General features: G+C 31.0%; 48 protein-coding genes, 3 tRNA genes and 2 pseudogenes (1 of these 53 running past the window's edge). 21 read left to right on the top strand and 32 right to left on the bottom strand.

Translation table 11 applies throughout. The annotated features are described in order from the left end of the window. The 6 genes in view from OQH62_RS03775 to mog are tightly spaced (at most 35 nt apart) and all read left to right on the top strand, a layout consistent with a single transcriptional unit that may run on beyond the window. Positions 1 to 1117, top strand: the 3' portion of a protein-coding gene (locus tag OQH62_RS03775; protein WP_266013985.1) for a 30S ribosomal protein S1. It extends 551 nt beyond the left edge of the window; only the last 1117 of its 1668 coding nucleotides appear in the window; its start codon lies beyond the left edge, outside the window; the stop codon is at positions 1115 to 1117. 1 nt (position 1118) lies between these two features. Further along, complete coding sequence (locus OQH62_RS03770; RefSeq protein WP_266014069.1) at positions 1119 to 1643, top strand: hypothetical protein; 525 nt, start codon at positions 1119 to 1121, stop codon at positions 1641 to 1643. Next, the gene (gene serA / locus OQH62_RS03765) at positions 1640 to 3223 is read left to right on the top strand and encodes a phosphoglycerate dehydrogenase (protein WP_266013983.1); all 1584 of its coding nucleotides are present in this window, start codon (positions 1640 to 1642) and stop codon (positions 3221 to 3223) included. The genes OQH62_RS03770 and serA overlap by 4 nt, the downstream gene beginning before the upstream one ends. Positions 3224 to 3248: 25 nt before the next feature. Further along, entirely contained in the window at positions 3249 to 5177 is a 1929-nt protein-coding gene (gene abc-f, locus OQH62_RS03760) for a ribosomal protection-like ABC-F family protein (protein ID WP_266013980.1), read from the top strand. A gap of 35 nt (positions 5178 to 5212) precedes the next feature. Continuing rightward, positions 5213 to 6193, top strand: a complete 981-nt coding sequence (corA, locus tag OQH62_RS03755) for a magnesium/cobalt transporter CorA (protein WP_266013977.1) — start codon at positions 5213 to 5215, stop codon at positions 6191 to 6193. Between the two features lie 12 nt (positions 6194 to 6205). Beyond that, positions 6206 to 6742, top strand: coding sequence for a molybdopterin adenylyltransferase (gene mog, locus OQH62_RS03750; RefSeq protein ID WP_266013974.1), 537 nt, complete (start codon positions 6206 to 6208; stop codon positions 6740 to 6742). Position 6743: 1 nt separating this feature from the next. Here mog and OQH62_RS03745 read toward each other — a convergent pair. The 3 genes from OQH62_RS03745 to murA all read right to left on the bottom strand — a co-directional run bounded on the left by OQH62_RS03745 (position 6744) and on the right by murA (position 9288). Continuing rightward, a tRNA-Gly gene (locus OQH62_RS03745) sits at positions 6744 to 6818 on the bottom strand. 44 nt (positions 6819 to 6862) lie between these two features. Then, a complete protein-coding gene (locus OQH62_RS03740; RefSeq protein WP_266013972.1) occupies positions 6863 to 8035 on the bottom strand; it encodes a molybdopterin molybdotransferase MoeA in 1173 nt (390 codons plus the stop codon). Beyond that, positions 8032 to 9288 carry a UDP-N-acetylglucosamine 1-carboxyvinyltransferase gene (gene murA / locus OQH62_RS03735; RefSeq protein ID WP_266013969.1) on the bottom strand — a complete coding sequence of 419 codons (1257 nt, stop codon included), beginning with the start codon at positions 9286 to 9288 and terminating at the stop codon, positions 8032 to 8034. Before murA ends, OQH62_RS03740 begins: the two co-directional genes overlap by 4 nt. A gap of 75 nt (positions 9289 to 9363) precedes the next feature. On the opposite strand from murA, the gene OQH62_RS03730 reads away from it, so the two are divergent. Beyond that, positions 9364 to 10224 carry a DMT family transporter gene (locus OQH62_RS03730; RefSeq protein WP_266013966.1) on the top strand — a complete coding sequence of 287 codons (861 nt, stop codon included), beginning with the start codon at positions 9364 to 9366 and terminating at the stop codon, positions 10222 to 10224. Here the strand turns inward: OQH62_RS03730 and OQH62_RS03725 are convergent. The 3 genes from OQH62_RS03725 to OQH62_RS03715 all read right to left on the bottom strand — a co-directional run bounded on the left by OQH62_RS03725 (position 10221) and on the right by OQH62_RS03715 (position 11647). Then, on the bottom strand, positions 10221 to 10802 hold the full coding sequence (locus OQH62_RS03725) for a C39 family peptidase (RefSeq protein WP_266013963.1): 582 nt from the start codon (positions 10800 to 10802) through the stop codon (positions 10221 to 10223). The two genes, OQH62_RS03730 and OQH62_RS03725, sit on opposite strands and share 4 nt — an antisense overlap. A gap of 3 nt (positions 10803 to 10805) precedes the next feature. Continuing rightward, positions 10806 to 11006: a nucleoid-structuring protein H-NS gene (locus OQH62_RS03720; protein ID WP_266013960.1), complete on the bottom strand. Its 201-nt coding sequence runs from the start codon at positions 11004 to 11006 to the stop codon at positions 10806 to 10808. 113 nt (positions 11007 to 11119) lie between these two features. After that, positions 11120 to 11647, bottom strand: coding sequence for a nucleoid-structuring protein H-NS (locus tag OQH62_RS03715; protein ID WP_266013957.1), 528 nt, complete (start codon positions 11645 to 11647; stop codon positions 11120 to 11122). 125 nt (positions 11648 to 11772) lie between these two features. Here OQH62_RS03715 and OQH62_RS03710 point away from each other — a divergent pair, with 125 nt between their 5' ends. From OQH62_RS03710 to OQH62_RS03695, 4 genes are all read left to right on the top strand, one after another. Beyond that, entirely contained in the window at positions 11773 to 12315 is a 543-nt protein-coding gene (locus OQH62_RS03710; RefSeq protein ID WP_266013954.1) for a hypothetical protein, read from the top strand. A gap of 66 nt (positions 12316 to 12381) precedes the next feature. Further along, entirely contained in the window at positions 12382 to 13431 is a 1050-nt protein-coding gene (locus tag OQH62_RS03705) for a hypothetical protein (protein WP_266013951.1), read from the top strand. A gap of 111 nt (positions 13432 to 13542) precedes the next feature. Then, positions 13543 to 14052: a hypothetical protein gene (locus OQH62_RS03700; protein WP_266013948.1), complete on the top strand. Its 510-nt coding sequence runs from the start codon at positions 13543 to 13545 to the stop codon at positions 14050 to 14052. A 272-nt stretch (positions 14053 to 14324) separates the two neighbouring features. After that, positions 14325 to 17129 (top strand): FAD-binding and (Fe-S)-binding domain-containing protein, encoded by a 2805-nt coding sequence (locus tag OQH62_RS03695; protein ID WP_266013945.1) that lies wholly within the window; start codon positions 14325 to 14327, stop codon positions 17127 to 17129. On the opposite strand, the gene OQH62_RS03690 is transcribed toward OQH62_RS03695, so the two are convergent. The 5 genes from OQH62_RS03690 to OQH62_RS03670 form a co-directional block, all read right to left on the bottom strand. Beyond that, a complete protein-coding gene (locus tag OQH62_RS03690) occupies positions 17116 to 17685 on the bottom strand; it encodes an anthranilate synthase component II (RefSeq protein ID WP_266013942.1) in 570 nt (189 codons plus the stop codon). The two genes, OQH62_RS03695 and OQH62_RS03690, sit on opposite strands and share 14 nt — an antisense overlap. Then, a complete protein-coding gene (locus OQH62_RS03685) occupies positions 17682 to 19451 on the bottom strand; it encodes a bifunctional chorismate-binding protein/class IV aminotransferase (protein ID WP_266013939.1) in 1770 nt (589 codons plus the stop codon). Before OQH62_RS03685 ends, OQH62_RS03690 begins: the two co-directional genes overlap by 4 nt. Next, a complete protein-coding gene (locus OQH62_RS03680) occupies positions 19441 to 20505 on the bottom strand; it encodes a tyrosine-type recombinase/integrase (RefSeq protein ID WP_266013935.1) in 1065 nt (354 codons plus the stop codon). The genes OQH62_RS03685 and OQH62_RS03680 overlap by 11 nt, the downstream gene beginning before the upstream one ends. Before the next feature lie 195 nt (positions 20506 to 20700). Beyond that, a complete protein-coding gene (locus tag OQH62_RS03675; protein ID WP_266013932.1) occupies positions 20701 to 21441 on the bottom strand; it encodes a hypothetical protein in 741 nt (246 codons plus the stop codon). After that, on the bottom strand, positions 21441 to 22391 hold the full coding sequence (locus tag OQH62_RS03670) for a DNA-methyltransferase (protein ID WP_266013930.1): 951 nt from the start codon (positions 22389 to 22391) through the stop codon (positions 21441 to 21443). The genes OQH62_RS03675 and OQH62_RS03670 overlap by 1 nt, the downstream gene beginning before the upstream one ends. A gap of 217 nt (positions 22392 to 22608) precedes the next feature. On the opposite strand from OQH62_RS03670, the pseudogene OQH62_RS08750 reads away from it, so the two are divergent. The 4 genes and pseudogenes from OQH62_RS08750 to OQH62_RS03655 all read left to right on the top strand — a co-directional run. Continuing rightward, positions 22609 to 22725, top strand: a pseudogene (locus tag OQH62_RS08750) (S24 family peptidase); the annotation flags it as partial. A gap of 445 nt (positions 22726 to 23170) precedes the next feature. Beyond that, positions 23171 to 23803: a thiol:disulfide interchange protein DsbA/DsbL gene (locus OQH62_RS03665; RefSeq protein WP_266013928.1), complete on the top strand. Its 633-nt coding sequence runs from the start codon at positions 23171 to 23173 to the stop codon at positions 23801 to 23803. Then, positions 23800 to 24438 (top strand): disulfide bond formation protein B, encoded by a 639-nt coding sequence (locus OQH62_RS03660; RefSeq protein WP_266013926.1) that lies wholly within the window; start codon positions 23800 to 23802, stop codon positions 24436 to 24438. The genes OQH62_RS03665 and OQH62_RS03660 overlap by 4 nt, the downstream gene beginning before the upstream one ends. Before the next feature lie 45 nt (positions 24439 to 24483). Continuing rightward, positions 24484 to 24630 carry a hypothetical protein gene (locus OQH62_RS03655; protein ID WP_266013924.1) on the top strand — a complete coding sequence of 49 codons (147 nt, stop codon included), beginning with the start codon at positions 24484 to 24486 and terminating at the stop codon, positions 24628 to 24630. Positions 24631 to 24689: 59 nt separating this feature from the next. Here OQH62_RS03655 and OQH62_RS03650 read toward each other — a convergent pair whose 3' ends face one another. Genes OQH62_RS03650 through OQH62_RS03625 form a run of 6 tightly spaced genes read right to left on the bottom strand, consistent with a single transcriptional unit; the run spans position 24690 to position 31544 of the window. Next, positions 24690 to 25079 carry a DUF2339 domain-containing protein gene (locus tag OQH62_RS03650; protein WP_266013922.1) on the bottom strand — a complete coding sequence of 130 codons (390 nt, stop codon included), beginning with the start codon at positions 25077 to 25079 and terminating at the stop codon, positions 24690 to 24692. A 14-nt stretch (positions 25080 to 25093) separates the two neighbouring features. Next, the gene (locus OQH62_RS03645) at positions 25094 to 27610 is read right to left on the bottom strand and encodes a DUF2339 domain-containing protein (protein ID WP_266013919.1); all 2517 of its coding nucleotides are present in this window, start codon (positions 27608 to 27610) and stop codon (positions 25094 to 25096) included. Continuing rightward, a complete protein-coding gene (locus tag OQH62_RS03640; protein WP_266013917.1) occupies positions 27611 to 27934 on the bottom strand; it encodes a tryptophan synthase subunit alpha in 324 nt (107 codons plus the stop codon). It abuts the gene before it with no gap. Beyond that, positions 27924 to 28973, bottom strand: a complete 1050-nt coding sequence (locus OQH62_RS03635) for a DHH family phosphoesterase (RefSeq protein ID WP_266013915.1) — start codon at positions 28971 to 28973, stop codon at positions 27924 to 27926. The genes OQH62_RS03640 and OQH62_RS03635 overlap by 11 nt, the downstream gene beginning before the upstream one ends. 8 nt (positions 28974 to 28981) lie before the next feature. Further along, positions 28982 to 31147, bottom strand: a complete 2166-nt coding sequence (gene flhA / locus OQH62_RS03630; RefSeq protein WP_266013913.1) for a flagellar biosynthesis protein FlhA — start codon at positions 31145 to 31147, stop codon at positions 28982 to 28984. Then, positions 31134 to 31544: an Rrf2 family transcriptional regulator gene (locus tag OQH62_RS03625; RefSeq protein WP_266013911.1), complete on the bottom strand. Its 411-nt coding sequence runs from the start codon at positions 31542 to 31544 to the stop codon at positions 31134 to 31136. The genes flhA and OQH62_RS03625 overlap by 14 nt, the downstream gene beginning before the upstream one ends. Positions 31545 to 31727: 183 nt before the next feature. Here OQH62_RS03625 and rpsO point away from each other — a divergent pair, with 183 nt between their 5' ends. After that, positions 31728 to 32003 carry a 30S ribosomal protein S15 gene (gene rpsO, locus OQH62_RS03620; protein ID WP_266013910.1) on the top strand — a complete coding sequence of 92 codons (276 nt, stop codon included), beginning with the start codon at positions 31728 to 31730 and terminating at the stop codon, positions 32001 to 32003. A gap of 17 nt (positions 32004 to 32020) precedes the next feature. On the opposite strand, the gene OQH62_RS03615 is transcribed toward rpsO, so the two are convergent. Next, complete coding sequence (locus OQH62_RS03615) at positions 32021 to 34762, bottom strand: DNA translocase FtsK (protein WP_266013909.1); 2742 nt, start codon at positions 34760 to 34762, stop codon at positions 32021 to 32023. Between the two features lie 109 nt (positions 34763 to 34871). After that, a complete protein-coding gene (gene flgL / locus OQH62_RS03610; RefSeq protein WP_266013908.1) occupies positions 34872 to 37121 on the bottom strand; it encodes a flagellar hook-associated protein FlgL in 2250 nt (749 codons plus the stop codon). Positions 37122 to 37243: 122 nt separating this feature from the next. On the opposite strand from flgL, the gene OQH62_RS03605 reads away from it, so the two are divergent. Further along, a tRNA-Leu gene (locus OQH62_RS03605) sits at positions 37244 to 37330 on the top strand. Positions 37331 to 37357: 27 nt separating this feature from the next. Here the strand turns inward: OQH62_RS03605 and flgG are convergent. Together flgG and OQH62_RS03595 are read right to left on the bottom strand one after the other, a co-directional pair. After that, the gene (gene flgG / locus OQH62_RS03600; RefSeq protein ID WP_266013907.1) at positions 37358 to 38149 is read right to left on the bottom strand and encodes a flagellar basal-body rod protein FlgG; all 792 of its coding nucleotides are present in this window, start codon (positions 38147 to 38149) and stop codon (positions 37358 to 37360) included. Positions 38150 to 38182: 33 nt separating this feature from the next. Further along, the gene (locus OQH62_RS03595; RefSeq protein ID WP_266013904.1) at positions 38183 to 38995 is read right to left on the bottom strand and encodes a flagellar hook-basal body protein; all 813 of its coding nucleotides are present in this window, start codon (positions 38993 to 38995) and stop codon (positions 38183 to 38185) included. Positions 38996 to 39176: 181 nt separating this feature from the next. Between OQH62_RS03595 and rpoD the strand changes: the two genes are divergently transcribed. Then, positions 39177 to 41039, top strand: coding sequence for an RNA polymerase sigma factor RpoD (gene rpoD, locus OQH62_RS03590; protein WP_266013901.1), 1863 nt, complete (start codon positions 39177 to 39179; stop codon positions 41037 to 41039). Here rpoD and OQH62_RS03585 read toward each other — a convergent pair. Continuing rightward, positions 41018 to 41539 carry a SixA phosphatase family protein gene (locus tag OQH62_RS03585; RefSeq protein WP_266013897.1) on the bottom strand — a complete coding sequence of 174 codons (522 nt, stop codon included), beginning with the start codon at positions 41537 to 41539 and terminating at the stop codon, positions 41018 to 41020. The genes rpoD and OQH62_RS03585 overlap by 22 nt on opposite strands. Beyond that, entirely contained in the window at positions 41536 to 42057 is a 522-nt protein-coding gene (locus OQH62_RS03580) for a rhomboid family intramembrane serine protease (RefSeq protein WP_266013894.1), read from the bottom strand. The genes OQH62_RS03585 and OQH62_RS03580 overlap by 4 nt, the downstream gene beginning before the upstream one ends. A 108-nt stretch (positions 42058 to 42165) precedes the next feature. Between OQH62_RS03580 and OQH62_RS03575 the strand changes: the two genes are divergently transcribed. Continuing rightward, positions 42166 to 42579, top strand: coding sequence for a PepSY-like domain-containing protein (locus OQH62_RS03575; RefSeq protein ID WP_266014066.1), 414 nt, complete (start codon positions 42166 to 42168; stop codon positions 42577 to 42579). Positions 42580 to 42594: 15 nt separating this feature from the next. Here the strand turns inward: OQH62_RS03575 and OQH62_RS03570 are convergent, their stop codons facing one another. Genes OQH62_RS03570 through OQH62_RS03550 form a run of 5 tightly spaced genes read right to left on the bottom strand, consistent with a single transcriptional unit; the run spans position 42595 to position 49454 of the window. Continuing rightward, a complete protein-coding gene (locus OQH62_RS03570) occupies positions 42595 to 44196 on the bottom strand; it encodes an ATP-dependent metallopeptidase FtsH/Yme1/Tma family protein (RefSeq protein WP_266013891.1) in 1602 nt (533 codons plus the stop codon). A gap of 3 nt (positions 44197 to 44199) precedes the next feature. After that, positions 44200 to 45450, bottom strand: a complete 1251-nt coding sequence (gene mtaB / locus OQH62_RS03565) for a tRNA (N(6)-L-threonylcarbamoyladenosine(37)-C(2))-methylthiotransferase MtaB (protein ID WP_266013888.1) — start codon at positions 45448 to 45450, stop codon at positions 44200 to 44202. Positions 45451 to 45453: 3 nt separating this feature from the next. Then, positions 45454 to 46992: a mechanosensitive ion channel domain-containing protein gene (locus OQH62_RS03560; RefSeq protein WP_266013885.1), complete on the bottom strand. Its 1539-nt coding sequence runs from the start codon at positions 46990 to 46992 to the stop codon at positions 45454 to 45456. After that, positions 46989 to 48044: a 3-dehydroquinate synthase gene (aroB, locus tag OQH62_RS03555; protein ID WP_266013883.1), complete on the bottom strand. Its 1056-nt coding sequence runs from the start codon at positions 48042 to 48044 to the stop codon at positions 46989 to 46991. The genes OQH62_RS03560 and aroB overlap by 4 nt, the downstream gene beginning before the upstream one ends. Positions 48045 to 48053: 9 nt before the next feature. Further along, entirely contained in the window at positions 48054 to 49454 is a 1401-nt protein-coding gene (locus OQH62_RS03550) for a COG3400 family protein (RefSeq protein WP_266013882.1), read from the bottom strand. A 31-nt stretch (positions 49455 to 49485) separates the two neighbouring features. Between OQH62_RS03550 and tgt the strand changes: the two genes are divergently transcribed. Together tgt and OQH62_RS03540 are read left to right on the top strand one after the other, a co-directional pair. Next, positions 49486 to 50613 (top strand): tRNA guanosine(34) transglycosylase Tgt, encoded by a 1128-nt coding sequence (tgt, locus tag OQH62_RS03545; RefSeq protein WP_266013879.1) that lies wholly within the window; start codon positions 49486 to 49488, stop codon positions 50611 to 50613. Positions 50614 to 50726: 113 nt separating this feature from the next. Beyond that, a tRNA-Arg gene (locus tag OQH62_RS03540) sits at positions 50727 to 50803 on the top strand. A 347-nt stretch (positions 50804 to 51150) separates the two neighbouring features. On the opposite strand, the gene OQH62_RS03535 is transcribed toward OQH62_RS03540, so the two are convergent. The 4 genes and pseudogenes from OQH62_RS03535 to OQH62_RS03520 all read right to left on the bottom strand — a co-directional run. Beyond that, entirely contained in the window at positions 51151 to 51615 is a 465-nt protein-coding gene (locus OQH62_RS03535) for a toxin-antitoxin system YwqK family antitoxin (RefSeq protein WP_266013876.1), read from the bottom strand. A gap of 177 nt (positions 51616 to 51792) precedes the next feature. Continuing rightward, positions 51793 to 53139, bottom strand: a complete 1347-nt coding sequence (locus tag OQH62_RS03530; RefSeq protein ID WP_266013873.1) for a hypothetical protein — start codon at positions 53137 to 53139, stop codon at positions 51793 to 51795. 23 nt (positions 53140 to 53162) lie between these two features. Next, positions 53163 to 56954 carry a hypothetical protein gene (locus OQH62_RS03525; RefSeq protein WP_266013870.1) on the bottom strand — a complete coding sequence of 1264 codons (3792 nt, stop codon included), beginning with the start codon at positions 56952 to 56954 and terminating at the stop codon, positions 53163 to 53165. Then, positions 56944 to 57671 (bottom strand): annotated as a pseudogene (locus OQH62_RS03520) (hypothetical protein); the annotation flags it as partial. The pseudogene OQH62_RS03520 and the gene OQH62_RS03525, both read right to left, overlap by 11 nt.

The raw sequence follows: 57671 nt of genomic DNA, 5'->3' as shown, positions 1-57671 counted from the left end.
TGACGATGAGAGAAAAAAACGTAAAGAACTTATTGATATGATTTCTCAACAACAAGGTGCCATTCAAGGTATAGTAAAAAAAATTACCACTTATGGTATGTTTGTCGATGTTGGCGGTGTTGATGGACTTGTACATTACAGTGAGATTTCATATAAGGGACCTGTAAATCCTAGTATGTTATACAAAGAAGGCGATAAGGTACCTGTCAAGGTTATAAAATATGACAAAGAACGCAAGCATTTATCTTTATCAATTAAAGCTGCTTTGCCTGATCCTTGGAGCGAAATTAAAGATAACTTAGAAGTAGGTGATACTATTAAGGTTATTGTCTCAAATATTGAACCTTATGGTGCTTTTGTGGATTTAGGAAATGATATAGAGGGTTTTTTACACATTAGTGAAATCTCTTGGGATAAAAATATTAAAAATCCCAAAGATTATATTTCTAAAGGACAGGAAATTGATGTAGAAGTGATAGAAATAAATTCAAATGAAAGAAGATTAAGAGTGTCTTTAAGAAATTTACTTGCCAAACCTTTTGATATTTTTGTAAAAAACCATAAGCTTGGTGATATTGTAAATGGCGTCATTACTTCAACGACTTCTTTTGGTGCTTTTGTGAAGCTTGAAGGTATAGAAGGACTTTTGCATAATGAAGATGTTTCTTGGAATCGCAATGATAAGTGTAAAGATTTGTTTAAAACAGGAGAACAAGTAAGGGTTAAGATTATCAAAATTGATGAGGAAAATCAAAAAATATCTTTAAGTGTTAAAGAGCTTAGCGAAAGTCCAATTCAAGAATATGCCAAAAATCATAAATTAGGCGATATGGTTAAAGGAAAAATTCGCGACATTAAGGATTTTGGAGTCTTTGTAGAATTAAGTAAAAATGTCGATGCTCTTATTCATAAAGAAGATATTAGTGTAGCAAAATTTGAGAATTTAAACCCCGGTGATGATATTGAAGCTGTAATTATTTTTATTGATGAGAAAAAAAATAGAATTCGTTTAAGTATTAAGAATCTTGTAAAATTAAAAGAACGTGAGGATTTAAACAGGATTAACAACGATGATAAAATAACATTAGGTGATGTCATCAAAGACCAATTATCTTAATATGAAGCAGTACTTGAGTATAGGTATTTTAATCGTTTTATTGCTTGTTTTATGTGTTGTTGTTTTTTTATTGCTTTGGAATTTTCGGACAAATCCTGATTTTACATCTAACCTTACCGCAAAAATAATCAACGAATATAACAATATAAATCAAAATAAAATAGTTGAAAAAACCTGGCAGGAAAAACTTATCGAATTACCTCAACGTAATTTTACTCCTGCCGCTGAGCAGTTTATGTTGCATTTTGATATAGACACAAGCGAGCTGACAGAGAAAACAAAATATTATCAGTTGATTGTTAATAAATATGACATCTATTCTCTTTTTTGTTTAAAACAGGTTTTAAACTCTTTCGAAGTCAAATATTTTTTGTTAAAATCCAGAGAGAGTCCTGAAATTTTTATCGATTTAGACAGTACTCCTGAAATTTTTATAAATACAGAGAATAGAAATTTGATTGAAGAAATTATTGAAGAATTGAAAAAATATAAAATTAATGCTAAAGCAAAGGAAATATGGCTATGAAAAAAAAAATTATAATATGTGATGCTATTTTAGATACTGGAATAGAGCTTTTAAAAAAGGATGAAAATACAGAACTTATTGAAGCTCAAAAGATACCAAAAGATAAACTTTTAGAATTATTAGCTGATGTAGATGTTGCTATCACTAGGAGCTCTACTGATGTAGATGTGCAATTTTTAAATCACGCAAAAAAGCTTAAAGCCTTAGTACGTGCTGGGGTAGGCGTAGATAATGTTGATGTGGCAGAATGTTCTAAACGTGGCGTTATAGTGATGAATGTCCCAACAGCAAATACTATTGCTGCTGTTGAACTTACAATGACGCATCTTCTTACTTCTGCAAGAAGTTTTGTAAATGCACATAATTTCTTAAAAATTCAAAGGAAATGGGAGAGGGAAAGATGGTACGGTATTGAACTTAAAGGGAAAACTTTGGGAATTATAGGTTTTGGCAATATAGGCTCAAGAGTGGGGATTCGTGCTAAAGCTTTTGGAATGAAAATTCTCGCTTTTGATCCTTATATTAGTTCTTCTAAAATTACAGATTTGGATATGCAACAAGCTAAAACTTTAGATGAAATTCTTATTCAAAGCGATTTTATTACCATACATACTCCAAAAACAAAAGAAACAAATGCAATGATAGGGGTAAAGGAACTTGCTAAGATGAAAAATGGCGTGCGTTTAATTAATTGTGCAAGAGGCGGACTTTATACCGAAGAAGCTTTGTGCGAGGGTTTGAAAAATGGTAAAATAGCTTGGCTTGGAATCGATGTTTTTGACAAGGAGCCAGCGACGGACAATCCTCTTTTGGAATTTGAAAATATTTCTGTAACTTCCCATCTAGGAGCTAATACCTTAGAAAGTCAAGAAAATATTGCAAAACAAGCCTGTGAACAGGCATTAAGTGCTGCTAGAGGTGTGGCATACCCAAATGCTTTAAATTTACCGGTTAAAACTGAAGATTTACCGCCTTTTGTCGAGCCTTATATAGAACTTGTTTCAAAAATGGCATTTTTAGCTACGCAAATTGATAAAAATGTCATTAAAAGTATTAAATTAGAAGCTGAAGGTATAATAGGAGAATATGTAAATTCTATGCTTGCTTTTGCAGTTGTTGGTGCATTAGGTGGAATTTTAGGCGAAAAGATCAATTATGTAAATGCTGAATTTGTCGCTAAAGAAAAAGGTATAAAATTACATTGTGAAACTTTGCCAAACAGTGGCTATAATAATAAATTAAGCGTAAAAATTGTTACAGATAATTCGCATACTAGTGTTTCTGGTACCGTTTTTAATGAAAACGAACAAAGAATTGTTGGTTTTGATGGCTTTAAAACAGACTTCAAACCAAAAGGGAAAATGATTATTTTTAAGAATAAAGATGTACCCGGAGTCATTGCTAAAATAAGTTCAGTTTTAGCTTCTAAAAATATTAATATAGCAGATTTTAGACTTGGTAGAGACGGCTTTGGAAGTGCTTTAGCAGTAGTTTTAGTTGATGAGAAAGTACAAAGAGAAGTACTTGATGAGCTTGATGAGCTTGAAGTATGTATTTTTGTACGCTACGTTGAGATTTAGTCTTTTACATTCTAAAAGCATATAAATGGCATTGATTGATTTAAGAAATGCAAGTAAAAAATTCGGTGAAAAAATTGTTTTAGAACAAGTCAATTTTAGTGTTCAGGAAAATGAAAAAATCGCTATTATTGGAAAAAATGGTGAAGGAAAATCAACCTTTTTAAAAATTCTTTTAGGCTCACTCGCTCTTGATGATGGCAGAATAATACGACAAAACAACAAAAGCATAGCTTTTTTAAATCAAAATGTTGAATTTGAAAAAAGTATTAGTATTAATGAGCTTATTCAACAAGAACTCAATGAAATTTATTCAAGTTTAGCACAATACAATCTTTTACAAGAGAAATTAGCCAAGGAACCAGAAAATACTCTCTTATTGAAAGAAATTGACAGAGTAATAGCTTTTATAGAAAGTAAAGATGCTTGGAATATAGAAGTTAAAATTGATAGAATTTTAAAAGAATTTGGGCTTTTAGATTTTAAACAAAGTCCCGTTTGCACTTTAAGCGGAGGAGAAATTCGGCGTATAGGACTTTGTATTTTATTACTTCAAAATCCTGATATTTTATTACTTGATGAACCTACGAATCATCTTGATATTGCTATGACAGACTTTTTAGAAAAAATATTAAAATCTTCAAAAATGTGTGTTATTTTCATCTCTCACGACAGACATTTTATAGATACCGTAGCTGAAAAATGCGTGGAGCTTGAAGCTGGAAAAATAACCGTTTTTCAAGGTGGTTATATGCAGTATTTAAATAAGAAAAATCAGCTTTTGCAAAGTCTTACTAAAAGTTATGAGACACTTTTAAAGCATTTAAAAAGCGAGGAAGAATGGTTAAAAAGAGGCGTTAAGGCACGACTGAAAAGAAACGAGGGTCGTAAAGAGCGAATTTTAAAAATGAGAGAGCAGGCAAAGAAAAATCCTAATGAGATTAAAAAATTAAGACTTGAACTTTCAAGGGCTGCTTTGAATGCAAATTCAGAAAACAAATTCAATCGTAGAAAAATGCTTTTTGAGTTAAAAAATGTTAGTAAAATTATAGCTAAAAGAGTACTTTTTAAGGATTTTAATGCACGAATTTTACAAGGTGAGCGTATAGCTATAGTTGGAAAAAATGGTTGTGGAAAATCGACTTTTTTGAAAATGCTTTTAGGGCATATGCAAGATTATGACGGGGAAATACAACGTGCAGAACTTGAAATGGGGTATTTTGATCAAGCAAAAAGTCTTATTAATACAAACAAAACTTTGCTTGAAATTTTTTGTCCAAATGGTGGCGACAGAGTCCAGATTGGAGAAAAAAATATGAACATTTATGGGTATTTAAAGAGCTTTTTATTTCCTAAAGAATTTTTACAAACAAATGTTGGTGTTTTAAGTGGTGGTGAGAAAAGTCGCCTAGCTTTAGCTTTACTTTTTACAAAGAAATATGATGTACTTATTTTAGATGAGCCGACAAATGATTTGGATCTTGCTACTATTAACATTTTAGAAGAGTATCTTTTAGACTTTAAAGGTGCTATTTTGTTTGCATCTCACGATAGATATTTTGTAGATAAGATTGCCAACAAAATGTATATTTTTGAAGATGAAAATATAGAAATTGTACACACATCATATACCGAATATTTAGAATTGAAAGATGATTTAGATGGGTTTGAGTATTTTGTAAGCACTCTTAAAAATGAGAAAAATACTAAATTAAACTTAAAAGAAAAAAAGACTCAAAAACTCAGTTACAAAGAAAATGAAATTTTAGAAAAATATCCTGATCAAATTGAGAATTTAGAACGAGAAATTGTTTCTTTAAATTCACAGCTTTATGAGACTAAGGAATATACTGATAGAGACATTGTTGCTGTTTATGAAAGATTGCAACAAGCTCAAAACAAATTAGAGAGTTTAGAAAAAGCATATTTTGAAGTTTTAGAAAAAACAAATTTTTAAGTAAAACAAAGTTATAATAGTAAAAAAGGGAAAAAATGCTTTATATTTATGTAAAAACTGAAAATGCTTTAGTACAAAGAATCAATTTTAAATTAGAAAATGAAAGTTTGCCTGATAATATCTTATGGATCGATTTACTTCATCCAAGTAGCGATGAAATTGCTTTTATTTCTTCTTGTTTTAATCTTGAATTTCCAAGTAAAGAAGAAAGAGAAGAGATAGAGCTTAGTTCAAAATATTGGGAAGACAGTACTACTATTACTATCAATGCACATTTTTTAGTAAGAGCCTTTAAAGAATATGAAAATAATAATTCCATAGATCTTAATACAGAAATTGTAAGTTTTGTTAGCACAAAAAATATTTTATTTACTATAAGATATAATGAATTTAGCACTTTTGAAGAAATTCAAGCACGGATTTTAGTAAGTCCTAAAAATTTTGAAGATGGTTTTGATATTATCGATAAAATTTTTGAAGTGAGAGTAGAGAAAGATGCTGATTTGCTTGAGTTAGTTGATAAAGAAGCAAGAAGACTTCGCATTAGCGTTTTAGAAAAAAAGAATGAATACAGCTATGATGAAATGCTTAAAGATATTTCAAGTCTCCAAGAGCTTAATATGCGTGTGCGAGATTCTCTTTTTGATAAGAGACGCGCTATGACTTCTTTACTTAAGAGCGATAAGATAGATAAAGATATAAAACAAAATCTTACTATAGTTTTAAAAGATTTAAATTCGCTTGTGGAATTCAGTGTTTCCCAGCTTAATATTTTAGATAATATCCAAACAATTCTTGCCTCTCAAATTAATATAGAACAAAATAAAACAATTAAACTTTTCACTGTTGCAACTGTAGCTATGATGCCGCCGACTTTAATAGGTACTATATATGGAATGAATTTCAAATTTATGCCTGAACTTGGATTTTATTATGCGTATCCTATTGTGCTTTGTGTGATGCTGATCTCTATTATTTTGCCAGTGATTTTTTTTAAGAAAAAAGGTTGGCTTTAAAAAGGAATTCAAATGCAAATCATTACAATAGGCATACTTACATTAAGCGATAGAGCAAGTAGTGGAGTATATGAAGATAAAGCTACTCCAGAAGTACAAAGGGTATTAAATTTATATATAAAAAACGACATTATTTATCATAAGGAACTCATACCCGATGAATATAAAAATATCGTTCAAAAATTATTTTTTCTTGCTGATGAAAAAAAATGTGATTTAATTATTACAAGTGGGGGTACAGGGCCTGCTTTACGTGATGTAACTCCGGAGGCTACTGAAAAAGTTTGTGATAAAATGTTGCCCGGTTTTGGTGAATTAATGCGTCAGGCAAGTTTGCAATTTGTTCCCACTGCTATACTTTCAAGGCAAAGTGCTGGAATTCGCGGAAAATCTTTAATTCTTAATTTACCGGGCAATCCTAAAGCTATATCGCAATGCTTGGAAGCTGTATTTTCCGCTATACCTTATTGTATAGATTTAATAGGTGGTGCTTTTATAGAAACAAATGAAGAAATAATTAAAGCTTTTCGTCCTAAAAAGAAAGAATAAATGGAGCGGGAAACGAGATTCGAACTCGCGACCCCAACCTTGGCAAGGTTGTGCTCTACCCCTGAGCTATTCCCGCAAGAATATCAATTATAGTGTATTTGGCTTTTTTTGTCAATTTATTTACAACATTAAAAGTTCAATCTCATCATCGATTTTTAATTCACTTAGCTTTTCGTCGCTGATAAGTAAAAAAGTACTTTGGATTAATGGTTTTATCATAGCAGGACTATATTTGTGTTCATTTGTGGGAAAGAAAATACCATCGATTACATTTCCCAAAATACAATTATTTCTTCCACTTTTAACTTGCAAATTCATTCCCATTTTAGCTTTAAATTTGAGATTTTTATTGCGATTTCCGCTTAATATACAAGCTATATGAAGTCCAAAAATAAAGCAGGATAAAAAGGCTGACATAGGATTTCCGGGCAAAAGCAAAACTAAAAGAGTGTTTTTTTGATACAATTTTGTCGGGCTTATTGGACGTGCTTTTACTCCTTGAAAAAGAAGGTTGAAATTAAGTTCATTTAAAGCTTGTTCCATAAAGTCAGCTTCACCAACACTTGCTCCACCACTGCTTAAAAGCAAATCAAAATGCATATTATCTAAAGCTTCTTTTGTGGTTTGCAACTCGTCTTTTATAATACCAAGATAACTAAGCTCAAAGCACGGATTTTCAAGCAAAGCATTTAAAGCAAAAGCATTTGCATTATAAATACTTTTTTCATCACACTCCTGCCAAGGTTCTTTAAGTTCATCACCACTTGAAAAAACTCCTATGCGAATTTTTCTTTTTACTACAATCTTATAAATTCCTTGTGCAGCAAGTAAAGCTATCATAGCACTGTTGAGTTTTGTATGCTTGCTAAGCAAAAGTTCATTTTTTTTGATTTCCTCGCCTTTGTATCTGTAAGCATTATATTGTTGTACATCTTTGCTGATAAGGAGTTTGCTGTTTTCTAATTTCTCATCTTCAATCCTAAGTATAGTATCTGCATTTTTTGGCATTAAAGCACCTGTCATTATTTTGTAGCATTGACCTTCTTTTAAGGTATAAGTTCTTTTATCGCCAGCAAAAATAGTCCCTTGTATTTCTAAAGCTTTATGTTTGTCTGCAAAATTAAAAGCATAGCCATCAAGTGCTGAATTATCAAAACTTGGTACATCTTTTCTTGCAAATATATCTTCAGCTAAGATACGACCTTTTGCTTGTTCAAGGGAAAGCAGTTCAAAGCCATCTACTGCTTGAATATGTTTTTGTAAAAAATCTAAAATTTCATATATATTTTTCATTCTTGTAGCCTTGTAATTTTTGCTCCCAAATTGCTAAGTTTTGTTTCTAAATTTTCATATCCTCTATCTAAATGGTAAATTCTATGGATTCTACTTGTGCCTTTGGCAGCCAAAGCCGCTAAAACAAGAGCCGAAGAGGCTCTTAAATCTGTTGCCATAACATCAGCTGCATTTAATTCTTTCGTGCCAACTATAGTTGCAATGTGCCCATTGAGTTTAATATCAGCCCCCATTCGTAGAAGTTCGCTCACGTGCATAAAACGATTTTCAAAAAGCCTTTCGTCAATAATGCTTGTTCCATTGGCTTTTAATGCTAAAGCCATAAATTGCGCTTGCATATCTGTTGGAAAACCCGGGTATTCACTTGTAAGAATTTCAACAGCCTTTATTTTTTCAGCTGGAAATAAAGTCAGAGTATTTCCCTCATTGAAAGTTCGAAATCCCATTTGATGGAGTTTTGCTATAATGGCGTTGAGATGGTTTATATTGATGTTTTCTAAAGTAATTTGAGAATTTACAATTGCTCCAGCACAAAGATATGTTCCAGCTTCAATTCTATCAGGTATAACAGTGCAATCTTTAAAATGCAGTAATTCACCATATGTACCTTCTATTTCAAGCTCATTTGTTCCTATGCCTTTTATCTCAAGCCCTGAATTTGCTAAAATTTCGCAAAGCTGTACTACTTCGGGTTCTTTTGCCGCATTAATAAGTCTTGTTTTTCCTCTTGCTAAAGCAGCAGCCATAATGATATTTTCACTTCCTGTAACTGTAATTTTATCAAAAATGATTTCAGCACCTTTTAAAGTCCCGCTTGCAACAACATACCCTTGTTGAATTTGTATTTTCGCTCCCATTTTTTCAAGAGCAGACAGGTGTAAATCAATAGGTCTTTGTCCTATGGCACAGCCTCCAGGAAGTGATACCTCGCAGTGTCTAAAACGTGAAAGTAGAGGTCCTAAGGTGAGTATAGAAGCTCTCATCTTTCGTACTATGTCATATTTGGCTATGGTTTGATTAAGTGTGCTTGTATCTAAAAGAACTTGAGAGTCTTGAAAAAATGTTTTTGCTCCTAAATTTTGGAGTAATGAAAGTAAAGTTTTAATATCAGCCACATTGGGGACATTATTTATCCGCACTTCATTTTTTGCCAAAATGCTTGAAACTATAAGAGGTAAGGCGGCATTTTTTGCACCGCTAATGCGAACTGTGCCGTTTAAAGAATTATTGCCTTGTATTTCTAAGTAGGTCATCATTTTCCTTATAATAAAATATAATTATAGCTTAAATCTCAAAAATAATGTATAATTTAACTTGAAAGGAAATATGTGCTAGGTGTGTTTTTAGTTCTAAGCGGAGGGATTTCTTGGGCTATTTCTGGAATTTTAGCAGAATATCTTTTCAAAAATTATTACACAGTCGAATGGATAAGTTTTTGCCGCCTCTTTTTCAGTGGAATTTTTTTAAGTCTTTTAAGTATTAAAAAAAGGAATTTGAGACTTTTTCTCTCAAAAGAAGAAAGTTTTTCCTTAGTCTTTTTCGCTTTTTTTGGTCTTTTACTCACCCAATATAGTTATTTTAAAGCTATTTCTTATACAGATGCGGGAACAGCTACGATGATACAATACAGCGCTCCTTTGTTTATTATGCTTTTTCTTTGTTTTAAAGAGAAAAAATTTCCAAAGAGAGATGAAATTATTGCTTTGTTTTTGATATTTGTAGTGTTATTTTTTCTTGCTAGTGGTGGGGATTTTAAATCACTTAATGTAAATTTTTTAGGCTTAGTATGGGGGATTATCGCAGCTTTTGGTATAGTGTTTTATTCTTTAAGCGCAAGAACTCTTTTTCAAAAATATGGACTTTTTTGTGTTATGGGTTTTGCAAGTCTCATATCTTCTTTATTTCTTTTTATTTTACTTGGTCCAAAACTTTTTGAATATCAATTCAGTTTTGATTCTTTTTTGGCAATGGGTGGTATAATTTTTATAGGTACTATAATGGCATTTTGCCTGTATCTTAAAGGTTTAGAATATATAGGAGCTGTAAAAGCAAGTATGATAGCTTGTATAGAACCTGTTGCTGCGGCTTGTATGAGTTTTTTCTTTTTTCAAACTCCTTATACTTGGCTTGATGTTTTTTCTTTTGTTCTTATCATAATAAGCGTACTCTTAAATGCAAGAAAAAGTTAGAATCCTCTTTTGTTTTTATCCAGTAAAAAACTACCAAAAAAGAAAGGTTTTTGTAGGTTATAATTAGTAAATTTCTTTGGCACAACAACAAGAACAAAACCTTTTTTCTTGCCCCATAGAGAGTAAAATTCGTTTTTCGTAGCAATATAAACACCGAAATTTGGATCAGTAATAGAAACAAAATCACCTTGTAAATTTTGCACTACAACAAAATGGGGATATCTTGGATCTTTTTCTATCTTTGCTATCACAGGTAAAGTAAGAAATTCAAATTCTTTAGTATCAAGCTCATAACCATCGCTTTCAAAGCCAAGTTTTAAAGCTGTATTTTTAAGCTCTAAAAAAGAAAGCATACTAGTCTTGTTTTGTAAAACTTTGAGAATATCTGCTTCGCTGTATTGTTTAAAAGAAAAAAGATTAAGCAGATTTGCCAGACTTGAAGTCCCGCAAGATTCTTCATATTTTTGACGAATAAATTTTTCATTCTTTAACTCACTCATCGATTTGACTATAAAATCAGCATTTGCAGTACTAAGAATAAAAAAACAAAGTGAGAGTGTATATTGTATTTTACTCACTGCTTAAAATTTCCTCCACAAGCTTAAAGAAACAACAGAATTTGGTGCAGAGGAAGAACTACTTGAAGCACCTGAAATTGACAGGGCACTCCTGTCGGTTAAACTATAAGTAAATCCTAAAGAAAGAGTAGGAATGGAATAATTTTGAGTGTATTTTGTACCATTGTGTTTGCTTGCTTCTTGAAAGCTTTGTTGAAAACCCAAATCAAGCGAAACCTTAGGACTAAGAATTACAGAGCCATTAAACCCTGCAAAAAGAGCATTTCCAAAGTTAATCTTTCCTGCATTAAAATATAAATTAGCATTATATGCTATTCCTACATAGCAACCAAAGGGTCTGTATATCTTTTTAGAGCAAATTGCAAGGAAGCTGATTTAGCAGTAAAATTTTTCTTTTCATCAAGCATTTTTATACGATCAAACAAGCTAAAATCAAAAGAAAATTGAGGAATGAAATCCCTAATACTTGAAGTCGTATAAATAAAACCCAGATTGAAAGAATTGAATTCCAAAGTATCGCTTGTTGCTCTAGCTCCAGTTACCGTTCTATAATCACTACTCACATAACTTCCTCTAGCACTCAAGCTTAGATCAAAGCTTTTGTGTAGAGAATAAACCAAAGTTTGACGCAAGGAAAGTTGGCGGTTGTCTGTATAGTTTTTGCCATCATTATAAGCACTGACATAAGGATAGGTTTTGTAAAAATCAGTATTGCCACTGCTGATGTATTCTAAAGTGCTAATGCTTCTTAGTCCTAATTGTCTTTTAAACAAGCTGTCTATTGTAATAGGGTCAGAAGCGAAACTATGCAGAGTACAAAGCAAAAGAAGAATGATTTTTTTCATTTACAAATTCCTTATTTGAGTGATTTAAGTACAAAAAATCTATCAAATTTTTATTTAATTTTTAAGACAAAATTTATTTTATTCCTTAATAATAAAACATTAAACAACAATTAAAGGAGTAAAAAATGAAAAAACTTTGTTTGGTTTTATTCTTTCTAAGCCTTAGTACACTCAATGCAAAAGATGTACTTGCTTTAGCAAGTAATGGTACTTTACATTCGAATTCTCAAGGTGTAAAACTTTTAAATGATGAAGAAATGGCACAGGTTAAGGGAGGATATTACTGGATAACAGGTTTAGTTGATACAAAAAATTTAAAACACGATTCTTTGGGGAATGTTTATGGCTCATTTATAGCTAGAGGTGAAGTTCATCCTGACCAGCTTGATAAACTTTATGGTTTTACTTATTTTAAAGTAGAGTATAGAAGCTATACAGAACATCCTAGATTTTTTAATTATAGCGGGTACGAATATCTTTTTATCCCTTATGATTTTAAAACACACAAACCAAAAATTACAAATCATTTAAATAAAGCTTTAGCTTTTACTGAAAAACAAGTATACAATTTTGATCCAAAAATAGTGTATGCAAGCAGAGCCATTACAGAAGGATATAATGCCTATAAAAGATATGAAAGGGCAGTCCTTGATCGTAATAGATTCTAAGTTGCCATAAAATATGGCACACTTTTTGCTTGTTTCTTTGTAGAATAAATTTTTAAGGAGTAAGCAATGAACTTAAGCTTTCAAACATTCAATCCATTGTCAAATCACATTCGCAATCAAACAAATTCTTTTTCAACATACAATCTTGAAAATAAGACAAATTTTCAACAAAACTTGGAAAAAGAACTTCAAGTAAAAAATAGTGAAATACAAAAAGAGCAAGAAATAATGCAAGAAACAAAAGCAAACAATACTCTTGAAAACATTAAAGAAGATCTTGAATCTTTGCTTCCTGCTAAAGACCTTGCTAAAGAGAATTTTCCCAAGATTGCTAATGCTTTAAATTCGCTTAGTAATGCTGATACAAATGAAAAGGTTGAGTGGCATTCTTTAAGCAAAGAACAACAAAAACAATTACTTAAGTTTTTATCGGACGAATTATTCAGTCATCAAGACTATATGAAAGATAAAAATATTGATTTTTTTGAAGTAAAGATTCATTATGATGGAAAATATGTTTCTGCTTCTAGCGAATTTATAGATTCAAAAGGCGAGAAAATAAATATATCAAAACTTTTTATGGAATTTTTGATTACAAATGAAGAAGATAAGAGATTGGCGAATTCTATGACAACAAGAAGATATTCTGGTTTTTTTAATCAAGACGCTCAAAGATCCTTAGATGAACTTGCAAAAGACTATGTAAGAGGAGATACAGATAATTATTTTGGGTTTTTGAAAAAAAAGATAGATGGACAAGATTCTTCGTCAAGTTTTTTTGATACATTTTATAAACACTTAGAAATCCTTGAATTGATAGCCAAAAGAGAGTTTGAATCTGAAAAACTTGAGGAATCTCAAAATGTACGCAATTTTACCCAAACAATTTCACAAGAGCAAAACATTAGCAATATGTTTACTCATTCTATAAATCTGTACTATGAACAGTATGCTGCAAACATACAAAATCTTTTTGAAATGTTTTTACTTGAAACTTCTAGCGGAATACAAAAGAATGATTCTATGCACAATTCCACCCATCATATAAAATCAAACACTATCTCAACAAAATACCAACAAGATGAAATGTTGCAAAGAGTATTAAAAAGTGTTTGACTTGGTTAAAGCGTTTTTACCGATTCGATTAATAAGGCAGGACAGCCATTTTTAAACGAAGCTCAAAGAGCGTTTCAAAGTTTTTATAGATTTTAATAGGGAGTAAAGATAATGGAAATTCAAAATACTACATTTACACCAACTAATAGGGTTTTATTTGCTGGAGGTGCAAATTGTTTTTCTGTTTTTGAATACTATGAAGAAAGTTTTACTTCCGTTCAAGCTGAAACTTTGTCCCAAAAAATCATATCAGACACCACTAGTTTTATCTATGAGGAAAAAGCTCATAAACAAGTAGTGCAAACCTCACACATAAAATACAGGCGTATTGAACGTTTGACCAGAGAAGAAGAAGATAGTTTACCTATTTTTTATACTATTCCCATCATTACAAAATGGGTGGAATATGATATAAAGTTTATCTACGATGAGGCAAAAGGAGCTCTAGTTGAAAAACGAAATGAACGTACTTATATTGAAGTAGATGCAGATTATAGTGCTACAAGAATTAGTCTTTCACAAAAGAAAAATAACTATCAAGTACAAAATCCAGATTGCCTCAAAAAATTCCACAATCAAGCAAAAAATAAACTTTTAAAAGAACTTTTAGCAAATGCTTGAATAATTAGGTTATGAAAATAAAATAGTGGAGTTACAATGCTAGAATCTTTCATTGCTCAATTAATAGAAGCCTTTATTCTTTGTAAGAAAAAAGGCTTACTTTGTTTTCTTTTTTTAGCTCTCATAGCTTTTATTCTCTTTCTTATTTTTTCTAAGTTGTATGGGTATTTATAACAATCTTTCATAGCAGAGCTTTTATTGTTAATGAGGTTGTCTTTTTTTGAAATAAAGAGTATGATTTTACGCTGTTTATACAAAAAAAAGGAAATGCAATGCAGGATTACAATGGTTTCTATAAAGAAGCAAAAAAAATTTTTAAAGAAAGAATTTATAAAGATTATTTGAGACGTTTTTGTTATGGCGTTGAAGCCTCGTGTTATAGCTATGTACCACAGCTTGTAGTAATGGTACAAAATGAAGCAGAAATTATCCAAGCTTATAAACTTTCAAACAAATATAATACTCCTCTATGTTTTCGTGGTGCAGGGACAAGTTTAAGCGGACAAAGTTCGTGTGAAAGCATTTTGGTTATACTTGATCATTCTTGGCAAAATATTACCATTGATAAAAATGTACATTCAATAAGGCTTGATTGTGGAGTAATAGGGCAAAATGCCAATGAACTTTTAAAACCCTTTGCTAAAAAAATAGGACCTGATCCAGCCACTTTGGCAGCAGCGCAAATTGGTGGGATCGTTAATAACAACTCAAGTGGAATGTGCTGTGGGGTACAACAGAATTCTTATAATACCTTGCAATCTATACGAGTGATTTTAAATGATGGTTGTGTGCTTGATACTGCTGATATTTTAAGTGTTGAAACCTTTAAAAAAACACACGCCACACTCATAGAACAAGTGCTAAAATTACGACAAGAGATTCTTCAGGATGAGGAATTAAAACAACTTATAGAAAAAAAATATAAAATCAAAAATACAACAGGTTATAGTTTAAATTCTCTCCTTGATTTTGAAGATCCTATTGATATTATTGCGCATTTATTTGTTGGAAGTGAGGGGACTTTAGGTTTTGTTTCTAGTGTAGAATTACAATGCGTTAAAGATTCGCCATTTAAAGCCTGTGCCTTGCTTTTTTATGAAGATATACTTCAAGCAGCTAAAGCTGTTGAAGTGCTTTCTACTTTGAATGATTTTATTTCAAGTGCAGAGATTATGGATTATGCTTCTTTAAAGGCTGCAAGTAAATTTAAAGGAGTCCCAAAAGTACTTATGAACCTAACACAAGGGACAAGCTGTATCTTAATACAAAGTGAAAGCGATGACAGAAAGAACTTAGAAAAACAAGTAAAAAAAATCAAAGAGGTTTTGAAAATGTGTCCTACTTGTTTGCCATTTGAATTTTCCTTTGATGAACAAGTGTATGCTTCTTGGTGGAAGATTCGCAAAGGACTTTTTCCAATAGCTGCTACATCAAAAAGAGCTGAATCTTCTGTAATTACAGAGGATATTTGTTTTGAAATCAAGGACTTAGGCAAAGGGATACTTCAAATTCAAAAACTCTTTAAAAAATATGGTTTTGAAAATAATGGAATCATTTTTGGACACGCTTTAGCCGGGAATATACATTTTATCATCACCCCTGTTTTAACACAAAAAGAGGAATTTGAAAATTTTTCACAACTTGTTGAGGAGATGGCGCAAAAGGTTGTAAAGCTTGGAGGTAGTATTAAAGCAGAGCACGGAACAGGCAGAATGATCGCTCCTTTTGTAGAGCTTGAATGGGGTAAGAAAGCTTACCAACTCCACAGAAAAATAAAAGCTATTTTTGATCCAAAAGGACTGTTAAATCCCGATGTTATTATTAGTGATGATAAAGAGATTTATAAAAAAAATATTAAACAAGCTACCCTTGTAGATGAATTTTTAAATGATTGTGTAGAATGTGGTTTTTGTGAAAAAAATTGTCCTTCGCATAAATTTACCCTAAGTCCAAGACAGAGAATAGCCTTACAAAGAGAAATAAAAAGGCTTGAGGGGAAAATTGATGAGCAAAGTAAAAAATTGCTTTTAGAATTAAAACAAGGACTAGAATATTTTAGCATTCAAACTTGCGCCACCTGTTCAATGTGCGAAGAACTCTGTCCTGTTGGTATTGATACAGCCCAAATAGCTCTTAGGTATAAACATAACACTCAAGGTAAGATTTCTAAGAAGATTGCTAATTTTACTTCCTCAAATTTTAGTAAAACTTTAAATATTGCCAAAGCTTCTTTGACTTTTTCCCATTTTGTTGGGGCTGAAAAAATGCACAAATCAAGTTTTTGGCTTCACAAACAATTCAAATCTTTTCCTGTCTTTTTGAAAAACACTCCAAAAGCTAGTGTTTTTCAATTTAAAAATAAAAACTTTGGCTTTGATGAGAGTGTTTTGTACTTTACAAGTTGTTTAAACAGAGTTTTTCGTCCATCAGGATTTGCTTATGATATGAGGACTTTGCAAGAAGTATTTGAGAGTTTATGTAAAAAAGCAAAAATTAATGTTATATATCCAAAACAAATAACTTCAATGTGTTGTGGTAAGGCTTTTAGCGATTTTCATCACTCAAAAGAAAAACTCTTTATGCAAAATAAAGAGTTTTTTGAACAGATGAATTTTAAAATAGTCCTTGATCACGGTGCTTGCAGTGCTGAGATGAAAAAGGTATTTCAAGATGAAAAATTTGAAATTTATGATTTAAGCGAATATTTGCTTGAAGTATTAGCTCCAAGACTTCGTTTTTCTAAGAGTGATGAGAATGTCGGTATTTATACTATGTGTGCTAGTAAAAAACTTGGACTTGAAGATACTATGTTGAAATTAGCAAAACTCTGCACAAGAGGGGAGATATTTAAAGACCAAATGGCTTGTTGCGGTTTTTCTGGTTATAAAGGTTTTTTTATTCCAGAACTCAGCAAAAACGCAACTCAAAATTTTACGAATTTTTATAGAAAAACTACTCTTAAACGAGGTTTTAGTAATTCAAGTACTTGTGAAATAGGTTTGAGTGAGCAAAGCGGTTTTTCGTGGCAACATATAGCCTATTTTTTAGACCAGCAAAGCAGTTCTAAAGACGAATAAAATTGGCAAGTATTTTTTTGCCTTCTTGTGTTAAAACAGACTCAGGATGAAATTGAATGCCAAAAATATTGTATTTTTTATGCCTTAAAGCCATAATAACTTTTTCATCGCTTTTTGCTAAAACCTTGCAGTTTTTAGGCATTTTCGCCACATATAAAGAATGATAAAGACAAATTTGAGGTTTTTTCTTTACACCTCTAAAAAACTTCTCTTTTTTAAAATGTAAAGTGCTTATTTTGCCGTGAGTTGGATTATGCAACTGCGCAACTTTTCCACCAAAAACCTCTGCTATACATTGATGACCAAGACAAATGCCTAGAATTTTTTTTGTTTTTTTAAAATACTTAATAGCCTTAAGAGAGCCTGCAACTTGTTTTGGAGAATTTGGACCCGGCGAGATGATGAGATGTGAAAAATCAAATTTTTTGAGTTCTTTTGCTTTTTGAAATTCATCGTTGTAAATAATTGTAATTTTGCAGTTTAATTCTTTAAGATACAAAGCAATTGTATGAGTAAAAGAATCATAGTTATCAATGATTAAAACGCGTTTTTTCATAGTCTTACTTTTTTTAAGCCTCTTACTGAATTGATGCAATAAAGAGCATCAGCATAAAGCAAATCTTCTTTGAAAAGTCTTTTTTCTTTTATAATATTGAGTTTTAATAAAAAATTGCGGTAAATTCCATTAAGCAATCCACTTTGCAGGGCAGGTGTGTAAAACTGCTTGTCTTTCTTTATAATGATATTTGTTCTTGTTCCTTCGCAAAGCTCTTTTTTTTCATTAAAAAAAGCAAGATCATAGCATCTATTTTTTTGCCATTGAATACTTTGAGTATCATAAATGCTTCGTAAAGAGCTTTTGTGAAAAAGATTATCGCTTTTTGAATACAGAGTAATAGGGCTTATAAGCAATATATCGCTTGTATTTTCTTTTAATGGAGAATGATTGAGTTCATACTCTCCATTTTTGTGTAAAACAATATGTATTATTCCTTCTTCAAAGCCACAATCAAAAGGAAATAAAAAAGAATGTTGTTCAAAAAAAAGTTTTTTGTTGATCTCATAAAGGTTAAGATGAGTGAAATCTTTGAAATTAGTCTGAGTGTGTAAAATATTTTGGAAATTCTTAGAGAGTTTATTTGTCTTAAAACCAAGTTTTAGCCCCGAATTTATAAGTCTTTGTAAATGCTGTTTTAAAAAGAGAATAGTACCATTTTTATACAAAAGAGTTTCAAAAAGAAAGTATTTTTTTGGCTGTAAAAAGGCACTTTTAAGTTCAAGCTCTTTGAATTCATCATAACATTTTGAATCCCATACTAAACCACTTCCAACGCTATAATGATAGATTGAGTCGCGTTTTTGAAGTGTTCGTATTGCAACGCTAAATTTAGCTTTCTTTTTATGGACAAGTCCTATGCTACCACAATATATCCCTCGCTCTCTTTGTTCAAGTTTTTCAATAAGTTTTAAGGTTTCAAGTTTTGGGCAACCGCTTATAGAACCGCAAGGAAAGAGAGCTTGAAAAATAGAATATAATTGTATTTCTTTACGCAATTTACCCTTTACAGTTGAACTCATTTGATGTAGAGTAGGGTAGCTTGTAAGTTGGAATAATTTTGCTTGGAGACTGTTTTTTTTGATGAGTTTGGCAATATCATTGCGCAAAAGGTCAGTTATCATCACATTTTCACTGCGATTTTTATCATCCTGTTTTAAAAACGCCTTTCTTTGTTTATCAAGTTTAAGATTTTCATCTCTTGGAGCTGTACCTTTCATAGGTTTTGCGACAATTCTTTTTTTATTGATTTTAAAAAAAAGCTCGGGAGAAAAAGAAAGAATCTCACTCGAAGTGGTTTTAATATATGCTTTAAAAACTGTGTTTTGTCTTGGAAGTAGAAGATTGAAAAGAAAAAAACCATCAAGTTTACTTTTAAAGCAAAAACTTTGAGTGAGATTAACTTGATAGCTTTGTCCTTTCGCAATAGCTTTTTTAACTTGGAAAAAATTTTTTTTATACTCACGCTTGTTTAAAGTATGTATTACTTCAGGTAAAAAAGCTTCTTCATCAAGTTTTAAAGGAGTGAATTTTTTTCTTTTTTTATACGCAAAACAACAAAAATACGGTTGAGTGCTTCTATATGTTTTACTGTATAAATAATGATAGAATTCATATTCCACACAAAGAATAAAATAGAATGTATTTTTGTATTTTTCTATGAGTGTAAAACATCTTTGACTTTCTTTTTGGTTGTGCGCATATAAGCTGAAAGCTAAATCATAGTAAAAAAAGTCTGAAAAGACACAAAATTCTTTATGAATCATTAAGCTCCTTTGCAACTTGAGCTGCTAATTTGAGCTTATCATTATCAAAATGTGTATAAATACGCGAGGTATTCACACTCGCATGCCCTAGTGCTTCTTGGACTAGAACAAGATCTTTTTGTTTTTTATAAAGCATAGTAGCAAAAGTATGTCGAAGCATATGAGCTCCATTTTTCTGCTTACGAATTCCAGCTTTAAACAAGAGCTGTTCTACTATACGACTGATATAAGCTTGGGTGAGAGGAGTGCCTTTTTTATTAACAAAGAGTAGGGCATCTTTACTCATATAATTGATAGCAACATTATCAAACAAATGGGCTATAAGTTCTTTTTTAATCATTACTACACGGTATTTATTTCCTTTTGCACGAATACGGATAACAAATAAATCATTTTCTTCGCTTACATCACCCATTTTAATATTAATAGCCTCACTCACGCGAATACCTGTAAAAATGATGATTTTAATAATGAGCTTATTGCGGATTGTATTACTTTTAAAATCAGCATTTTCAATAGCATCAAGAAATTTCTTTAATTCTTCCTCACTCATAAATTCAGGTAATTTCACTCCTTTAGTGCCTACAATTCCAGCCCAATTTTTAAGACTTATATCAAAGAGGTGAGCTTTGTGTTCTTCTTCATTTTGTTTGTCTAAAAAATCAAAGAAATTAATGATTGCAATGCGATAATTTTTTTTACTTGCATCAGAAAGAGATCCTGTAATGCTTGCCAAAATTTCAACAATTAAAGTTTCATCAATTTGTTTAATAGAATAGAGCTTATAAAAGCAGAGATATTCAAAGAGTTTTTTGAGAGGATTAAAATAGGTATTCACACCGCTAAGTCCGGCATTTCTAGCTTGTTTCACAAGGGCGTCTAATTGATCTATATGTTTTACACCTTTAGCAAGAGCAAAATTAACTTGTGTGAGAATTTCAGGTTTTTTAAGTTCTTTATTTGAAAGAGAGCTAAGTTTAAATTTGACATACTTTCCAAGCCAAAATAAAAAAGATTTTTCAAAATTTTCTTCACAATCTAAAGGGTATTTCATACAAACAGCTTCCTTAAAAATTTTCTAATATATAGAGTTTATTGTAATATGAACTTAGTAAAAAAAAGCTTTTTTATAATTGTAAGCAATATATTAGTTTGTAAGAATTTTTATACAAAAACTTTTAAATACCATCTGTATTCGGTATTCCAAAAAAACTATTTGGCAAACACTTATCTAATGTCAAAATTTTTTCTACTTCAATTTCAAAAGCTTTTTCAAAAACTCTAAAAAATATTCTTTGGTATTCGTGCTTACTCGTTTGAAATATTTTTCAACCACTCTTTTGCCATCATCAGAATCTACTATTTCTATTACCCTGCCTGTTTTATCATAAATCCACCTATCTCTGTCAGGGCGGTTACACACTTGACATTGAGGGATAATGTTGCCAATTTCTAGCGGTAGGCTAGGATTCATATGTCCCTCTTGTAATATAGTCTTTTCATTTTTGCGGATATTGTGAGGTTCTCCCTCAATGCTCCCGCAAGTCGCACATTTATAATCGTATTCTTTTTTCAATTCTTCAAAGTCTGCAGATTCTATCCCACTTCTTCTATCAGGCTTAAATGAGGGATAAGGCTTTTCTAGGGTAATGAGTTGATAATGTCCCGCTGGAATCTTGACTCCTATATCGCCTCTTGTGCCAGAGATGATATAAAATCCACCTTGTTTGCTTAAGTGTCTTGCTTGTTGCACATCACTTACATCAGGATAAAATGCTCTTATAAAGTCTGTTAATTGCGCTTTTGAAACTGCTCGTGTGTTTGGGTAATTTCTTGCTAAATATGCTAAGACAAGTGCATCTTTTGTATATTGTCCATTTGTGTTTTTTAGTTTTGTAGGCTTTATTCCATAGTCTTTAAGATATTTTTCATAATATTGTGTAATGAGGTTGAAAGTTTGCAAGATTTCTTGTTCGCTAAGATTTTGCATTACAAAACTTCTTTTTCTATTCTTTGTTTTGCGATTTCAAAATATTTTTTCTCAATCTCATAGCCAATACATCGCCTTTTAGTCTGTAATGCAGCAATAATATGAGAGCCACTTCCCATAAATGGGTCTAAAATGACTTGTCCCTCTTGCGTAAAAAGCCTAATCAGATGAGAAATAAGTCGCACAGGTTTAGGCGTCAAATGTTCTATTTTCATATTACTTTCACTCTTTCTTGTGTGTTTAGAAACTTCCATTACATTGCTAGGAAACTTCCCGTCTAAACTCTCTTTTGTATTAATAAGCCCTAATTTATACTTTTGCCAATTTTGCACAAATGTTCCCTCTTTTACCTTTTGTGCCATTACCATAGGTTCAATTTGAGGTTTAAGTTGCGGTGTTTTAAATCCCTCTAATTCTCTGATTAAAGCTTCTTTTTGTGTTTGCGTGAGCTTTTTATCTTTTTTGATAAAGTGTGTTTGAGAAAATGCCTTTGCTTGTCCCTCATATTTCCACGCTAACATATCTCTTATTTCAAATCCTGCTAAATCTAAGCTCATTGCCATTCTATGATAGAGCCTTGCTTGAGAGAATACTATGCAAAATCCCCCTGCCTTTAGGATTCTATAAAATTCTTTCGCTAGAGGAGTCATAAATTCTTGTAATCTTTCCCCTTGTGCCTTATCAAATTTCATACCCACAGGCAACCCTCCAATAACACCACTTTTTGAAGCTTTGGTTTTGAGATTTGTATCGTTCCATTCATTGCCCATACCATCAATAAAATAGGGCGGGTCAGTAATAATACAATCTATTGAATTATCAGGGAGTGATTGAAGTCCTTGTGCGCAGTCTTGATTAAAAATGCGGTAGTTTGGTATCTCTGTTGTATTTTGATATGTGGAATCTGTGAAGTTTTGCATATTTTGCACACTTTCTATTATCGCAGTCATAAAATCTCCTTAAGCTTACATTTGGGTAGTTTAGCGAAACTTTGATAAGACTTTGATAATATTTGTTAAGACATACAAAAATTTCTATTTTCGATTGTCTAATTTAAAAATTCCTAAAAAGGTATTTAAATATTATAGGAAACACAACAAAGATAAGTAAATATTTCTAAATTTTATTCTTAAATGTCCTTGACAAACACTACATTCGGTATTCTAAACTCTTAATTCAATGAAATTTGGAAATTCTATTCCTTATAAACACATCTTAAACTTTTTTATACAAAGAAAGATAAGTATTAATTATTTCTTATTAGTAAGCTCTCTAGATAAAATACTATTTAAAAAAATAATATTAAAATATCTTAATAAAGTCTTATATTATATTTATAATTTTATGATAAAAAGTAAAATCATTTTAAAAATATAATTTTGTATTGAAAACTATAATTTTCAAACTTTTTTATTTATAATATTTAAAAAGCTCTATTTTTGATTTTATATATTAAAATATAGATATTTAAAGAATTTATATTTTGAATAAAAGAAATTTATCCGTGAAATTTATTGTAGTATTTTTACCACTATATTTTGTATATTTTTCACTTCTCACTTTTCAGTTTAAAAATAAAAATTTGATATAAAAAATATATAAGTTTTATTAATTATCAAAAATGTATATTAATTGATAATTATAAGCCCTACTTCTTTTTTATTACAGCTTTTCTTTAAGAACTTTGTATTACTATATATTTCAATTTTTAATTTTCAAAAGGAAAAAAATGTTTCTTCAAAAAATTTCTACATTGTATTTATTATTTATATTTGCAAATTTTGCTTTTGCAGAAGATTTTATAAAACTTGAAAATCCTATCGCACATTCAAAGAATACCGTTATAGAAGCTTTTTCATATAAATGTATTCACTGTTATAACCATCATAAATTTGGTACTCTTGAAAAACTAAGGGCAAAATTTCCAAATTTGCATTATGAGATTTATCCCGTAAGCTTGATGAATGGAAAATTTGCTAAAGAAATCAATGATCTTTTTGCATATGCAAATTTTAAAGATTCTCAAGAAAATAAAGATGCAAGTTATGAGGAAAGTTTTAGTTACAAACTTGCAGATGCGTATTTTGTTTCATATTTTATCAACAAACAAGAGTTTAGAAATCTTGATGAATTGTATGAAATGAGCTTAAAAATCCTCCAGAATGAAAAAAAAGAGCTTGATAGATTTTTAGAAAATAAAGAGGCTAAAGAAATTCTTTCTCGTTTTCAGAGAGTTAATGATATAGCAAAAACTTATGGTACTCCGGCTTTTGTTGTGAATGGTATATATCAAATTAAACCTGAAGCTTTAAGTTCAATGGACGCTTTAGAGAAACTTGTTGAAAGATTAAGTCAAAAATGATTCTTCATTTTTTAGAAAAACAAAAAAAAATATTTTGGTTGTTTCTTTTTCTTTTCCCTTTTTTTCTTGTTCTGTTTGCTCATTATTTTTTTCAAAATTTTCTTTTTATGAAACCTTGCGAACAGTGTGTTCTTATAAGATTTGATATGCTACTTGTAAGTTTTGGGGCTGTATTAGCTCTTATAAATCGCAATTTTTTTATTCAAAGCATCGCTTTTCTATTTTGCTTTTTTGGAATATATAATGGACTAACTCATAGCTTTATTTTGCAGAAAATTTACACTTCATTGCAAGATGAAAACCCTTTTAATGCCACGAGTAATTGCAATATATTTGTTCATTACCCTTTTAACTTGCCTTTAGAACGATGGTTTCCTGATTGGTTTATGCCAACTGGAGAATGTGGTAATGATAAACCCTTTGTCCCAAAAGAAGAGATTTTAAATCCTTTGCAAGAATTTTTCATTGGCAAAGCACCATTCTTTGAAGATGGATTATATTCTAATGGTTGGTATCTTATACCTCAATTACAATTTATTACTATGGCACAATTTTGTATCTTTGCTTTCATTATATGTACTTTTATACTTGTCTTACTTTTTATAAATACCTTATTTTATACTACAAAAAAATAATTTTTGTGATATAATTAACGCGCAATATTTTTTTAAGGTTAATTTATGAAAAATTTGAGTCTTCAAGAAAAGAAAGATTTAGACAGTTATGTATTTCAAAATTTAGAAAAAAAACAAGTTTGTTCTTTCGCAAATTTTTTGCATAATGTTTTTTGTAAAATTAAAACTTGCCTCTTTTGCGGTCAAAAATAATTTTTAAAAATCCAATGCCATTTTGTTTTTAGATTTAAAAATTATACAATTTTCTTTTTCTAATTAGAAAACTTATCTCTATTATCATGCATTTTATTCATATTTTGTGCCTTAGTTTCTTCTTTGCCCATATAGCGAGAATAGATATAAGAGAGTGCAAGAAAAATAATGCCCATAAAGATGAAAAGTACAATCTTAGCAATGCCACCAAATGAACTTGTATCAAGCAAAAAAACTTTTAGGGCAGCAAGGATAAAGAGTAAAAGAGAGTAGATTCTAAAAATATTCATATTCTTTTTGATACAAAAGTATAAGAGTATCACCCCACACAGCACCAAAGCTACCGAATAAGTATAATCTTGCAATGCACTCCTATGCCAAAAATGCCAATTTAGGTCTGTGTCATTAGGTTGTGTGAGAATCTCATAAAAGTAAAACCCATATGCCACACTAAAAAGCAACGCTATAAGCCCAAGTATAAATTTGCATAGAAGATAATTTTTAGCCTATAATATGTAGAATTCTGAAAATATCTCAATATACTTTGAAAATACCACGCAACGAGGAGGCAAGCTATTAATCCAACAAGGAAAAGAGTTATATCATAGAGATTCCAATGAGGGAGAAACATCATAAGCGGATTGTATGCAAATATGCCAAAAATAATCACATCATAATAAAACTTCACACCCAAAAAGCTCAATACAAAAACATAAGCCGATTGCACCTTTGTGCTTAGGGTATTGATGACATACACATATTTTCCCATAATAAGTGCTAAAAACCCGATACATAATGTGCTAAGAGGATAAGGAATATGGTGATTTCCCCTAAAGAGATTGATAGAGGTTAGCTTTTGTATCATTAAAATCACACTTATACAGCAAATACTCAGCAAAGTGATATTGACAAGAGTGTGAAATGCGTAAGTTTTGTGCCTTAAGATAAAAAGCAAAACTGAACAAGAACCAAGAGAGAGTAAAAGAATGTTTAAGTTATAATAAGTGCCTATTACTCCAAGTAGAGCAAGTAATGTATTGAAAATATGCGGAGAATATTCAGTTAGCGGTATTCTTAACCACTCTATAAACAATAAGCCCTCGCTTGAGAATATATTTGCTAATATCCCAAGAGTGATAAAAATATATTCAAAATATGCGATATTGCGTTTGAGAATCTGCCCACCTAGATATGCGAAAATAAGCCCACTAAACACCCATATTACAAAGGGCATACCGCTTAAATGAACTGCACCTATGGCACACAAAATACTATAAAGCAATAAAAGATAATCAAGATTCTTTGCTTTTGTCCATTGTGCGCTGATATATTTGCACACATAGCTATATGCAAAAATGCCCATTGCAAACCATACGCAATATACATATAATGTGTCTTTGCCATTTGCATACATCATTATGCTAAAGCCACATACAGCCATAAATTGTAGCCACAGATACATTATTTTAGCTTTGCTTAGCAAAAGATAAGCAGAGATTGCTCCAAAAAACATTATGCTAAAAATTACAAAAGGTGTGTGTTCTCGCATTAGGCAAAAAAGCAATACTACAAAAGCAAAGCTTGCTATCAAGGGCAGATGTAACGCAAATAGGCTAAGTTGCTTTTGTAATGAGCGAATACAAGGCACAAGTAAGCTCAATATACAAAGCGCAGCTAAAAAAGCATATTCTAGCCAATTTAAAGCTACACCCATATCCTCTCGGTTGATGAGGAAAAATATAAAGAGCAAAGGGCAGAGCGCACTAAAGCCCACAAAAACAAGGAATAAATACGAATCTTTAGGCAAAGAAAACTTTGCGAGTAAAATTATATTGCTTATAAACATACCACCACAGAGGATAAAGAAAATTAGCGGAGCAGAATTTATAAAAGCAAAAAACATCAAAAAATGACACATATATAAAAACATAAGGGCATTTGCAAGGGTTATTAAATAGAGAATCTGCACTTGAGAAGACGCATATCTAAGCGCACAATAGAGACTTATCGCATAAAACATACCCAAATAGCTAAAAACAAAAATAGCATTATAAGCACCACTTGAGAGTAAAAGAGGCGTGGCAAAGCCACCAAGTAGCCCAAAAATGCCAATAACTATGCCCAAACGCACACTTAAGACTAAGCCTACAAGTGCTATAAGGCTTAAAACTACAAGAGTAAAGAAATCGCCAAAGAATCCATAAACCTTAAAGCCTCCATAAAAACTAAAAAAGAGCACTACAAGCGCAGAACCAACGAGGGTTTGAGCGATTGTTTGTAGTGTTTTTGTCGTAGAGGAATTTAAAGTAGAAGTGTTAAGGGGTATTGAGGGCTGTATTTTTGCAATGCGTTTAAAATACAGAGTGCAAAGGTTGTAGATTCTATAAAAAATACTGCGATGATGAGCAAAGTGCAAAGATATACCACTTACAAAAAGTATCCCTCCAAAGCCTATACACAGACTTATGTGCACCACAGGGGTAAGCAAATTATGCTCTAAGGAATAGCGGATAAGGAAAGAAGCTGCAAAAATAAAGAAAATTCCGGCTAAAAACACCATTACCTTTTGTGTGAAAAGCCACTCAAAGTCAAAAAAATCTTTTTGTTTAAGAGCTTGTGATTGCGTTGATTGCATAGTTTTTGAGGTGGCTTTTGGGTTAGAATCTTCACCGAGAGCAGACTTTGAGTTTTCTTGCGTATGTGATGGCTTTGTTGTAGGATTGCTCAAATGAATTGAGCTTTGTGAAAATACTTGTGGAATCGGGGCAGATTCTCCATTTTCGCTGATTTGATTTTTCTTTTGTAAAACTTCGCTTTGTTTATCTTTATTGAGGGCAAACTTAAGAGCAATAATTTGCGTATCGAGAGTGTTTAAATGCTCCTGTAACCTTTTTGTGGAAAAATATGCTATAAGACCGGCAATACTTCCGCATACCACAAGGATAGACAGCAAGATGAATAAAAGTATAAAAAGTTCCATTTATGTTTCTTTGTTCCAACCCATTAGATTTTGCGCGTGTATTTGGAGTTTGCGCGTATAATCTTGCGGACTAAACTGCTGCGTGCTAAGTTCGCTAATATAGCGCACAAAATAGCTGCCAGCCACGATAATATCTACTTTATCTTTTAATGCGCTTACTTGTTCATAGGAGTTTATCCCAAAGCCCTGCGCGATAGGTTTTTTACACTTTTTACGCACAAGTTTCACATAATCAAACAAAGCTTGATCGGAGTTGTGTTTTTTTACCAGCAGCCCTGTTCTATTGACAACATACACAATGGTTTTATGAGAATTACAATACATTTTCTTTTTCTTTTTTAACTTCTTTGCTGGAGATTAAATCGACAATTTGAGATTTAATAAAAGCATAATTTGTACTTTCTTTAAAAGAAAGAAAAACCCCACCACTAGCATTCTTATGCCCTCCTCCGCCAACAAGTTTTTTCGCCATTATGCTTACATCGACTTTCCCATTTGCTCTAAAACTTAAAGTTTTTCTAGAGCTTACATCGATAAAGAAATCAAAGTCTGGATTTTGCACCAAGAATTCATTTCCTATTACAGAAGTGTTACCTATATTTGAAGTTACAATACCTTTATGCCCTTCATAAAATACAGCCATCTCTTCTTTTAAATAGCCTAATTGTTCAACAATATAACGGGCAAGTAAGTTAGAAAGCGTATCATCGTTATGATTTTTTTTGAAAAAGAAGTCTTTTTTAATAAAATGAATAGCATTCTCAAGCAAGATATGAGAATTTTGTTTACATATAAATTCACGCGCCCTATCAAGAAGAAAAAATATATATGTTCTTTGAGCTTCTTTAAACATAACACGATTAATTTCTTTTGCATTAGCAATAAGTCCCAAAAAAACCTTTCCGAGTTCAAAATTATTGTCATTGCTCAACCAAATATCTACAGCATTCACTACATCAACAAAATGATTTAATTTCTGATCTTTAAAGCAAATTTGAGAGAAAAAATGATAGACAATTTTTGCAGCACATCGTGAGTTGTCAAGTAAATACCAGTCATATTTTTGCGAACATTCATAACCACTTTGATGATGATCTAACAAAAAAAGCGCTATTTGTTTTTGTTTGCAAATTGCTTCAAATTCCTCACACTGATTTAAACTCAAATTTAAATCAGTTATCAAAAGTATTGCTTTACCACAATTATTCTCTTTTTCTATATCAGAGGTGATGATATGAAAATTATCATTAATTTCCTTGCCATAATTGGAATTATAAAATTTCACATCTTTAAAGTAAAAATGTATCAAATATTGACACGCATAACCATCAAGATCTGTATGCGAAAGATGATAAATTGTCATTTATTTCCTTAAAGTTCAATTTTAATGATTCCTTCGGTATTAAAATTCGTATTTTCAGCAATTTCTGCAAAACTTAATACGATGATATTTATACTAAAATTATAGCAAATATCACTTATAAATTTGCGCAATTGTGGTTCAACGCAAAGTATAAAAGGTTTAATCCGTCCATTTGCCACAGCTCCAACTTCAGCTCTTAAAGTATCTACCAAAGTTCCTGTTTGAGCTACTGTTAAAGGCAAATGGTAGCTTCCATCACGAAATTGCACATTTTCCATCAAAACAGCAGAACTTGCTGAATCAAGAATGAATATATCCAAATTTCCTTTGTCATCTAAATACATATTGGTAATAGTGCGTGCAAGCGAAGCTCTAACGTGTTCTATAATCATATCGAAACTTTTACTTACTTCAGCTATATCACCCATAGCTTCTAAAATAGTAAGCATATCTTTAATAGGAATTTGATGCTTAAGAAGATCTTTGAGTACTTTTTGCACAAGAGAAACTGAAGTAGCCCCAAGAGCACTTTCAACAATAACAGGATAATCATTTTGAAGTTTATCAAGGAGGTTTTGCACTTCCTGACGTGTTAGAAGTTCTGGGGCGTGAGATTTGATAAGTTCGCTCATATGCGTAGAAACAACACTTGCAGGATCTACAACAATATATCCATTTAAAGTTGCCTCGTCTTTTAAGTTCGCATCGATCCAAAGTGCATCAGAGTGAAATGCTGGATCTTTAGTAGCTATACCTTCAATCTCTTCAGTTATAAAACCACTGTCCATTGCTAAAAATTTATCAGGATAGATCTCTGCATTCGCAATAGCAATACCCTTGAGTTTAAAGCTGTATTCATTAGGTTTGAGTTTAAGATTGTCTCGTATACGAATTTTTGGCATTAAAAAACCTAAATTTTCAGCTATATTCCGTCTCATAGAACGAATTCTTTCGGTAAGTTCTGTCTCTGCAAGTTTAATAAGTCCATATCCAAGTTCAAGTTCAAGTATCTCTACCTTCAGTATATCATTGATTTTATGCTCTTCTTCTTTGATAATTTCCTCTTCACTTTTTCTTGTTGGCTGCACCGCCTGTGTGTTTGTAGCATTTGATTGAGTGTGGGTTTGCATCTGCTTATTTGAAGCAATATGAATCTTTCCTTCTTTAACTTGTTTTGTAAGATAACCAAGACCTAAAAACACCAAAGACATAAATCCCAAAGATAAATGAGGCAATCCGGGCACTAAAGCAAAGATAAAAAGTACGAAACCAACTATCAAAAGTGTGCGGTACTCGCTTAAAAGTTGATTGAGTGTTCCTTCTGCAAAGTTTTCTTCATCTTTACTTGCTCGAGTGATGATAATAGCTGTAGCTGTGGAAGTAATGAGACCGGGAATTTGAGAAACCAATCCATCGCCTATAGTAAGTATAGTAAAAGTGGCAGCAGCAGCATTAATACTCATATCGTGTTGAAAAGAACCTATTAAAAAACCACCGATAAGATTAATAATGGTAATGATAATTCCGGCAATAGCATCGCCTTTAATAAATTTGCTAGAACCGTCCATCGCTCCATAAAAATTTGCTTCAGTAATAATATCCTGCCTTCTTTGTTTTGCAGTATGTTCGTCTATTAATCCTGCATTTAAATCAGCATCAATGGCCATTTGTTTTCCCGGCATAGCATCAAGTGTAAATCGTGCTTGCACTTCAGAAACCCTTGTACTTCCTTTAGTAACAACCATAAAATTAATCAAAACTAAAATACAAAATACTATAACACCGATCACATAATTTCCACCAACTACAAATTCTCCAAAAGCCGCAATGATTTCACTTACAGCTTCAGCTCCATTTTGTCCTTCGCTAAGTATCATACGAGTTGTTGCAATATTTAAGGACAATCTAAAAAGAGTGATAATGAGAATAAGAGTTGGAAAAGTTGTAAGATCTGTAGGTTTTGGTATATAAATAGAAATGAGTATAATCAAAACCGACAAAGCAAGACTTAAAGCGAGAAAAAAATCCAAAATCGCACTTGGTAAAGGGATTATAATAATAGCTAGAATACATACAATAAAAGCAACTATAGTAAGGCTTTTGGCTTTAACAATAGGCGCAATCAAAGGTCCTAAAAAAGGAAAAACGAGATTAACTATCTTATTTTTTGCCATTCTTTTCGATAATATCCATTAGAGTAAGAGAATCTAAAAAATCATCAATTCTATTCTGTAAATTAATAAGCATAGGCATAAGAGAGCAGTTGTGTTCTTTATTGTCAGGGCATATTCCACCACTGCATTCAAATACTGAAATTTCTTTTTTTTCCGCACTGTTTATTATTTCTTTAATACTGTATTCGTTCGGTTCTTTTGCTAAGCAAAAACCGCCTTTTGCTCCTTTGTAAGATTGAAGCAAACCATCTTTAGCTAAATTTTGTAAAATCTTTGCAAGAAAACTTTTTGGAATATCAAGTTGGGTTGCTAAAGTATCAACATCTTGCGGTTTTTCTTTTTGAGAAATAGAAATAAGAGAAAGTAAAGCATATTCGCTAGCTTTAGTAAATAGCACGAAAAACTCCTTAATATATACTTTAACTCAAATTATAGTCAAGAAAACTTAGAAATAGGCTTAAGATTCTTCAATTTAATTATACAAAAAGCCGATTTCAGCTTATTTTTTGTTTTTTGCGTTAAAATTGCAAATTTAACATTAATAAACTTCAAAAAAGCAAATAAAATTAGGAGTATTTAAATGGCTTTAGATGTAACTAAAAAAGCAGAAATTGTTGCAAAATTCGCTACAAAACCGGGCGATACAGGCTCTACTCAAGTGCAAGTAGCACTTTTAAGCGTGAGGATTTCAGATTTGACAGAACATTTAAAAATTTATAAAAAAGACTTTTCTTCTCGTTTGGGACTTTTAAAACTCGTAGGACAAAGAAAAAGACTTTTAACCTATCTTAAACGGAAAAATTATAATTCCTATATGAAACTCATAGGCGAACTTAAAATCAGAGACAGAATTTAGAAAAACAGATATTTATTTTATAAAATTTCTCTCTGTCCTTTAGAATCTGCTTCGCTTAATATCCCATTTTGTGCAAGTTGTTCTATAATATTTGCGGCTCTGTTGTACCCTATCTTCAATCTTCTTTGAATATAAGAAATACTTGTTTTTCTGTCTTCAAAAATAACCCGTTTAGCCTCTTCATAAAGCTCATCAAGTTCTTCTTTATTAAGAGTATGTTCAGATTCAGAATTTTGAACATCATTTAAGAAACTTTCATCATATTCTACTATTGCTTGTTTTTTAAGAAAATCCACTATATTTTCTATCTCAAATTCACTTGCAAATGGTGCGTGCAAACGTACAATAGAGCTCGTTCCGGGCGGAGTAAATAAGCAGTCTCCTCTACCAAGTAAGCTTTCAGCACCCATAGTATCTAGTATAACCTTAGAATCAATTTTCTGCCCTACTTTATATGAAATTCTGCTTGGGAGATTAGCCTTAATAAGTCCAGTAACAACATCAACAGAAGGTCTTTGAGTTGCTACAATAAGATGGATACCACTTGCTCTTGCCATTTGTGCTAAGCGAGCTATGTAAAATTCCACGTCTTTACCTGCATTCATCATTAAATCAGCAAGTTCATCGATAATAACTACAATAAACGGCAATTGTTCTTTTGAAAGTTCTTTCATTTTTTCATTATAATTTTCAATATTTTTTGTTTTTGCTTCTGCCATTAAACGATATCTACGTTCCATTTCAGCAACCATATTTGAAAGAGCATTGACTGCTTTTTTTGCTTCTGTAATAACAGGAGTAAGCAAATGAGGGATGTCATTATAAATACTAAATTCAAGCATTTTTGGATCTATCATCATCAATCTTAAAGTTTTAGGTGAATTACGATACAGTAAGCTTAAAAGCATAGAATTTATCCCAACGCTTTTGCCACTGCCGGTTGTTCCTGCTATAAGCAAATGTGGTAATTTTTTTAAATCCGTTATAAAAGCGTTGCCTACTATATCTTTACCAAGAGCGATAGTTAATGGACTTTTAGAATTTTGAAAAAGCTCACTTTCTAAAATTTCACGTAGGTAGATAGTTTGAATTTCATCATTAGGAACTTCTATCCCGACAACATCTTTGCCGGGTATAGGTGCTTGAATACGTATTGATTTTGCCATTAAGGCCATAGTTAAATCATCTTGCAAATTTAAAATTCTACTGACTTTCACATCTGCACTTGGGCGGAATTCAAAAGTAGTTACAACAGGACCTATATAAGTACTTACAACATCGCCACCTATCTTAAAACGACGAAGTTTTTCTAAGAGATTGTAAATTTTTTTATCTATTTCATTTTCATCTATTTCTTGTTTATTCCGAGTAGCACTTGTTAAAAATTCAAGCGATGGAAGTGTAAAACCTTCAAGCTCTGCTCTATCACCCTGCTCTATTTCTTTTAGGAGTGCTTTATTAATATCGATCTCCTTTGCTATAACGTTCTTTACTCTCTGTATTTGTTCGTTTTTTTGTTCAAGTTCATCCATGTTAATGATAGGAGTTTGTGGCATAAGAGGAAGATCGAGCTCCTCAACAATAGGAATAAAATCTTGCGAAGTTTTATCACTTGATTTTTCAGAATTCTGATCAGCATCTTCCTTTTCATCTGAATTCAGATTTTTACCAACCATTTCTTGCGATTGGTGGGAATTATTTTCTTGCATAAGAGTGTATTTATTCCCTTCTATGAAAGTTTGTGGAATTTTAGTTTCTTGGATGGCTTGTCTTTCAAGCTCTTTGATTTCTTCTTGAACTTTATTTTTTAAAATTTGATTTTGATACTGTTTGTATTCTTGTTCTAGTTTAGCTTTTTGTATTAAATCTTCCCTTAATTCAAGCTCTTTGCTAAAAATTTTTGGTTTTGACTCTGTTTTTGGAATAAAAACGTCTATATTTTTACGTTTATAACTTGGTTCATCTAAATTCTTTTCTACTTCAAATTCTTGCAATTCTTCTGTTTTTTTTGGCTTTAAAAAACGTTTTGGTATCATATCCACCTCTTCTTTTAATATAAAATTGAATTCCTCATCAAGAGTTATAGTTGTACGACTTGCTTTTTGTGCAAAGTTTTGTACCTGTGTTGAAGTTTCATAGATAAAACTTTTATTATTTTGAATATTTTGTATATCAATTTCTATTTTATCATCTAAAATTTGTTTTTTAAGTTTTTCAAATTTTTCTTTTGCTGTAATAAAAGAAGTGTTGCTCGCATTAATATTAGCTCTTTTGATTTGTTCTTGAAAATTCATTTGAGAATCTTCTTGCTTGAATTGTACATTTTGGCTTTCACCGCCAAAAACACTCATTAAAAGTGTTTTAAAAGACTGTTCCACTTGCAAAAGCAAAGTAAAGCGGAGTTCAAAATGAAAGAGTTCTTTAACAATTTTAGGAAAAAGCAAAATGAAAGAAAAAAATAAAAGCACCAGAGCTACTATTCCTGTACCTAAATGTCCCAAAATATTTGAAAAAAGCGTGTAGAAAAATTCTAAAATATATCCAAAATCCTTATAGAAAACTGCAAATAAAAGCAAACAGGAAAAAAAAGCACATACTATACCACAAAGCTCTCTACGAGTGAAATTTTCTAGTTTATATGACTTTTTATAGCTAATATAATTGAGAAAAAAAAGCATAAAAGGATAGTAGTAGGCAAATTCCCCAAAAAGGGAAATATTTATCTTGTAAATCCACAAACCCATAGAAGGTGCTAACATACAAAGACAAAAATAAAAAATAATAAGACTAAAGCTTACAAAAATGGCTTCTTTTTTTATATATATTCCTTGAATTGAGATTTCAAAGAAGCTATTATAACACAAAATTTTACATATAGTTTAAAAGGCTAAGCTGCGAAATGCTTACACTTGCTTTTAATGAGGCTTGATAGGCAAGCTGGGTTTGTGCTAAATTAATCATAATCTGACCATAGTCTGCATCAATAACATTGCTTTTTATGCTTTCAACATTGACGCTTAAAAATTTTGTTCTTACATTTACACCTTCAATTGTATTATGGTATGCTCCTAATGTTGTATTTAATTTTCGTATATGATCGGCTAAATGATCGATTCTTTCTAAAGCTCCTTGCATACCTGTATTTCTTGGATTTTCAGCATTAATATCAGCCCTCATACTCCCACTTCTAACAGCTTCTATCATCAAATCTAAATCTTTAATAATATCGACATTTGTTTCATCAATTATTAAAGCATTATTTGCACTGAATAAAAAATTTGTCCCATTTGCCAGGGTAGCTGTGTTTGTAAATGGAGGTTGTGGAAATTGTCCGCTTTGAGAATCTCTAAGTGCAATGTCTATATTTGTTCCTGATGCAAGTTTATCAATAACATTAATGCGACCTTTATAATCCATTATTACCTCGACGGTCGATTTTGAATTGCTCATTAACTGTTGTATATTTTCATATTCAGTAGCGTTGATTTTATTGTTCGTTACCGTAACACTTGTTGTTGGAATTTGATCGCTTGCAAACAGAGCTATAATGTCATTTAGCTGTTTATAAGTAATATCATTTGAAGGGGTACTCTCTCCACTATCTCCTGTAGTGGGGTCTGTATGCATAATTGGAAAAGTAATGTTTTGATTAATATTAGCAGGATTTGGAAAGCTCACTAGAGAATTTTGAAGGTCAATGCTTACATTATAAGTATTTCCACCTTTAGAATTTACAAAAAGATTAAGTACAGTACCATTGAGATTATTTCCAGCCATTACTTCGCTTACTCTTGTAGAATCTGTTGCATAAGTATTGTTTGATTTTACAATTTGAGACACAGTCCCAATGACTCGGTTGTCTTTTTTTTCAAAATAAACATTATCATAATCTGCCCCGTTGCTTGCATTATTATCCGTATCTGTCATTTTACTGAAGATAAAATCATTTCGCGCAAGATCAATTTCATAATTTTGATTGTTAATTTGAATTGTAACAGGGCTTGTTAAATTGGTAATATCATTATTAGCATTCTTTAAGGCTTCTGTTATAACCCTATTTGTTACTTCAGACATAGTAATATTTTCATCTTTAGCGGCTTTGATAATATATTCAAGCTCATTTTTATCATTAGTTTGTGGTGTAAAAGCTACAGCGTGAAAATCAAGCTGATTGTTGCCTTGTTTTAAGTCTGTAATTTGAATTTGCCCACTATCATTAATACTTAAATCAACGACTTTACTTTTGTCTGTATTTCCGTATATTGAGCCTATATTTTGCAAAACATTCTCTAAAGAATCATTAGGATTGATTAAAATAGCACTTTTAAAACTTGTCCCATCAGGTCTTTTTCCTTGTATATAAAGTGTTGAAGGAGGAAAATCAAGTTTTGTATCATTGTATTCAAAATCTTTCTCTCTATCAAGCCCGTTATCTTGCACATAATTTTGTCCTATGAGTTGATACCATTGAGAATTTTGTGTAAGATATTGAGTTTTATCAGGTTCATTAGCCAAATCCCAACGATTGTCAGTAAATTTTACATTAGTGACAATTTGTTTTTTATAATCATCATCTGCTTTAAAAAATAAATCCCAACCTGGTATATTGTAAGGACTTTCAGTGCCAGCACCTGTTACAACATTAATATTTTTTTTATCACCGTAATAATTTCCTTGGGAATCAAAAGGTTTGTTTTCAAGTTGAGAACCTGCAAACAAATACTGACCATTCACACTTGTATTAGCAAGTTGCACCACACTTTCTTTTATACGTTCAAGTTCTTTAACTATAGCTTCGCGAGAGGTTTGAGAATTGCTATCTGTTGCGGCTTGAGTGAGTTTCACTTTAAAATTTTTCAGTAAAACATCCATATCACTTAAAGCTTTCATACCATTGCTAGTCATTTCTTTTGCAGATGATGTTCCGTCTTCAACTTGCTTTAAGGTTGTAAGTTCATATTCTAAACGAGCACTATTGATATACATATTTGCATTTTCATAAGAATTTTGAATCTGTTTTCCAGAACTAAGTTGGTTTTGAAGTTGATAATAGGCACTTTGAGCTCCCATAGTGGTATCAATGGCATTTGCAAAATTAAGCTTATTGGTGATTCGCATTGTCTCTCCTTAAATGTTATGTTAAAAAATATCCTTAAAACTCTTTAAAGGCATAAATCGTCTAAACTCCACTTTTTTAAAGCACTTTTAAAATAAAAAAGTTTATAATATAAGTTTTTAACGCCCAAGTGGTGGAACTGGTAGACGCGCTAGACTCAAAATCTAGTAAGGGCAACCTTGTGTCGGTTCGAGTCCGACCTTGGGCACCACCTTCTATTTATAAACTTTTTTAACTCTTAACGTTTGAGTTGATTAACTATTGAGAGCATATCATCGCTCGTTGTAATAGCTTTCGAACCGGCTTCATAGGCTCTTTGTCCTGTGATAAGATCAGTCATTTCTTCTACAAGTTGAACATTGCTTAATTCTATAAAACCATGTTTAATTTGTCCAAGCCCATCCTGCCCTGCTATACCAGCTATGGGTGCGCCACTTGCTCCCGTTTCCAAATAGAGATTATCACCCATAGAATGCAATCCTGCCGGATTTATAAATTGCACAAGTTCTATTTGTCCAATTTGTGTTTCTTGTTGTTCTCCGGGAAGCATTACAGAAATGGTCCCATCTGTTGCAACATTGATATTAATAGCTCCTTCTGGTATAGTCATTTCAGGTAAAAGTCTATAACCATCAGAATTAACGATATTGCCTTCATTGTCTTTTGTGAACTGGCCATTTCTTGTGTAAGCTATAGTGCCATCTGGAAGTTGAATTTGAAAAAATCCATTTCCGGTGATTGCCATATCAAGTCCATCTGTACTTGTAGATTTTAAATTCCCTTCAGTAAAAACTTTTGTTACTGCTGTTGGACGCACTCCAACACCAACTTCTATACCAGAAGGTGAAAGTGTAGTTGAAGAAGTCGAAGTACCTGCATACTTCATCACTTGATACATTAGGTCTGAAAATTCTGCGCGACTTTTCTTAAAACCTGCTGTATTCACATTAGAAATATTATTTGAAGTAACATCTATTTGTGTCTGTTGTGCTACCATTCCTGTGGCTGCAGTGTGAAGTGATCTCATCATAATTTATCCTTTTTGTATTAATTGTACTTTGCTTTATTTAACAGCAGCTAATTTATTGATTGCCTCTTGGTTTAAATCATCCATATGAGAAGTCATAACTTTTTGATACATCTCAACCATTCTATTAGCTTCAATAAGTCCTACCATTTCTATAACAGGATTTACATTTGAACCTTGCGAAAAGCCTTGGTAAATTGCATTTGAATTATCCAAATTTCGTATTCGTGTTAAATCATCTATTCTATATACATTATCACCATCTTTTTCTAAAGCTCTCATATCATCAACTTGAGCTATAAACATTTTTGAATTCGCTACCCCATCAACTTCAATACTCCCATTTTTATCAACATTGATGTGTATAGAGCCATTTGGAATACGAATGAATGAATTTTGTGGATTATTAAAATAATCAGTGCTTAAAACTTTATAACCTTGTTTATTAACCAAGTATCCTTCATCATCAAGTTGAAAATTTCCATCTTTACTGAAACGAATTTCTCCATCTTTTGTTTGCACCAAATAAAATGCATCGTCTCTCGTTATCGCAACATCTAAAGGATTGTTGGTTGCTTTTAAAGTACCCAAACTAAAATCTGTATATTCTTGTGAAATTTGAGGCACTGTATCTATTGTTGTATTAACAAAGCGCGAAGCAGCTCTTGTATGATTTTCTAAAGGCAATTCATCTTGTACTTCCCTAAAAACCCGTTTAAAGTCTGCAATAATAACATCATCTCTTTTGTATCCACTTGTGTTAATATTTGCAAGATTGTTTGTAATGACTTCAAGTTTATTAAACTGAGTTGCCATTGCACCTGTGGCTTGATAATATCCATTTTGCATAGTTTCACCTGTAAATTAAAAATATTTTATAACAATAAAGCAAAGAGTGTTCCAACTTTCAATTTCAACACTGAATCAAATTGAGGTATAAAATTTATTTCAAAAAATGATGATTATACAAAAGTTAAGACAGATTTGATATAATCTTAAATCTGCGTTACAATATTTCAAGGAAAACTCGATGAATGCTAAGGCACAAGAAACAAAATTGGAAAATTTATTTAAAGAGAATGCAAAAGATTATCTTACGTACGAGAAGCTTGTTAAACACCTCTCAAAACAGCCAAATATAGTAATAACCAAAAAAATTCAAGCCTTAATGAAAAAATATAAAGTGCAACTTTTCTCTGCTGCTGAAATTGCACAAATGAAAAATATAGAAGATGCAAAAAGACTACAAGAAGAAAAGAAAAAACTTCAAGATATAAGTCTTGAGAATGAATTTGATCTTGCTAATGAAAATGATTTACTTGAATGGAGTCGTTCTGATTCGCCTGTGCGTATGTATCTTAGAGAAATGGGGCAAATTGCTTTACTTAATAAAGATGAAGAAATTGAAATTTCAAAAAAAATTGAACTTGGAGAAGATATTATTATTGATGCTTTTTGTTCTGTACCATACCTAATCGATTTTATTTTGGATTACAAAGAGCCTTTAATTAATAGGGAAAGACGAGTTAAAGAGCTTTTTAAAAGTTTTGATGATGAAGAAAAAAATGAAGAAAAACTTGAAGAACTTGACTTAGAAGAAGAATTCAGTGAAAAAGCAGAAATTGAAGATGAAAAATCTAAAAAGGCAAATAAAAAAGATGATGAAAGGGCTTTAAGAGTAATTGAAAAATTTAAAGCACTTGAAAAAGCAAAAAAAGAGTGGTTGAAAGTTTCAAAGGAAAAAGAAAGTGGAAATAAGCTTTTAGATAAACTCAGTATAGCTTTTAAGAAAAATATACTAAAAGAAAAATTAATGGATTTGGGTCCAAGTTCAAAACTTATTAGCGAAATAGTTAAATCTATGGAAACAGCTTTAAAAAGTGATGAAGAATTTGATAAAGAGCTTAAAAGACTTGAATACCGATTGCCTATGTTTTCAGATGAACTTAAAACAAGACACGCTAATATCTTAAAAGATATTACAAAACTTAGTAAAGAAGAAATTGCTGAAAAAGCCCTTGAAACTACTATGGTGAGTACTTATATGGAAATCAAAAAACTTTTTCAAACGAAAGAAGCAAGTGAAAAAAGCTTTGATTTAGAAAAAGGACGATTAAAAGAAATTTTAGAGCAGATAAAAAGAGGGAAAAATATATCAGATGAATCTAAAGGAAGAATGGCGAAATCAAATCTTCGTTTGGTTGTAAGCATAGCAAAACGTTATACAAATCGTGGTTTACCATTTCTAGACCTTATACAAGAAGGTAATATAGGCTTAATGAAAGCCGTAGATAAATTTGAATATAAAAGAGGATATAAATTTTCAACTTATGCAACTTGGTGGATACGACAAGCAATATCAAGAGCTATTGCCGATCAGGCTAGGACTATTCGCATTCCTATTCATATGATAGAAACAATTAATCAAATTAATAAAATTATAAGAGAGCATTTGCAAAGAGAGGGCAAGGAGCCGGATGTTAATGTTATAGCTAAAGGTGTTGGATTAAGTGTGGATAAAGTCAAACAAGTTATCAAAATAACAAAAGAGCCAATTTCTCTTGAAGCTCCAATAGGCAATGAGGAAGATGGGAAATTTGGAGATTTTGTAGAAGATAGAAATGTACTCTCTCCTATGGAGCATATCTTAAAAGATGATTTAAAAGAACAAATTGATGAAGTTTTGGATCAACTCAACGATAGAGAGAAAGCTGTCATACGAATGCGTTTTGGATTGTTGGATGATGAAAGTGATAGAACATTAGAAGAAATTGGCAAAGAGCTTAATGTAACACGTGAAAGAGTAAGACAAATAGAGAGTTCAGCTATTAAAAAACTAAAACATCCAAAGGTTGGAAGAAAATTAAAGAATTATATAGAAGGTTGGAAATAAGCTTCATTGTCTTTTAAATCCCTTATATGCTCAAAAAAGACAAGTTTTCCACTATGTTCTTGTAGATCTTGAAAGTCATTTATATCAAATTCGAGACACAGTATGGAAGAAGTAGGAAAACAAGTCAGGCACAAAGATCCTAAAAGTTCGCACAAGTGTATTATGTGAGGGTTATGCCCTATGATAAGAATTTCATTATATTGAGCTTGTATTTTTTGTATTAAACTAAATATTTCTTCTGCATTTGCTGTATAAAGAGTATGATTGAATACTATATCTTGCTTTTTAAAATTATACAATTTCGCAAATTTTTCAGCAGTTTTCGCTGTGCGTTTTGCAGGGCTTGCAAGTATATAGTCGGGTTTGATTGTGTAGGCACTAAGAAGAGAAAAAAGTTTTTTTAAATCTTGTTTGCCCCTAGAATTTAAATCTCTATCAAAATCTTCTCTATCCTTATCTTTCAATGCTTTTGCGTGACGCATAAGATAAATTTTTTTCATCTTTTTTCTTTCAATTTAGCCAATATAAAACCGCAAATAAAACCAAAAATATGCGCATACCAAGCTACATTGATACCCATTAATAAAGGAACGAAACTCATTAGCATTACAACGATAAAAAGACCTTTTAAGCTATTTGCATCTAATACAGCATAATATCCCATTAAAACACAAATTACTCCACTAGCTCCAACTACATTTACAAACTCGTTTGAAGTCAGAAAAATAAAATAAATATAACAGGCACTAAGAAATGAACATAACAAACCGCCGGTGATATAAAGCAGACAAAATTTAAAAGAACCTAAACAATTCTCTAAAATTTTTCCAAATTGAAACAAAACTATCATATTTAAAATAAGATGAGTGAGATTGGCGTGTAAAAATAAAGCACTTGCAATTTGCCAAAAGGCATCTTTTTTAAAAAATAAAATATTAAGTCCAAATAAGCTATAATAATTATAAGGCACAGTGAAATAAAAAATAATGTTTATAAGGATTAAAAAAACTGTAACCAAACCTTGCCTTTAGAAAGTTATATGATGTATTGTGATACATTTCATATAAAATTCACATAAATTCATTAGGATTTTTTAAAAGTTTCCATCTAGGATATCAAATTGAATATAAAAAATACATTCTTTATTTTAGTCTTTATTCCTATTCTTCTTTATGGAGACATTATTATCTCACCAGATTCTTTGCCTTCTACAGCAAAAGAATTTTTACGAAATAATTTTCAAGCACAAATTAGCCTAGTTCAAAGAGATAAGAATTCATATGAAGTTTATCTTAGCGATGGTACAGAACTTGAATTTGATATTGATGGTTCTTGGAAAGAAATTGAGTCAAAAATATTACCGATTAATGTAGATATTTTACCTTCTAATTTAGCTGCTATTATCAAAAATGAATTTCCAAATGTACCCTTAAAAGAGATTGATAAAAAGATTAATTATTATAAAATCAAACTTGTTAATGGTTTTGAACTTGTTATTGATTTTAATGGGACAATTTTATATAAAGGCATTGATGATTAATTTTTGTCAATAAAATCAAACTTGCATAAGATTTTTTACATCTTCATATTCTAGTTTTTCTTTTTCAAGTAAAACTTCAGAGAGTTTTATTATTTTATCTTTCATTGTATATAAAAATTCATCCATCTCTTTTTTTTGTAAATCTAAATTTGTTTCTTCAAGCATATCAAAACTTTTCATATATTCAAGTAATTCTTTGATTTTTATTAAATCATTTTGAGAATTAGTATAGCGTTCATTGTAAAGAAGCAAAGAAGCTCTAGAACCAGCTAAATAGACCTTGACTTTATTAATCAGTTCTGATTTTGATTTGATTTGACTTTCATATTCTTTAAAACGATCTTCTATAAGAGTAATTTTTTCAAAGGATATATCAAAATAGTATGCACTCAAAGCCTTAGCCGCTTGATAACTTGCTTGAATTTTCTTTTCGCTTTCGCTAAAGTGTAAAATTTTCCTTTTTCCTAGCAGTACTTTATTGAGTACAGCATAAAAATCATTTTCTTCTACAAAGTTTGAATTTCTACGCAAAGCATTAATAGCAGCTTCATTAACTAAAGTTTCAAGCCCTGCTCCACTAAAGCCAACACTTGCCTTAGCAATTTTAGGCAAATCGACTTTGTTTCTTTTATCTTTCATATAAACTTCTAGAATTTTCAATCTGTCGTTAAAATCCGGAAGAGAAAGAAAAATCCGTCTGTCAAAACGTCCTGAACGTAAAAGTGCTAAATCCATAAGTTCTATTTTATTCGTTGCTGCTATGACTATTACACCACTATTATCTTCAAAACCATCCATTTGAGTTAAAAGTTGATTCAGAGTACTATCTCTTTCTACATTTGATGTTTCACCTCTTGCTTTTCCAACAGCATCAATCTCATCGATAAAAATAATACTTGGCGCCATTAATTTAGCCTTTGAAAAAAGTTCACGTACTCTTTTTGCACCCATTCCTACATAAATTTCAACAAAAGCTGAACCACTTTGGTAAAAAAAAGGCACTCCCGCTTCACCAGCAATGGCTTTTGCTATAAGTGTTTTACCAACACCGGGTGGTCCTACCATTAAAACACCCTTTGGCATTTTCACACCAAATTCTTTATATTTTTTAGGATTTTTAAGAAAATCTACAAGCTCGCTAAGCTCTACTTTTACTTCATCAACACCTGCAACATCATCAAAATTAATGTTTGAGATAACAGGTCTTATATTTTGTGTTTCTAAATTTATAGCAGTGTTAGGATAGGCTGTTTTAGAAAAAGAAGTTTTTTTTAATTCTTTTTTGCGAGCAAAATACAATAAAGAAAGTAAAAGTGCCACACAAAAAATAAACAAAATAAAGACAATTTGCAAAGTATTTTCTTTTTTAATTTCAACAGGCACTTGAGTCAAAAGTTCTTTTAAATCTACACCTTCTTTGATAATAGCATAATTATCGCCCCCTGCCCTAAGTAAAATTTTATCATTTTCAACAATAGCTTTTTGAATGAGATTTTGACTCAACAGACTTTTATATAAATGTTCATCTATATATTTTGGTTCATTTTTGAAATATAAAATTGTCAAAAGCAAGCATAAAATTCCAAAAGAAATAAGAATAATTTTTTTATTTTTCATAACCTAACCTTGAAAATGAGCTTGATTGCCTTGTGAAAAAATTTCATATTCTTTAAGTATAAGCCATTGTTTTAAAAGATTTACTTTACTTGATATTTTGATTTTATTAAAAAACTGATCATAACCTTCAAAAAATCCCCCTTTTTCACTTTCAATGAGAATTTCAAGCGGAGTTTTTACTTTTTTTCTGAATTTAAAATTATTGTCTTGCACAAATTCTTTTAATTGATTTAGTCTTGCCTTTGCTATTTTTCCATTGATTTTTTCTTTCAAATTGGCAGAAAGCGTATTCTTTCTTGGTGAAAAAATAAAACCATGAATATGTGTAATCTGAAACTCTTTAAAATTTTTTAGAGCTTCATTCCAAATTTCTTCATCTTCTCCGGGATGTCCAACTATAAAATCAGTACCTAATGCAAAACCTTTTTTTGCCAAAGTATCAAAAAGTTGTAAGTCATTCTCTGTATGACTTCTGCGCTTCATAATTCTTAGCATTTTTTCACTTGTATGTTGAAGTGCAATATGTAAATGTCTTTCAAGCCAAGTTTCATCTAAAATTTCAAAAAAACTTTCATCAAGTTGCGCAGGCTCTAGACTGCCAAGACGTATCCTTTTTATGCCTGAAATTTGTCCCATTTGTTGCAAAAGCTTTCCAAGTGTTGTTCCGTTTTTAAGTCCATATGAACCTATATTCGTACCTGTTAAAACAATTTCTTTGTATCCATTTTGGCTAAGAATTTTCACTTGTTCAAGCAATGTTTTCTCATCAACACTTCGAGATTTTCCTCTTACACTTGGTATGATACAATAAGAACAAGCAAAATCACAACCTTCCTGAATTTTTACAAAAGCTTTTGTGTGATTCTCGTAATTACAAACGATATTTTTATCAATAAAATTTAAATTACCAAGCTCATAAAAATTTGTTTTTGAAGATACAAATTCGTTAATTTTTTCTTTTTCTGAAGCTCCAAAAACACCAAAAATTTGTTTTTTTTCTAAAAGTTCTTTCCCCTTGCTTGCCGCAGCACAACCGGTGAGTAATATTTTAACACCTCTTCTTTGCATTGCATTGATGTAATTTTGCAACCCACTATCAGCGCCATTTGTTACAGTACAAGAATTAATAATAATAACTTGTGCATTGTTTTCGTGATTGACAATTTCGTACTCTTGTATGTAGTTTTTTAAAAGTTCAGTATCGTAAATGTTTGTACGACAACCAAAAGTTTTAAAGAATACTTTTTGTTTCAAACATCATCCTTTAAAAATTTTCTCATCACAATTTTTTAAATTTCTAAAATAAAGGTTTTGACTTGGATAGGCAATTTTTATATCACTGTGCTTGTTTAACTCTTTAATGATTTCTTTACTAATAGTACTTCTTAATGCTAAAGCTGCATATGAATTAGTCATATACCAAGCTGAAATTCTCATACCCCAGTGTTCAAAAAATACAAAAAAACGTGGTTCTACTTTTGAATTTTTAATGCTGTATTCATTTTGAAGTCTCATTATAGTTTTACGAGCCAAATCTGTATAACCTTTTGAATATTTCACAACAATCTGTTCTATGAGTTCTTGCGCCTTGTCTATATTTGAATCAAAGGTGATGGTAATATCAATACCATCTATAATAGTTTTCATACCGTGGTGGGTATAATTTGAAATCAAACTTGTAAAAACATAATTGTTTGGGATGAAAATAATACGTCCGCTCCGGCGGTTTTTAGTATAGGTTTCAAGCGTAATATCTTCATATATAGTAATACGCAAAAAAGAAATATCAATAATATCACCTATATAAGCAGTTTCATTTTGAAAAACTTTCACGCGATCTCCAACTTTAAAACTTCCGCCAAATACAATTACACACCAACCAAGCATTGACATAAACATATCTTTCATTGCGATAGCTAAACCTGCAGAAGCAAAACCAAGAATAGTTACCAAATAAGTAATATTTTCTATATAGGCAAATAAAAGAATAAGAAAAATAATATTGATATTAACAAAATGGATAATCTTAGCAGCTGTGTAGTATCTTTCATTATCTTTAATATATTTCTTGGCTATAAATTTTAGCATAAAAGCTATTGCAATGACGATAGCAATAGCTAGAACTATATTGAGTGCTCTTAAACTTTGAACTTTTATTTCTGCATTAACTCTGTCGATTTCTTCATCGATTTTTTTTTCATAAACAGCATAAGAAACTACTGCAAATTGTAAGGCTGTGTTAAATTCTTCTAATTTTTTGTTTGAATCTTGTAAATTGGCTAGATTTTCAGAATTTGGAATTAAATCCATAAGTTTTTTTAATGCTGCATTTTTTTCAGCCACAGCTTTAACAAAACTTTTAAATTCATTGATTTTAAGTGCATATGCTTCTTTTTCATTAGTTATTTTTTTAATATATGAAAAAGCTCCTATGATAGCTAGAGGATTGGTAAGTTTTGTAAAAGATTCTATATTTTTTGGAAAGGAAAAATTATGAGCGAAATTTAAATCTTTGTATTCCTTAAGCAATCTAAGTTGTTCTTCTAATGTAGCGATTTTTCTTTTCAATTCTTCTTGTTCGTGTACATCTGAAAGTTTATTAAGTTGGAGTTGAAGGAGGACAAGTTCATCGTTGATATTCTTATACCGAGTGAAATTTTCATAGACTATGTTCCACGCATTTGCATTAATTATAGCGTTAAGATTTTGAATTTTCTCTTTAGTCATTGCAACATCGTCTGAATGAGTTGCAAAACAAGCCAAAACAAGCCAAAACAAAAGAAGAATTTTTTTCATTGAAACTCTTTTATAGTTTTTAAGAGAATTTCTTTATCAATATTACTTTTAATGATCCCTTTTCCAAGCGAAACTGGAAGTACAAAATGTATTTTGTTGTTTTGAGTTTTTTTGTCAAGGAAAAAAGCTTGATAAAATTCTTCACTTTCTTTTATTGTATAGGATGTTGGAAGTTGAAATTGCTCTAAAACTTGTTGTATTCTTTCACATTCGTGTTGCCTTAAAAGTCCTAAATTAAAAGCAAGTCGGTTTGCCATATTCATCCCTATTGCGACAGCTTGTCCGTGAAGATATGTTTTGTATTGCGTTTGATTCTCTATAATATGTGCAAAAGTATGCCCGTAATTCAAAAGCATTCTCATTCCATTTTCTTTTTCATCTTTAGTTACAACCATAGCCTTAAGTTCTATACTTTTTGCAAGAAGAGTGGTGAAAATTTCTTCTTTACACCTTGTTTTTAAAAAACTCTTAGCATCTATGCTATGAATATAATCAAAAAAATTATCATCAAAAATAACGGCCATTTTAATACATTCTGCTAAACCAGCACTAAGCTCTCTACTTGTTAGGGTTCTTAAGAATTCGCTTTGACAATAAACGGCTTTGGGCTGATAAAAGGTACCGATTAAATTCTTCCCAAATTCATTATTAATACCTGTTTTTCCACCAACTGCTGCATCAACACAAGCTAAAAGCGTCGTTGGGATATTTATAAAATCAATTCCTCTTTGGTAAATACTTGCTGCAAATCCACACATATCAGAAATGACTCCACCACCAAAACTAATCAAGGTGCTTTTTCTGTCAAGTTTTGCAAGAAACATTTGTTTAAGGATCTCTTCTATGCTTGCTATGTTTTTATATTCTTCACCATCTTTGATTGTAATAATAAAAATTTCTTCTGCTTTAATGCAGGGTAAAAGCTTTTGCAAGTGAAGTCCTGCTACTTTAGCATTGCTTACTAAAGCGACTTTACCTTCGAATTCAAGTTTTAATGGTTCATCAATAAAAACCTTGTAAGAATTTTTTTTTAAATGAATAGGTATTTGCATCTTCTCTCTTTAACTTATAGGTATAAAAAGTTGGTAATTTCTAGCCATTTTATAATAATGTCTGTTTAAGTCAAGGCTAAAATTTTTATTAAAGCCATTACTTAAAAGGTTTGAATGAAAACTCACAAAATGTAATAAATCTTCTCTATATTGTAGATTTAAAATCGGATTTTCATCATTTTTATTAATAATTTGTACATTTTTATCATACAATCTTGATATGCTTCTAAAATATTCTTCCATATCTTCTGTGCTTTGAGAATTAGGATTATAATAATACAAAGTTACATTAAAATTAAGTTGAGTGCTTAAATCTGTAATAACATTTGCGTTATTTTCAATCTCACTTTCATTCGCACTTAAAATAATAGACTCTGTAACATTTGCAAAAGAAGAATTTCCTATCTTTAAAATAGGAATTTTAAGTTCAAAAAGCATTTTCTTTTCTTTTTCAAAATGTTGCGTATCTGTAAGAAAAATTCCTATATCGTTATTTTCTAAAAAGGAATTCATATTTTTAAAATTTGTGTTAAAAAAGTCAAAAAATATACCTTCATTTTCATCAGCTAAAGCTTTTAAGGTAAAATATATAGCATTAAGTTTTGGATTAATTATCCGAATAAAAAATTTTTTTGCATTGCTTTTACGTGCCAAAATAAAAGTTGTTTCAATTAAAAGTTCTTGAGTTTTATAACTCATATTTTTCATATCAAGAAGAGTAAAAATATTATTTCCAAAAGGTATAGGAAATTGTCCCATTTTTCCACGAATATTATGAAAAATAGTTTGCAAAACAACAGGATCCCCCACAACTAAAATACTATCATTGGGTTCTAAAACAAAAGAAGGTCTGACAAAATGTATTTTTGAATTTCTATAAATAAGCACTATGCGCCATCTTTTTTGCTGAATAGAGCTAATATGCCTGTAAGCAAACAGCGAACCTACTGGAATTTTAATTTCCATAAGCTCTCCCATTCCAAGCCCTATATGTTGTGCAGTTAAAGCAATATCTGGCAAAAAATCTAAGAGTCTGCGACTCAAGCTTGTTCTAGCATCTGTTACATTAGTATGTTTATCATCGAGTTGCAATCCCCAAAAATCCATTATAACAAGCTCCAATTTTTCATCAAAAGAACGCAAAACCTCATAAGTTTTTCTTGTTTCGAATTCATTTTGCATATAAATGAAAGCTTGACTATAAGCTTTGTTCATTATTTTTCCAAGCCTTGCAGGACTAGTCGGGTCGAATTTATGGAATTCTAAATGAAGGCTTTTTAAGTCCAAATCAACACTTTCTTCATTATGATAAACAATAGTGAAAAAATAATCCAAACCCTTTTCAAAGCAAAGCCTTTCTAAGAAATGCTTTGCTAAAATGCCATCAATTATGATTAAAATATGTTTCATTATAGTACTCCATAAAAAGGAATTATAACAAATGGACTTTAAAATAAAGCATAAAGATAATGCCGCAAGAGTGTGTGAGATCAAAACAGCTCATAGCACTTTTTTAACGCCTGTTTTTATGCCTGTGGGTACAGCTTGTGTTGTAAAAAGTTTAGATGCGCTTGATTTAGAAGAAAAATTAGACACTCAAATAATACTTGCTAATACTTACCATCTTTATCTTAGACCTGGCGCACAACTTGTAAAAAAACTCGGTGGTTTACATCATTTTAGTAATTTTCACCGCTCTTTTCTTACCGATAGTGGAGGTTTTCAAGCATTTTCTTTGAGTAAAAATTCAAAAGCTGTTGATGAGGGCATACAATTTAAAAGTCATATTGATGGGAGTTTGCATTTTTTTACACCAAAGAGTGTGCTTGATACGCAGTATGACTTAGGAAGTGATATTATGATGGTTTTAGATGATCTTATAGGACTTCCCGCTCCAAAAAAACAAGTAGAACTTTCTGTTTGTCGTACAATTAAATGGGCAAATGAAGCCATTAAATACCATAAATTCCAACAAAAAAAAGGAAATGGGGTTGAACAAAATCTTTTTGGTATTATTCAAGGAGGGACAGATTTTGAAGAAAGAAGAAGATGCGCTATTGAATTGTGCGAAATGGATTTTGATGGACTTGCAATAGGTGGTTTAAGCGTAGGAGAAGAAAACATATTGATGTATGAAACGGTTGAAAGAGTAATTCCTTTCATTGATGCAAATCGTCCAAGATATTTAATGGGTGTTGGCACTCCTGAAGATTTGGTTGAGAATGTGGAACGAGGTGTAGATATGTTTGATTGTGTAATGCCTACTAGAAATGCTAGAAATGGAACATTTTTCACCTCTTTTGGAAAATTTAATATTAAAAAAGCCGAATATATCAATGATAATGAAAGCATTGATGTGCTCTGTACGTGTTATACTTGCAAGCATTTTTCAAGAGCGTATTTGAATCATCTTTTTAAAACGAAAGAATTAACTTTTTTTCGTTTGGCAAGTTTGCATAATTTGCATTATTATCTTGATTTAATGAAACAGATGCAAAATGCCATTATAAAACAAGAATTTACACAATTTAAAAAAAAATTTTATGAAAAAAGAAGGGCAACTCGCTAATGGATTGTGTAATACTTTTAAGTCTAATTCAAATAAAGATTTGTCATATAACTTTTTGAAGTAAAAATAACCTAGTTTTAAGTAAAATTTAACTATGATTTTGATTTGCTTTAGCGCTCATAGCTCAGCTGGATAGAGCATTTGATTGCGGTTCAAAAGGTCAGAGGTTCGAATCCTCTTGAGCGCACCATTACTTCTTTTACAAACTTCTATCAACTAACAAAATAAATAAATATTTATACAGAATTTAGAGTAAAGAGTTGAGTAAGACAGCTGCATTGATAATAGAATAAAAGCACATCTTCATATTGTTTTTGCTTGGTGGGAGCGGAGTTGCATTTGAAGATTAAAAAGCATTATCTGTTCTGGAATTTCATAGTCTTTGTAAGTAGAGTCTGGGATGTCGTGAAGAGTAATAGTAGGATTACTATTTTCTCTTTTAAGTTTTTCTAAATCCTTTTATTTAAATTGCTTACTTATTAAACTCATAAGCTGCCCAAACAAGTTTAGTATTATTTCTAAACTTGCTATCAATTTTTATTTTGCAATACCATTTTCATATAGAATTTCTCTTTCTAATTGCCCATTTTCATAATACGCTTTCAAAACACCATTTATTTTATCATCTTTGTATGGAGTTTCTCTTTTTAATTGTCCATTGTCATAATACAATCTCATAACACCATTTACTTTACTATCTTTGTATGGAGTTTCTATTTCTAATTGTCCATTGTCATAATACAATCTCATAACACCATTCATTTTACCATCTTTCAATGGAGTTTCTATTTCTAATTGTCCATTGTCATAATACCTTTTCCAAACACCATTTTCTTTATCATCTTTGTATGGAATTTCTTCGAAAAGCTGTCCATTTTCATAATATTTTCTCTCCGCACAACCTTTAATCTTATCTTTATCACTCTTGCATTCTGGCAAGGGCTTTGAACACCCTACAAACAAACATAGCACCATAGCAGAATATAGTATTTGCTTTAACATTTTTAACTCCTTATTCAATTTTATGTATTGTATCTTATTCCTAGAAATATTCTTAAGCTTATTAACTTAAATTTTCACCTTACCTTCTTTATGCTATAGCTTTTGAGAGTAATGCAATAAAGTTTTATATACGATCACATTACTATTTAATTATTCTTTTTCATACTAATATATACTCTACTTTATATCATACTTCCTTGCATACTCCTCTATTTCTTTTCTTAAGTATTCTGGGAAGTTTTCTCTATATATTGCTGGGATTCTAGGATCTAGTCTTTTATCTAGTTTGCCTTGTTGATACAGCTCTTCTAAGTATTCAGGGATAAAATAAGTTGGTGCATTAGGGTAGCCTTGAGGGGGAGTAACTGCACGAATTTTAGCATAAAGTGTTACCGTATCATATTCTAATTCTGATTGAGCACCACTTCTTGTTGGTGGATATGGTAAATTGAGCGCTGAAGCCTCGACTCTTCGTTGTGATAAAAAATTTGCTTTTTCCATAAACTCCATCCTACTCTCAGGAGTAGAGTCTGGATCTCTAGGGTCTTTTAATGATGATCCTGTTAGCTCATAAAGCTCAAAATTGATATCACCATAGATATCAAATTGACTATAATCCATCACCCAATCTACCCCTATTATTTCATCTATATAAGGTAGCATACCATATTTATCAGGCTTTATTTTCTTTGCTAGGGCTGTAACTTGCTGTTGGCGGAGAGGATTCTTCCTTAAACCTAAATATTCAGCCCCTATAACATTTTCTCCATAGCTTTCATAACTTCTTAATCCTAAAAAATTAGTGCTAGTAGCATCAACTTGCATTCGTAATATGAGTGCTTGTATATATCGTGCATTAAAACCTGCATTACTTGTTGAAAGATATCTTGGATTTCCAAGTATGCCTGCTGCTATACCCCATTCCTGTTCAAAAAGAGCTGATCTCAAGGTATCTTTATGTCTATTTACTTGATAAAATATCTCTTCATAGTCTGGATTGATCACCCTTCCATAGTCATCTACACCACCTATTGCATCATAAGGTATATCTATAACAGAACTTCTTAATCCACTTCTAATCACTAGATATTTATATCTTTCTTTTTTTGTTTGTAAAGATTCATAATAAGCTTTTTCTGCTTTTGTCCAAGGAGCTATAGCTTTTTTTACAGGATCTTTAAGATAGAGTTCTTGCCACTCTTTAAACTCTAAGAGTGTTGAGTTAGATCCTGTTTTTAATACAGGATCTAAATAAATGGGTTTATAGGATTTATAAGGGGAGGATTCTAAGATAGCATTTGTTTCATTTAATAGCCTAGTAGCCCTTAGAGAATCTTGTTTTAAAAACTCTTTATCTTCACTTGGAATCTTTGTAACTTCATAATCAAAAATTGTCTGAATATCAAATCTATAATCTTTTAATATAACATTACCATTAGAATCCAGTTCTATATCATTTCCAAACATATCTTTGACAATCCTTACTGCCTTTTTATTCTCTTCATCACTACTAAATAACCACATTTTAATCCTTTATGTTTGTATCTTTACCCTAACCATAAACCATTTTCTATAATGATAGTAGTAGCAAGACGACCTATAAATTTGGGACGAATCATGCCTATGCTATCCTCACTTGTTCCCCTATACAAAGCCTTAATATTATTGCGTCCTATGGTATTAAGGCATTCTAATAGTCTTCTTGCTTTTTGTACATCTTCTTTAATACTGAGTGTGTTTCCCTTAGAATCTAAGGTTCTTGTATTGGTAAAATAATAATCTTTATAGTCATTAAGAATATCTAGGACTTCATTGTAAGCATCTATGGCAGAGGATTCTCCTTCTTTTTCTAACGCTTTAAATTGCTGATAGAGACTATTTTTATCTGTGCTTTTTGGAACTTTATAGGCTAAGATATTATTAAGATTTATATTGACTGCAATATCATTGCCATTGAGATTTTTACCTTTAAAAAAAGCAATATCATCTATTTGTTTATCTGTATCAAGCTCTATATAATCTATATTGTTTGCTCCTCGTTTTTCATCTATGATGAGATAGCTTAGGAGTTTGTGGAGTATAAAATCTCTTATCTGTTCATTGTTGTTTTGCTCTAATAAATATGCCAACCCGATATGATGGCTTAGTCCGCCTGTGCAAAGCTCTGTACCATATATCATAGACTGCATATCAAAAGAAATGAATTTAGCAAACACAGCCATAGGATAGTAAGTGAATTGCCTTGTTGTTTCTATAAGATCATTATAGATTTCTGTTTGTGTTATCCTAACAATATTTTCTCTTACTTTTTCCTTTCTTTTTATGGCATAGGGTACATCATAATAAAACTTATATCGTTTGTGCATTATACTATCAAATTCTCTTTTGCGGTTTTCGTGGCTTGTTGGCATCAAAGAGTTAAGCACGAGATTCAAAGCTATGTCAATACCCGCTGTGGCAAGATTGAATTTAATTTGATAAAAAATGTTGTGCGTATGTGTGGTTTGTGCTTGTTTAAGTATCTCTTTTGCTTGATTTATACCTATTTTATATGAGGAATGATGATTCTTGTTTGTATGGGTAATATGGAGATTTTTTATAAACTTTTTTCCAAATGCTGTGTTTTCTTGTTTTATGAGTTGTGCTTTTAGCTTTTCTATATCGAGTGTCTTTGCATTTTGGAGTTTGTGCGAATGCAATATAAAAGCTGATTTTGCGTGGAAATACCGTATTTGAGCTTGTGTGATTCGTAAATCAAACTGCGTGTAGCCCATAATTGCTTGCTCTACCTTTGTTACATTTGCATTTAGTGTTGAAACAATATGATTTCGCAATTTATCTATATTACTCATATTGTTTCTTAATGTTTGTTGTAAAGTTGCTACCTCATTGTTTATGGCGATATGTACCCTTATGTTTGGCACAAATGCGATAGAAAATATCCCTATTTCTTTTAATAATGTCTTTGCTATGCTTGCAGAATTATTCAGCTCTGATAACACATTCAAATAAATAGTAATGCAGTGCTTGATTGTATCTAGTGTGTTTTCATGTGTAAAGTTTATCAATGGACATATTGCACCTATTATTTTGAGTATTGAGACTTGGAGAATTTCTTGTGTGTGTTTGGCTTGTGTAGATTGCTTATATTGTTCTTTTTCTTGGAATCCTTGCAAGTCATTTTGTAAGTCTAGCAAATCTTGTATTTCTTGTTGTAAATCTTGCGATGTTTGTTGTTTACTTTTTTCCAATGTTTCCTTAAAATCATCAGGACTGCTGTATATCAACTTATCTATCTCATTGAAAAAATTTTCTGTACTATCACTTTGATTATTATGTGGTGCATTATTTATCTCGTTTGTATTTGGAAGAAAATGTATGCGAAGGGCTTGTGCAATATGCTTTATTTTGTCTATTTCCATATTATAGCTATGCAAAGTAAAATCATATGTTTCATTTAAACATGTAAATTTTAGTCTTGAGCCATTCTTTATAACTTCACTTGTATATGGAAAATATGGAAAATAGAATCGAAAAAGATATACACTACAAAATATAGAGAATATATCGAGCAATGTTTTGTTTTTTATATCATTAGTAAAATTTTCTATGGCTTGCAAATAATCTTTTGCCATTTGCTCTTCATTCCTAACAATTTCTTCTATATCGTTTGGGGTTTTAAAAAAAGAGTCTATATATTCTAAGCCGTAGGATTGTTCGATACGATTTATTTGTGTTTTTTTTCTTCTTGTTTGACGTAATATATTCAAATCACCTGGCGAATAATTTGAATGAATGCTATTTGCGTACTCTTTACATAATCTTTCATAATCTTTTTTTGCCTGTTTGTATTCGTTATTGTTCTCAAGTGCTGCTTTGATTTTTTCACTATCCACCCTTGCAAATGGTGAGAGCTGCAGAACAAATGGCTCATCATCTTTTTTTGTTATTTCTATCTTGTATTCACTATAATCTCTACTTGGATTGTAGCTTTTTTGCTTATTTTGATAGAATATATTTGGATTGCGTATTTGGCGATTATTGATTTCATCTTTAATTGTATTATCAAGTATAGTATTTGTAATCATCTCTGTAAGCCCAGCATTATATTTGCTTGGAGCATTTGTGATGATGAGATAATTTTTTGCCATATTTGTTGTATGATTATTTGGATATTGTTTGTTTTTATTGTTAAATATTTCAGCCAATAAAGCAGAATTAAAATGTGGGGATTCAAGATATACAATATGATTGAATTGACGTGTTTTTGTAGCAATAGAATTAAGCAATACATTATTATTTTTTATATCGTCAGCTTTATATATACTTATAGCTTGTGTTGAAAAATCATTAGCATCTATTGTGGGTAGTGTAATATCCCTTTGTTCTAGAAGTGCCTCAATGAGTGCCTCAATATCCTTTACCTCATTAGGTAGTGTCATTTTTCCTTTAAAGGCGATATTTTGAGAGCACATTGTAAGTGGGTCGTTCATAGCGGTATTGAAACCGGATAAATCGATGAATTCCAATGTTTTTTGAGAATCTTTTGTACTTTCTACAATAAGCATACAAGAGAGAAGGCGAGTATTGACAAATTGCATACACATTGCTAATTGTGTTGTTAAAAAATCTATAATTGGATTTTTCATATAGTTATATGTCTTATTTTTAGAATCTCTATCATTTATAAAAGCTGAGAGTGCAATAATAGATGCTCCTGTCAATATAATTGGTAAGCTTCCACCTGAAAGAAACAAAATACATCCTCCAACTATCGCTGTTATAATGTTTTTTGTTATATCTTTCTTTCTATCATTGAGAGATTCTTTAATATATTGCTCTAATGTGTCTAGTGTTTGGTCTATTTGTTCTAGCAAATCTTCTTTTACATTGTTAAACAAATCTGATTCGGTAATGTTTTTAATTTTATTGTGTATTATTTTCTTGCAATCTTGTAGAGAAATCTGCTCTATTTCTTCAATATCACTTAACATATCCTCTAGACTATCGTATTTTTTATTTGAAAGCTTTGCAGATTTTTTTATTGAATCTAAGATAGCATTTATAATCTCATTAGCATCTTTGCTATGAAATGATTTTATGTTATTTGTTTTACTATTTTGTTGGCTTGGACTCTTAAAGATTTGTGCTTCGTTTAACTGCTCAAAAGAATATATAGTAGTATTCTTAGATATTATATGCTTTAGCAAGCTGTTATTTTGCGATTCTATAATGTCTTGATTGATATTAGGACATAGCAATATAATTTTTGCCTCCTTGCTATTACCTAGCATTCTATCAATCTCTTGCAATAAGGTTTTTACATCTTTAATTATCATTATTTCTCCATAATCTATTTGTAGTTTTTTTAAAAGCATTGACAACTAGAATCTTTGTTATATCTTGTATTGCACTGTCTTTTTCCAATTCCCTATCGCGAGATTCTAATACAGAATCTACTCCATAAGCCAACTCTATCTGTATCTTTTTGCTCAAAGCAGGTGCATAGAATACCTTTGTGTAGTGTGTGAGGTAATCATTAGATAAGCCAATATCTGTATAATCACCAAACATCTCTTTGTACTTATATGCATTATACCTATACATCTCATTATATTTCCCTATACCATAGTCTTTATGTTCATAGTTTTTGTAGGCTTGTTTATATATTTGAGGAATCTTTTGAGGGATAAGCAAGACAAGAGAGAGTGTATTAGAATCTAATTGTAAGTATAGATATTGATAAAGATAGTCTTTGGCATAAGTTTGTTTTAAGCTAGAGTAGATTTTAGAGAGTATATCTTGCAGATTAGAATCTAAACTGCTATCATTTAATATTCCTGCATCTAATGTTTTTGTATCTTTAGCTATGTCAATATTAAGAGCATCTAGTGGTGTATCATTGTTAGATTTTATAAGAGTATCATTGAGTTTTATTTTATATATAGGCAAATTGTCTTGTTGGGATTTATTGATTTTATAATGCAATCTTAACTTTGGCTTTCTAAGCTGTATTTGAGATAACAATGCTTCCTTACTCATAGTATTACTTCCGC

Origin of the sequence: Campylobacter sp. MIT 21-1684 (genome assembly GCF_026241315.1) — a bacterium.
Classification (GTDB): Bacteria; Campylobacterota; Campylobacteria; order Campylobacterales; family Campylobacteraceae; genus Campylobacter_D.
The sequence above is the reverse complement of the archived record's forward strand: the minus strand, read 5'-3'. Positions and strand labels throughout refer to the sequence as shown.

Coding starts and splice junctions, on each gene's coding strand:
- OQH62_RS03685 (WP_266013939.1), bottom strand. CDS start 19,451: ATGATTCATAAAGAATTTTGTGTCTTTTCAGACTTTTTTTACTATGAT.
- OQH62_RS03595 (WP_266013904.1), bottom strand. CDS start 38,995: ATGCAAAATGGATATTATCAAGCCACAGGTGCAATGGCAACTCAGTTT.
- OQH62_RS03700 (WP_266013948.1), top strand. CDS start 13,543: ATGGAAATTCAAAATACTACATTTACACCAACTAATAGGGTTTTATTT.
- rpoD (WP_266013901.1), top strand. CDS start 39,177: ATGAATGCTAAGGCACAAGAAACAAAATTGGAAAATTTATTTAAAGAG.
- flgG (WP_266013907.1), bottom strand. CDS start 38,149: ATGATGAGATCACTTCACACTGCAGCCACAGGAATGGTAGCACAACAG.
- tgt (WP_266013879.1), top strand. CDS start 49,486: ATGGACTTTAAAATAAAGCATAAAGATAATGCCGCAAGAGTGTGTGAG.
- corA (WP_266013977.1), top strand. CDS start 5,213: ATGCTTTATATTTATGTAAAAACTGAAAATGCTTTAGTACAAAGAATC.
- OQH62_RS03570 (WP_266013891.1), bottom strand. CDS start 44,196: ATGAAAAATAAAAAAATTATTCTTATTTCTTTTGGAATTTTATGCTTG.
- serA (WP_266013983.1), top strand. CDS start 1,640: ATGAAAAAAAAAATTATAATATGTGATGCTATTTTAGATACTGGAATA.
- OQH62_RS03695 (WP_266013945.1), top strand. CDS start 14,325: ATGCAGGATTACAATGGTTTCTATAAAGAAGCAAAAAAAATTTTTAAA.
- OQH62_RS03670 (WP_266013930.1), bottom strand. CDS start 22,391: ATGACTGCGATAATAGAAAGTGTGCAAAATATGCAAAACTTCACAGAT.
- flgL (WP_266013908.1), bottom strand. CDS start 37,121: ATGCGAATCACCAATAAGCTTAATTTTGCAAATGCCATTGATACCACT.
- OQH62_RS03525 (WP_266013870.1), bottom strand. CDS start 56,954: ATGATAATTAAAGATGTAAAAACCTTATTGCAAGAGATTGATAGAATG.
- OQH62_RS03705 (WP_266013951.1), top strand. CDS start 12,382: ATGAACTTAAGCTTTCAAACATTCAATCCATTGTCAAATCACATTCGC.
- OQH62_RS03665 (WP_266013928.1), top strand. CDS start 23,171: ATGTTTCTTCAAAAAATTTCTACATTGTATTTATTATTTATATTTGCA.
- OQH62_RS03660 (WP_266013926.1), top strand. CDS start 23,800: ATGATTCTTCATTTTTTAGAAAAACAAAAAAAAATATTTTGGTTGTTT.
- rpsO (WP_266013910.1), top strand. CDS start 31,728: ATGGCTTTAGATGTAACTAAAAAAGCAGAAATTGTTGCAAAATTCGCT.
- aroB (WP_266013883.1), bottom strand. CDS start 48,044: ATGCAAATACCTATTCATTTAAAAAAAAATTCTTACAAGGTTTTTATT.
- abc-f (WP_266013980.1), top strand. CDS start 3,249: ATGGCATTGATTGATTTAAGAAATGCAAGTAAAAAATTCGGTGAAAAA.
- OQH62_RS03710 (WP_266013954.1), top strand. CDS start 11,773: ATGAAAAAACTTTGTTTGGTTTTATTCTTTCTAAGCCTTAGTACACTC.
- OQH62_RS03715 (WP_266013957.1), bottom strand. CDS start 11,647: ATGAAAAAAATCATTCTTCTTTTGCTTTGTACTCTGCATAGTTTCGCT.
- mog (WP_266013974.1), top strand. CDS start 6,206: ATGCAAATCATTACAATAGGCATACTTACATTAAGCGATAGAGCAAGT.
- OQH62_RS03615 (WP_266013909.1), bottom strand. CDS start 34,762: ATGTTAGCACCTTCTATGGGTTTGTGGATTTACAAGATAAATATTTCC.
- OQH62_RS03635 (WP_266013915.1), bottom strand. CDS start 28,973: ATGACAATTTATCATCTTTCGCATACAGATCTTGATGGTTATGCGTGT.
- OQH62_RS03535 (WP_266013876.1), bottom strand. CDS start 51,615: ATGTTAAAGCAAATACTATATTCTGCTATGGTGCTATGTTTGTTTGTA.
- OQH62_RS03530 (WP_266013873.1), bottom strand. CDS start 53,139: ATGTGGTTATTTAGTAGTGATGAAGAGAATAAAAAGGCAGTAAGGATT.
- OQH62_RS03585 (WP_266013897.1), bottom strand. CDS start 41,539: ATGAAAAAAATTTATCTTATGCGTCACGCAAAAGCATTGAAAGATAAG.
- OQH62_RS03640 (WP_266013917.1), bottom strand. CDS start 27,934: ATGTATTGTAATTCTCATAAAACCATTGTGTATGTTGTCAATAGAACA.
- OQH62_RS03690 (WP_266013942.1), bottom strand. CDS start 17,685: ATGAAAAAACGCGTTTTAATCATTGATAACTATGATTCTTTTACTCAT.
- OQH62_RS03655 (WP_266013924.1), top strand. CDS start 24,484: ATGAAAAATTTGAGTCTTCAAGAAAAGAAAGATTTAGACAGTTATGTA.
- OQH62_RS03740 (WP_266013972.1), bottom strand. CDS start 8,035: ATGAAAAATATATATGAAATTTTAGATTTTTTACAAAAACATATTCAA.
- murA (WP_266013969.1), bottom strand. CDS start 9,288: ATGACCTACTTAGAAATACAAGGCAATAATTCTTTAAACGGCACAGTT.
- flhA (WP_266013913.1), bottom strand. CDS start 31,147: ATGGCAAAAAATAAGATAGTTAATCTCGTTTTTCCTTTTTTAGGACCT.
- OQH62_RS03675 (WP_266013932.1), bottom strand. CDS start 21,441: ATGCAAAATCTTAGCGAACAAGAAATCTTGCAAACTTTCAACCTCATT.
- OQH62_RS03645 (WP_266013919.1), bottom strand. CDS start 27,610: ATGGAACTTTTTATACTTTTATTCATCTTGCTGTCTATCCTTGTGGTA.
- OQH62_RS03560 (WP_266013885.1), bottom strand. CDS start 46,992: ATGAAAAAAATTCTTCTTTTGTTTTGGCTTGTTTTGGCTTGTTTTGCA.
- OQH62_RS03550 (WP_266013882.1), bottom strand. CDS start 49,454: ATGAAACATATTTTAATCATAATTGATGGCATTTTAGCAAAGCATTTC.
- OQH62_RS03680 (WP_266013935.1), bottom strand. CDS start 20,505: ATGAAATACCCTTTAGATTGTGAAGAAAATTTTGAAAAATCTTTTTTA.
- OQH62_RS03770 (WP_266014069.1), top strand. CDS start 1,119: ATGAAGCAGTACTTGAGTATAGGTATTTTAATCGTTTTATTGCTTGTT.